The organism is Streptomyces sp. NPDC001914 (assembly GCF_042891215.1).
Taxonomy (GTDB): Bacteria; Actinomycetota; Actinomycetes; order Streptomycetales; family Streptomycetaceae; genus Streptomyces.
In genome coordinates this window covers 57,051-104,066 of the sequence record NZ_JBIASW010000022.1, presented here as the reverse complement: position 1 = coordinate 104,066, position 47,016 = coordinate 57,051, and the positions used below count along the sequence as shown (strand labels likewise).

Genomic DNA, 47,016 nt, shown 5'->3' with positions numbered 1-47,016 from the left:
CTTTGTACTCACCCTCTCGGGCTTTCCTCCGGGCGCTTCCCTTCGGTCTTGCGTTTCCGACTCTATCAGACCGTTTCCGTATCCGATTTCCTCGGCGCTTTCCAGGTTTCCGCTTTCGCGTTTCCCTTTCCGGCGAGTCCGACTCTATCAGATCCTTTCGGGCCCGATTTCCTCGGTGCTTTCAAGGTAATCCGCTCTCGCGTTTTCCTTTTCAGCGGCTCCGACTTTATCAGAATCTGCGGGCCGGATTGACCGGCAGCCATTTCTGAATCATCAGGAGGGGCTTCTTCTGAATCGACGTGTCGATTGCTTTGAGAAGCGAGCAGACTGTAACCGCTGCCACCGGATGCGTCCAGTTCTAGGCAACTGTTCGAATCTACCTCCCCGTACGGCCCGTGTCAACGGGTTTTCTGGGGTATCGAGAAGGCTAGCAGGTCACCCGGGGCCCACGCACATCAGGCGGCCGTCGGCAGAGTGGCGCTGCGTTCGGACGCGGTGACGTCTCCGGTCTCCCCGGAGCGTGCCGCTCGTCCCCCGAGGACATAGACGTAGGTGAGGAAGGCCAGTTCAGCGGCGATTCCGATGGCGATGCGGGCCCAGGTCGGCAGGCCCGACGGCGTGACGAAGCCTTCGATGGCACCCGAGACGAAGAGGACCAGCGCCAGTCCTATCGCCATGCCGAGCGCGGCGCGCCCCTCCTCCGCGAGAGCCGTTCGACGGGATCGCGGGCCCGGGTCGATCACGGTCCAGCCCAGCTTCAGCCCCGTCCCCGCGGCGACGAAGACGGCGGTCAGTTCCAGCAGACCGTGCGGGAGGACGAGTCCGAGGAAGGTGTCGAGGCGGCCGGCCGAGGACATCAAGCCGATGCCGACGCCCAGGTTGAGCATGTTCTGGAAGAGGATCCAGAGAACCGGCAGGCCCAGGAAGACGCCCAGCACCAGACACAGGGCGGCGGCCTCGGCGTTGTTCGTCCACACCTGGGCGGCGAAGGCGGCGGCGGGATGACTGGAGTAATAGGTCTCGTACTCGCCGCCGGGGCGGGTCAGGGAGCGCAGCTCGTCGGGCGCGGCGATGGCGGCCTGGACCTCGGGGTGCGTGCCGATCCACCACCCGAGGAGGGCGGCTATGACCGTGGACAGGAGCGCCGTGGGTACCCACCAGTGGCGGGAGCGGTAGACGGCGGCGGGAAATCCCTGGGTGAGGAAGCGGGTGACGTCGCGCCACGAGGCCCGGCGGGTGCCTGTCACGGCACCGCGCGCGCGGGCGACGAGTTGGCTGAGACGTCCGGTGAGCTGGGGGTCGGGGGCACTGGACTGGATCAGCGAGAGATGGGTGGCCGTCCGCTGGTACAGGGTGACCAGTTCGTCGGCCTCGGCCCCGGTCAGGCGGCGTTGGCGGCGCAGCAGGGCGTCGAGTCTGTCCCACTCGGCTCGGTGGGCGGAGACGAAGACGTCGAGGTCCATCGGTTTGCCTGCTCCTCGCTGCGCATCTGGGGCTCGTCGTGGATGTCAGCTTGTCCTACTGGGGCGCGATGCGCCCTCAGCTTGGCAGACTGGCGGTTGTCGGGGCAGGTCAGGGGAAGGACGGCGCGCGTGAGTGAGTTGGTGACGGGCGAGGCGGTGGCACTGGAGCTGCGGCCCGCGAAACTGCCGAGCCGGGCGCTGGCCGTGGTGCTCGACCTGGTCGTGGTGGTGGCGGTCTACATCGTCGTAACCATCGGTCTGGTCGCCGCGACCGCCACGCTGGACGACGCGGCGCAGATCGCGGTCTCGATCGCGAGTTTCCTGCTGGTGCTGGTCGGTGGTCCGATCGCCGTGGAGACGCTCAGTCACGGGCGTTCGCTGGGGAAGCTGGCGTGCGGACTGCGGGTGGTGCGGGACGACGGCGGGCCGATCCGGTTCCGGCACGCGCTGGTGCGCGGTGCCGTCGGGGTGGTCGAGATTCTGATGACGTTTGGGATCGTCGCCTGCATCGCTTCGCTGGTGTCGGAGCGCGGGCGGCGGCTCGGTGACGTGTTCGCGGGGACTCTCGTGGTGCGGGAGCGGATTCCGGTGGGACGTATGCCGTACGTTCCCGCGCCGCCGCCCTGGCTGGCGGGGCGGTTCGCGGAGCTCGACCTGTCCGCCGTGCCGGACGAGCTGTGGCTGGCGATCCGCCAGTACCTGACGCGGATGCGGCAACTGGATCCGGCGGTCGGCGGGGCGATGGCGGAACGGCTCGCGATGGACCTCGCCACCCGTACGGGGGCTCCGGCGCCGCAGGGTGTGCCGGCGGGCGCGTATCTGGCGGCCGTCGTGCACGAGCGGCAGACCCGCGAGGTCCGGCGGACGTTCGGTGCCGCGCCGAACGGCTTCCCGTCCCCCGTACCCGGTGGCTACTTCTACCCGCAGCCCGGCGGCCCTGCCGGTCAGCCGTTCCAGCCCGCCGCACCCGCGGGTCGTCCCCTTCACTCCGGTGCGTACCCGGGCTACTCCGTCCAGCCGGGCGCGCCTGCGGGTCATCCCCACTCCCCCGGTGCCTCTGCCGGTCAGCCGTTCTATCCGGGGCCGGGGGCCCGGTCCACTCCGCCGGCCTCCGCCGGGTACGCGGTCACGCCCCCGCAGCCGTCCCCGGCTCCGGTCCCTCCCGCCGCTCCGGCAGCCCCGGTCGAGCAGGCCGACCGCGACGAGCGTCCGTCGACGGGCTTCGCTCCGCCCGCGTAGTCGCCCCTACCTCCGGTCGCCCTCGCCGCGGGATCGGCACCGCCGTCAGGTGAACACCGACGGCGGTGATTCGAGGTGCTCCAGTTCGATGCCGGGGGCGGCGAGCACCACGTCGCCGGCGATGTGCACGGCGTGCTGTTCCCCCGTGTCCATGGCTGTGACCTGGTATTCGTCCACGGTCAGCGGTCCGTTGTCAGTGGCGTGTGTTTCGCTTGCGATCAAGGCCCAGGACTGGTCGAGGGTGCGCGGGGCGAGGACCGGGTCGGTGAAGGCGACGAGCCGGACGCGGGTCGCCGAGGGGGTGGTGGAAGGGGTGAGGCGAAGGAGACGGGCGGTGGCGACGAGGAAGGCGGGAGAGGTGCCGGTGAAGGCGTGGGCGGGCACGTTGCCTTCGGTGGCCTCGGTCCCGGTGGGGTCGGTGCGGACCCAGGTCACGCCGTCGAGGGCGGCGCCCCGCACCTGCCAGCCGGCCGCCTGCAGTTCGAGGCGGATGGGGCGGCCGAGATCGTCGAGGGCGAGGTCGACGGAGCCGGTGACCGTGGTCGTCGCGGGCTCGGGCAGGCCGTCGGGCGTCGTGCCGGAGGGAGCCGTGAGCCGGGAGACGTAGCGCCAGCCGGAGGGGCCGGGCGCGCAGTTGAAGTGTTCGTCTGCGAGAGGGGTGTGATCGTGGGGATCGTGGAGCGAATAGCGGCCGCGGGGCATGGGCGTTCAGGTCCTCATCGGGGACAGGCCCCCGCCGGGACGGCGAGGGCCTGCTGACATCCGGACGCCGAGCGGTGGTACCGCTGCTCGGCGGGCGTGCTCAGTAGCGGTAGTGGTCCGACTTGTACGGGCCCTCGACCTCGACACCGATGTATGAGGCCTGCTCGGGGCGGAGCGTCGTCAGCTTCACGCCGAGCGCGTCGAGGTGGAGACGGGCGACCTTCTCGTCGAGGTGCTTGGGCAGCACGTAGACGTCGGTCGGGTACTCCTCGGGCTTGGTGAACAGCTCGATCTGGGCCAGGGTCTGGTCCGCGAACGAGTTGGACATCACGAACGACGGGTGGCCGGTGGCGTTGCCCAGGTTCAGCAGGCGGCCCTCCGACAGCACGATGATGACCTTGCCGTCGGGGAACTTCCAGGTGTGGACCTGGGGCTTGACCTCGTCCTTGACGATGCCGGGGATCTTCGCGAGGCCGGCCATGTCGATCTCGTTGTCGAAGTGACCGATGTTGCCGACGATCGCCTGGTGCTTCATCTTGGCCATGTCCGAGGCCATGATGATGTCCTTGTTGCCCGTCGTGGTGACGAAGATGTCGGCCTTGTCGATGACCTCGTCGAGGGTCGTGACCTGGTAGCCGTCCATCGCCGCCTGCAGGGCGCAGATCGGGTCGATCTCGGTGATGATCACGCGGGCGCCCTGGCCGCGCAGGGACTCCGCGCAGCCCTTGCCCACGTCGCCGTAGCCGCAGACGACGGCGGTCTTGCCGCCGATCAGGGTGTCGGTGGCGCGGTTGATGCCGTCGATCAGGGAGTGGCGGCAGCCGTACTTGTTGTCGAACTTCGACTTGGTGACGGCGTCGTTCACGTTGATCGCCGGGAACAGCAGGGTGCCGTCGCGGTACATCTCGTACAGGCGGTGGACGCCGGTCGTGGTCTCCTCGGTCACGCCGCGGATCTCCGAGGCGAGCTGGGTCCACTTCTGCGAACCGTTGGAGATCGTGCGGTTGAGGAGTTCGAGGATGACGCGGTGCTCGTCGTTCTCGGCCGTGTCGACCGAGGGGACCTTGCCGTCCTTCTCGTACTGGACACCGTTGTGGACGAGGAGGGTGGCGTCACCACCGTCGTCCAGGATCATGTTCGGGCCGCCGGTGGGGGTGTTCGGCCAGGTCAGCGCCTGCTCCGTGCACCACCAGTACTCCTCCAGGGTCTCGCCCTTCCAGGCGAAGACCGGGACGCCCTGCGGGTTGTCGGGCGTGCCGTTCGGGCCGACCGCGATGGCGGCGGCTGCGTGGTCCTGGGTGGAGAAGATGTTGCAGGAGGCCCAGCGGACCTCGGCGCCGAGGGCGACCAGGGTCTCGATGAGGACGGCGGTCTGCACCGTCATGTGCAGGGAGCCGGTGACGCGGGCGCCCGCGAGGGGCTGCGCCTCGGCGTACTCCTTGCGGATCGACATCAGGCCAGGCATCTCGTGCTCGGCGAGGGTGATCTCCTTGCGGCCGAAGTCGGCCAGGGAGAGGTCGGCGACCTTGAAGTCCTGTCGGCTGTCGACAGTCGTCATGACGAGCTGCTCCTCGGAATCGGGGCGAGGTGGGTAGGGCTGTTCTGCGCGGCGGCGGCACGAACGCGTGCCCGACCAGGGCACGGACGTGTACCGGCAGGGCACAGGTGTGCCCGGTGCGCGCAGCGCAGTCCGTCGGAGGCCCTCTCTCCCTCGGCCGGTCCGCGGTGGGACCGCCCGACCGCCATCAGCAGCGACGTCTGGCTCAGTCACCAAGCTACACCGGTGGAGCTCCTGCTCCCCAGTCCACCTCCGGACAAACGGGCCCCCACCGGCCGGATTCGAGGGCCGGGAGCAGGTGGGGGACGGAGCGGACGGACACCGGACGCGGGAACGCCGCCGGGGCCCGTCCGAGTTGTCGGGCGGGCCCCGGCGGCGGGACGAGCGGTGGGGTCAGTGGCCGGCCGGCGTCGGTCCGCCGGGGGTCGCGGTGGGGTCCGGGCCCTTGGCGGCCTCGGCGTCGCTGTAGATGTCCGGCTCCAGGTAGATCACCCGGGCGATCGGAACGGCGGCGCGGATGCGGGCCTCGGCGGCGTCGATCGCCCTGGCCACCTCGGTGGCGGTGTCGTCGTGCTGGACTGCGATCTTGGCGGCGACGAGCAGTTCCTCCGGGCCGAGGTGGAGCGTGCGCATGTGGATGATGCCGGTGACGGTGTCGCCGTCGACCATCGCCGCCTCGATCTTCGCGGTCTCCTCCGGGCCCGCCGACTCGCCCAGCAGGAGCGACTTGGTCTCGGCGGCGAGCACGAGGGCGATCAGGATGAGCAGGACACCGATGCAGACCGTGCCGATGCCGTCCCAGACGCCGTCGCCGGTGAGCAGGGCGAGGCCGACGCCGCCGAGCGCGAGGACCAGGCCGATGAGCGCGCCGAAGTCCTCCAGGAGGACCACCGGCAGTTCGGGGGCCTTGGCGCGGCGGATGAACTGGGACCAGGAGTGCGAGCCGCGCAGCTCGTTGGACTCCTTGATGGCCGTACGGAAGGAGAAGCCCTCGGCGATGATCGCGAACACCAGGACGCCGACCGGCCAGTACCAGTGCTCGATCTCGTGCGGGTGCTTGATCTTCTCGTAGCCCTCGTAGACGGCGAACATGCCGCCGACGGAGAACAGGACGATCGAGACGAGGAAGGCGTAGATGTAGCGCTCGCGACCGTAGCCGAAGGGGTGCTGCGGGGTCGCCTCGCGCTGGGCCTTCTTGCCGCCGATCAGCAGCAGTGCCTGGTTGCCGGAGTCGGCGAGCGAGTGGACGCCCTCGGCGAGCATCGAGGAGGAGCCGCTGAACGCGAACGCCACGAACTTCGATGCCGCGATCGCGAGGTTGGCGCCGAGTGCCGCCACGATCGCTTTGGTGCCGCCTGAAGCGCTCATCTGCTCCTGCTGTCCCTTCGTACGCGTCCGGACCCGTTCGTACCTCGTACCCCGCCCGGTCCCGGCTTTGCCCACCCTTTGCGGTGGGCCATTCTTGCAGCCCGGTCCGCCGGTGACGCGCCTCAGGTCCCGGCCGTCGTCCCGTCAGGCGACAACTGTCGCACGGAAGATCGTGCCGGACCCGGACACTTCGGCCTTTTCGCCGGCCGGTACGAAGACCGAGGTGCCGGGGGTCAGGTCGATGCCGTCGGCGCGCACGGAACCCGAGGTGCAGAGCAGGATCTGCGGGGTCTCGCGGGTGAGGTCCCGCGGATCGGCGCCCTCGGCGACGACGTACCGGGAGAGGCGGAACTCGTCGATGGGGGTCGCGTAGACCTCCTCGCCGTCGGGGGACGCCTCCGGTCGCAGGACACCCGCGTCGGCCGCCTCGAAGCGGACCACGCGCAGGAGTTCGGGGACGTCGACGTGCTTGGGGGTCAGCCCGCAGCGCAGGACGTTGTCGCTGTTGGCCATGATCTCGACGCCGAGGCCGTTCAGGTAGGCGTGCGGGATGCCGGCGCCGAGGTAGAGGGCTTCGCCGGGCTGGAGCCGCACGTGGTTGAGGAGCATCGCGGCGATGACGCCGGGGTCGCCCGGGTAGTGGTGCGCGAGGCCGGCGTACGGGGCGTAGTCGCCGCCGAGGCGGGCGCAGGCGGCCGTGGTCTCGGCGACCGTACGGGCCATGTCGTCCGGGTCGGCGCTCAGCACCGCCGTGAGGACCTCGCGCAGCGCCGCCTCCTCCGGGTGGGCGCGCAGCAGGTCGACGTACGGCTTGAGGGAGTCGACGTCGAGGGCGGCGAGGAGGTCGGCGGCCTCCTCGGGGGCGCGGAAGCCGCACAGGCCGTCGAACTCGGTGAGGGCGCAGATGAGTTCGGGCTTGTGGTTGGCGTCCTTGTAGTTGCGGTGCGGGGCGTCGATCGGCACGCCGCGGCGCTCCTCGTCCTCGTAGCCCTCCCGCGCCTGTTCGAGGTCGGGGTGCACCTGGAGGGAGAGGGGGGCGCCCGCGGCGAGGAGCTTCAGCAGGAACGGGAGCCGGGGGCCGAACCTGGCGACGGCGGCGCGGCCGAGTTCCCGCTCCGGATCCTCGGCGACGACCTCGTTCAGCGGACCGCGCCCGGTGCGCGAGGGTGCGCCCGGGTGGGCGCCCATCCACATCTCCGCCTGCGGTTCGCCGGTCGGCTCCACGCCGAGCAGCTCGGGGATGGCGGTGGTCGAACCCCAGGCGTAGGGGCGGACGGTGTTGTCGAGGCGGTCCATCGGTGTCTTCTTCTCCATACGTGCGCTGCGCGGCCCGCCGGGGGCGGGCGCCGATCGGGAGCGTGGTGTCAGGGGAGCCTGGCGCGGGGTCCGCCGGTGCGGCGCGCCGGGCGCGGGGTCCCGCCCAAGATCAGGCCCCCGAGGCGAGCGCCAGGTAAACGGCGGCGAAATCCGTGATGGCGATCAGCTCGGCGAGGGTTTCCAGTTCGCCGCCCTCCTCGGGTTCGAGCTCGCTGATCGCGGTGTCGTGGCTGAGGGCGAGTTCGCGGGCGGCGGGGGCGGCGCTGATCCCGCCGATGGGACGGTCGCGGAGCAGCACCACGCGCGCGTGCAGGGCCTGCGCCTCCTCGACGCGGTCCCGGAAGAAGTCGTCGGGGTCCGCGCCGGCGGCGAGCGCGCCCGCGAGCAGCACGCTGTGCGAGGCGAGGGCCTCGGGCAGTTCGGCGGTGAGCGCGGGGCGGCCGGCGAGTTCGGCGAGCGCGGCGGTGAAGCGGCGGCCGGCCGGGCCCGCGGAGGTGCCCTCCGTCCAGATCACCGGGAGCGCCTCGGCCAGTTCGACGGCGAGCGTCTTGGCGGGGTTGTGGTAGGCCGCGATGGCGGGGCCGCAGCGCTCGGCGACGCGGTCGAGGCGGTCGGCGACCTTCTGCAGCGCCTGGGGCGGGGCGGAGACCAGGCCGGTGCGGTCCAGGAGGGCGAGCAGCGGGGTGAGCAGCGCCCAGAGCACGCCGGGCGCGGAGGCGCCCAGGGGCTCCTCCTGCTCGTACGGGGCGGTCGCCATCGGGACGAAGAGACCGTGGCTGCCTTCCACCCACTCGGCCATCGGGGAGCCGGCGGGGGCGACGGCGGCGACGGTGCTGCCGCGCCGGTAGGCCTGCTCGATGAGCAGTTCCAGGCCGGGTTCGCTGCCGTCGGGGGTGGCGATCAGCAGGAGGTCGACCGGGCCGGCCCAGCCGGGCAGGTCCCAGCGCAGGGCGCCTCCGGCGGGGGCGACGCCCGTGGGGGTCAGCCGGGTGAGGGGGCAGCTCGCTCCGGCGAGGGTGCCGAGCAGTTCGGCGACGCCGGTGGCGGCCATGCCGGGGCCCGCGATGAGGACGGCGCGTGGGCGGCCGTCGGGCTTCAGTTCGGAGATGCCGGCCTCGGTGGCGTGCCGGACCGCGGTGCGGACCCGGGCACCGGCCTCGGCGGCGCCGCGGAGCAGGGCCCGCCGGTCGGCCCGGGTGAGCGCGTCGGGATCGTCGAGGAGCGATTCGTCGAGCATGGGGTCGGTAGCCTCCGATCGCCGGGGCGCTTGCGCGTGAGCCGCCGGGGTCGCTTGCACGGGGTCGCTCGCGGGAGGTGCCGAGCGGCGCTGGGTCGGACCGGGTGCCGGCCGGGCGTGCGCCGGTCGCCGGTCGGGACAGCCGCGTCGCCGTCGTCCGTGCGGGCGGCGGTGCCGTCGCTCGTCGTCGGGTGTCGTGGCTCGTCGTCGTGCCGGGCACGCCGTCGACCCGCCGGGGGCGGGGACGGCGCCGCTGTCACCTCGTGCGCGGCGGTCGCGGCGCCGCCGGGCGCGAGGCGGATGCGTCGGTTACGCGGGGCGCCGGGCCTCGTCGACCAGGAGTACGGGGATGCCGTCGCGGACCGGGTAGGCGAGCCCGCAGTCCGCTCCCGTGCAGATCAGCTCGGTCTCCTGCTCCTTGATCGGGGCATGGCAGGCCGGGCAGGCGAGGATCTCCAGGAGGCCGGCTTCGAGCGGCATGGGGTGTCCTTCCGAAACGGTGGATGCGGCCTGGTCAGGGTACCGCTGCGGGAAGCCCGGTGCCGGGGCGCGCCCACGGTTCGTGAGGCGCGCGGAGCGGGGGTACGGGCCTCGGCGACCGGCGTCCCCGCAGGTACCGGGCCCGTCCGGGCGCACCGCCGCCCACCGCCGGGACCGGCACGCGAACACGACGCCGGCCCGCTGCGCGGTGCTTCCCCGGTGCGGTGCTCGCCCCCGGCGTCGACGCTCGCCCCGGTTTCGATGCCGGGCCCGGTGTCCGTACCCGGAGTCGGTGCTCGCACCCGGAGTCGGTGCCCGGCCCCGGAGTCGGTGCCCGGCGCTCGCCCCAGGGGTCGGTGCCCTGGGCTCGGTGTCGTCGCCGCAGGCCCGGGACGACACCCCGCTCGCGGCGCGGGCCGGCTGCCGCGCCTCGCCGTGCGTCCACTTCGGCCGGGCACGACCGGTAGGTGCGCGACCGGGCTGCGGCCGGCGGTCCGGTTCGTCCGGGGGGGGCGGGGGGTTCAGGATCTGATGAGTTTCAGGACCTCGTCGCGGAGCTTGGCCATCGTCGCCTCGTCGGGGGCCTCCGCGTTGAGGCGCAGCAGGGGCTCGGTGTTCGAGGGGCGGACGTTGAACCAGGTGTCCCCGAGGGTGACCGTCAGGCCGTCGAGCTCGTCGATGACGACACCCTCGCGGCCCTCGTAGGCGGCCCGGACGGCGGCGAGGCGGGCCGCCTGGTCGTCCACCGTGGAGTTGATCTCGCCGGAGCCCACGTACCGGTCGTACTCCGCGACGAGCCCGGAGAGCGGGCCGTCCTGGCCGCCGAGGGCGGCGAGGACGTGCAGGGCGGCCAGCATGCCGGTGTCGGCGTTCCAGAAGTCGCGGAAGTAGTAGTGCGCGGAGTGCTCGCCGCCGAAGATCGCGCCGGAGGAGGCCATCTCGGCCTTGATGAAGGAGTGGCCGACGCGCGTGCGGACCGGGGTGCCGCCGTGCTCCAGGACGACCTCCGGGACCGACAGGGAGGTGATGAGGTTGTGGATGACCACGCCGCCGCCCTGCTTGTCCAGTTCGCGGGCGGCGACCAGCGCGGTGATCGCGGACGGGGAGACCGGCTCGCCCCGCTCGTCGACGACGAAGCAGCGGTCGGCGTCGCCGTCGAAGGCGAGGCCCAGGTCGGCGCCCTCCTCGCGGACACGCTTCTGGAGGTCGACGATGTTCGCCGGGTCGAGCGGGTTGGCCTCGTGGTTCGGGAAGGTGCCGTCCAGTTCGAAGTACATCGGGACGAGCTCCAGCGGCAGGCCGGAGAACACCGTCGGCACGGTGTGCCCGCCCATGCCGTTGCCCGCGTCGACGACGACCTTCAGGGGGCGGATCGAGGTCAGGTCGACGAGCGAGCGGAGGTAGGCCGCGTAATCCTCCAACGTGTCCCGGCGGGTGATCGTTCCGGGCGTGGCGTCCGAGGCCGGGGCACCGGAGTCGAGCCAGGTCTCGGCGAGCCGGCGGATCTCGGAGAGGCCGGTGTCCTGGCCGACGGGGGCCGCGCCCGCCCGGCACATCTTGATGCCGTTGTACTGGGCCGGATTGTGCGAGGCGGTGAACATGGCGCCCGGCAGGCCGAGCGCGCCCGAGGCGTAGTAGAGCTGGTCGGTGGAGCACAGGCCGATCTCGGTCACGTCGACCCCGCGCGCCGCGGCACCGCGCGCGAAGGCGCGGGAGAGGCCGGGCGACGACGGCCGCATGTCGTGCCCGATCACGATGGCGTCCGCTCCGGTCACCTGGACGAAGGCGGCGCCGAACAGTTCGGCGAGCGGCTCGTCCCACTGGTCCGGGACCACTCCGCGTACGTCGTACGCCTTAACGAGCTGCGACAGATCAGCAGTCACGGCCAACCCTCCAGAAGTCCACGTCGGTCGCCCCAAACTACCCGTCCGCGCCGAAGGCGGACGGCTCCCGGCCCGAGCGGGGCGCCTGCCCGCTCCGGGCGGCGTCCCGGAGCGGCCAAGGGGGCTCCGATGGCGGCGAGTTGCGGGGAGAGGTGGTCCGAGGCGGTGAACTGGACCGCGGCGAGGGCCATTTCGCGGGCGGGTCTTCGAGGAGAGCGCTCGAACCGGAGGCGACGACGAGGGCCTGGACGCGCGGATCGTCGGACGGGCACGCTCGAACGACCGGGCCAGGACGTCGAAGTGCCGGCGCGGCACTGGCAAGCGTCCGGCCCGCCGGTACGCCGTAGGGCGAGGCAGGCGACCGGCGAGGCCGCCAGAAGGCCCGTCAGGCCCGCCGGATGGACCTTGGGCGTCGGCGGCCCGGCGGCCTCACTCGTCCGGGATGGGCGCCCGACGAGGGCACGGCAGGCGGGACGGTGGAACGGCGGGCCGGGGAGTGACCGGAAGTGCGGCGGGACCGCGTGGCCTGATGAGCGGCGCTCAGTTCTCCGGCGAGCGCAGGATCCGCAGGTGGCCGCGGCGTGCGACCTCCATCGGGTCGGCCGAGCGGGCGCTGCCACCGGCCTCCGCCGCGCGCTTCTGGGGACGGGCCGCCTCGCGCACCGCGTTCGCCAGGGCCTCCAGGTCGTCGCCGCTGGGCCGCGCGGGACCGGAGGAGTCGGCGAGGCGGACGACCTCCCAGCCGCGCGGCGCGGTGAGGCGCTCGGAGTGCTCGGCGCACAGGTCGTAGCAGTGGGGTTCGGCGTAGGTGGCGAGCGGGCCGAGAACCGCGGTCGAGTCGGCGTAGACGTACGTCAGCGTCGCGACGGCGGGACGGCCGCAAGCGGTGCGCGAACAGCGACGTACAAGGCTCACGAGGTTGGACGGTACCGCACTCTTGAGCGGGCCGCGACGACTCTCCCCCAGGTCACCCCACCGTGTCGTGCTGTGAGACGCCCCACACCGCTTTCGGGGCATCGGAGCCTGACCTGGGGGGACATCGGGTGTCGAGATACCGAACAGACCTGAATCCGGTCACCACTTGGTGCGAATCATGCCAATTGCCATGTCAGAGACGGTCTTGGAGGGATAAGAAATCGATCCGAATCTTGACTGGAGTGGGCATCGGACGTGATCGGGAGTGGTCGTCGGACGTCGTCCGGAACACGGGCCGGGCCGGGGACGTCCGTACGCCAGCCCGTCGGCGACCGGCGCGTGGGGCCGGGCGGCCGGGCCGGGCGGGGACTACTCTTCGTCAGTGATGGACAACCCCGTACCGCCCCGTGCCGCAGCAGCCGGTCCCCGTCGTCGTGATCGCCACGGCAGGGGCATGCGCGGCCCCGTGGCGCCGCCCCAGGTGCCGCTCGCCGCGAGCCGTTCCGAGGTCTTCGCGGACCTCGTGCAGGACTCCGTGGAGCGGCTGGAGCGACGCTGGCCGCAGCTCGCGGACATCGACTTCATGGTGCTCGAAGTCCCGCGCCTGGAGCGCTCGGGCGAGGGCTGGAGCGACGAGGCGGTGCCGCTGGGCGGCACGATCGCGGCCCGCGACGGGCATCCCGCGCGCGTGGTCGTCTACCGCCGCCCCATCGAGATCCGCACCAAGGGGCGCGACGAACGCGCCGCCCTGGTGCACGAGGTCGTCGTGGAACAGGTCGCGGAACTGCTGGGCCTGACACCGGAGACGGTCGACCCGCGCTACGGCGAGGACTGAGACCCGCCCGGGAACACGCGTCGCCTCCCGGACGGATCACCGGCCCCCGTCACTGCTCCAGCAGCACCGAGAGGTCCTGTTCGGCGTCCGGCACCGAGACGGTCCCGCGGTCGTCCGGGAGGTTCTGGATGGTGAAGGCCGGAACGCCGTCCTGGGTGGCGGAGAGCATCCGGGAGGCGTAGACCGGGCCCCCGGAGACCGTTTCGACGGTCAGGGCGTACGTGCCCTTGAGGCCGCTCGGGACGGGTGCCTCGACGTTCTGGGTGGTCCCGCCCTTGATGGTGAACGTCTTCGACACGGCCTTGCCGCCCTCGCTGCCCGCGGAGGCGGTGACCTTGACCGTGGCTCCCTCGCCGGGGGCGGTCACGGCCAGCGTGGAGCCCTTGGCGGTGTTGTCGACGACCGTCGCGCGCGCGCCGACCGGAGCGGTGGCCGGAATGAACGCGCTCTCCTGAGCGGCGCCCTTGCCCCGGACCACCCGCAGGGCGGCGACGACCGGCGCGGACGAACCGGTCGGGGTGAGGACCAGGGAGCCCGCCTCGCCGCGGGTGACGTCCCCGAGGTCGACGGCGGCGGTCATGCCGGCCTTCACGTGCAGCGTCTCGTTGCCCGCCGGGGTGATCGTCCCCGAGGGAGAGGCGAGGCGGACCTTCAGGTCGGCGTCCGTGTCACCGGGCGCGAAGGCGACCAGGCGCACGGAGGTGGCGTCCTTGGGGATGCCCGGCATGACGAGACTGCCCGAGGGGTCGGCGGAGGCGGCCAGCCAGTCGCCGCCGGTCTTCGCGTCGAGTGCCTGCACGGCCGCCCCGACCCGCCCGCTGCGGACCTTCACGTGCACGGTGAGGTCGGCCTGCGGGTCGCCGGTCAGCGTGTTCAGCAGGATCGGCTCGCTGGCGTGGGCCTGGACCGTGATCCCGTCCGCCACCGTGGACTTGAGCGTGCCGTCCTTGCCGTACAGATCGATGTCGACGACCGCCGCGGCGTCGTCCGGGTTCGTCAGATGCACGTAATCGGTGCGCTGCGCGGCGGTGCTGACGCCCGGGAACCAGAACTCGGTGTCGGGCGCGGTGCAGTTGGTGCCGAGCAGACCGCGCCCGGCGCCCGCGGCGACCTCGGTGGTCTCCTGGACCGTCCAGCCGGGCGCGAACTTGCCCGACGCGAGGCCCACGAGGGCGGGCGCGTCGGCGCCCGAGGCGTCACCGGACGCCGGCTTGCCGGGCTCCTTGGGCTGGACGACGGGCTTGGCGGACTTGGCACCGCTCTTCTTGCCGTCGGCCGCTCCGGAGCCCTCGGCCGACTCCTCGGCGGCGGCCTGGAGTTGGGCCTTTCCGCTGCCGCTCACGCCCTCCACCACAGGCGTGTAGGACGTGTACGCGGTGTCCGCGATGTCGGAGGTGCTCGGCTGCGGGCAGAGCAGGCTGGTGCGCTCCACGGGCAGCCGCGCGGCCGTGGCGGACACGCTGCCGCCGCTGGATCCGGGCGACTTGAGGCTCGCGAACCCGGTGACGGCGGCGAGCGCGGTCGCCGCCGCGATCAGGGACAGGGTGGTGCGGTTCACTGATGGCTCCCGTCGGGGCGCTCACTGTCGGTGCCGTGCGGGGGCCGGGTGGGGTCGTAGGCCGGGTCGTACCCCTGCTCGCCCGTCTCGTAGCCCTGGCCCCGGGAATCGAAGGGCCCGCCGTTCGCGTCGTAGCCCTGGCCGTAGTTCTGGTCGTACGCCGCCGTGCCGCCGTAGGCGTACGGGTCGTACTGGCCGCCCTGATACGGATCCGCCTGGTACGACTGCTGGTCGTAGGTGCCCGCCGGGTACCCCTGCTGCCCCTCGTACCCCTCGCCGCCGTAGCTGTCGTACTCGGCGTTCGCGTAGCTCGGGGTGTCCCATTCGCCGTACGCCTGCTGGTGCGGGACCGCGGCGGCCGGGGCCTCCTGGTCCTCGCCCTCGTCCGGGCCGGCGTCCGCGGGGAAGCCGTCGTCGAACTCCGCTTCCTCCTCACGCTGCCCGGACTCGGCCTCGGCCTCCGCCTGGGCGCGCAGCCGGCGGGCGCGGCGGCCGTCGCCCGTCATGTCCTCGGCGGACACCGGCTGCTGCTCCTCGGGGAGGTCGTCGTCGATGTCCCGGCGTCGCCCGGGCAGGGCGAGCACCACGAGGACCAGGGCGAGGCCGCCCTGCGCCCACAGCCAGGCCGTGTGGCTCAGCGGCGCCTCGAACGTGACGTCCAGCCTGCCGCCGGCGGACGGGAGCTGGAAGCCCTGGGCCCAGCCGTCGACCGTGGTGCGGGTGAGCGGCCTGCCGTCCAGGGTCGCCGTCCAGCCGGCGTCGACGCTGTCGGCCAGGCGCAGGACGCGGTCGGCGTCCCCCGCGGGGATCGTGGTGTGCACCTCGACGGGACCGGCGGCGAGGGACTCCGGCTCGCCGGAGGGGGAGACGATCGCGGCGCGTGAGACCTGCTGGTCGACGCGCCACAGGGCGCTGCCGTCCTGCTGGCTCAGCCGGGACAGGCCCGTGGTGGCGTCCAGGACGCGGCTCACCTCGCGCGGCGCGCCCTTGCGGACCAGGACGTAGCGCACGGCGAAGCCGCCGAGCTGGTCGGCCTGGTCGGCGCCGGAGCCCGCCACGAGGTTGGCGACGACCTTGTCGAGCTTCTTGTTCTCGCCGCCGGCCGCGGCGAGTTCGGCGTCACCGAGACGGGCACCGGAGCCGCGGACGAGGACGTAGCCGACGTCGGCGGCCGACCGGCTGTCGAGGACGAGCGTGCGGGCCTGGTCGCGGGTGTTGCTCTCCTCCGCGACGAACGCGGGCACCTGCACCGGGTCGCGGCGCTCGACGGGTCCGTCGGCACCGCGGATGATCCATCCGGCGGCCACGAGCAGCGGGCCCGCGGCGCAGGAGAAGGCGATGAGCGCGGCCACCGGCTGGCGCCAGCCGAAGCTCTGCTCGGCGACCCGCGCGCGTGCCCCGTCGGAGCCGACGGCGGCGGCGGCCAGCAGGGCGAGGCCGTACACGAGGGTCGCGGGGCCGGCCCAGGTGGAGCGGTTGGACAGGGCCGCGAAGACGAGTGCGGCGACGGCGACGACCCAGGCCGTCCGGATCGCCGCCTGGCGCTCGGAGCGCAGCAGCGCGGCCAGGGCGGCGAGCACGATGCCGAAGAGCATCAGTCCGCTGACGGTGCCCGGCCCGCCGGGACTGGCGCTGAGCAGGTCGAGCGCGGAGGCCGCGCCGGTGCCGTAGTCCAGGCCGGCCTGCTGGAAGAAACCGAACGGCAGCAGGGTCAGCGACCAGGGGGCGAGGACCAGCAGCGGGGTGCCGAGCTGGGCAAGGAAACGCGGTCCGTAGGCGGGGATCTCCCGGCGGCGCACCGCGAGGAGGGCGAGGCCGAGGACCAGCGCGATGGGCCACACGATGGGGGTGAACGCCGTGGTGAACGTCAGCAGCAGCGCGTACGCCCAGGTCGCGCGCCAGCTGCCGCGGGCCCGGGAGCCGTGCGCGAGGCCGCTCGCCGCGATGCCCGCGCGCGCGATGAGCGGCAGCAGGATCGCGAGGACGGCGGTGCCGATGCGGCCGCCGGCGAGCGCGCCGGTGGCCGCGGGCAGGAAGGCGTAGACGACGGACGCCCAGGCACGCAGGAGCCGGGACTCCACGAGGGGGCGCGAGGCGAAGTAGGCGGCGAAGCCGGCCAGTGGCACCGATCCCACGAGCAGGACGGTGACCGCGAGCCCGGTGGAGCCGAGGAGCGCGGAGGACAGCAGCGCGAGGATCGCGAGGTAGGGCGGGGCGGACTCGGTGGAGCCCGCGCCGACCGGATGCCAGCCGTCGAGATAACGCGCCCACAGGTCGGAGGCGTCGGAGGGGGCGGGCAGCAGCGCACCGCCCGAGAGGGCTCCGCCGCCGAGCAGTTCGCGGCAGGCGAGGAGCGAGACGAACAGGAGCACCAGGAACAGCATCGGGCCGGGGTTGCGCGCGATGCGCTTGATCCGGGCGAACTGCTCGATCTCCAGGAAGTCGCCGTCGTCGCCGCCCGGTCCGGACTCGACCGCGCCGCCGTGCCGGCCGGCGCCGGTGACGGCGTCGGGGTCGGAGTCGCTCATCAGGTTGCCGGCGACCTGCTCGATGGTGGCCCGCACGGTGGCGCCCGCGGGCGGGAACAGGGGCCGCAGTTCACCCTTGTCGACCTGCGGGCGGCCCCGCCTTCGCCGGCCGGCGATGATCCGCTCGGGGCGCAGCAGGGTGCCGAGGAGACCCCGGATCTCGTCGACGGCCTGTCCGGGGACCTTGCCCACGAGGTAGGCGAGGGTGCGCAGCACCGTGCCGAGGACCAGGCGGATCAGGATCCAGGGGAGCTGTGCCGTGCGGGCGTTGACGAGGAGGGTGTAGACGGCGCCCGCTTTGTCGACCTTGTGCGGGGACGCGGCGGTGCGGCCGACGCAGTCGACGGCCCGGCGCTCGCGGGAGGCCGCCTCGGCGTGCCGGACGACGGCCTCCGGGGCGACGAGCACCCGGTGGCCGGCGGCCTGGGCGCGCCAGCACAGGTCGACGTCGTCGCGCATGAGGGGCAGTCGGCGGTCGAAGCCGCCGAGCTCGTCGAAGACGTCGCGGCGGATCAGCATGCCCGCGGTGGACACGGACAGCACCGGGTGGACGTGGTCGTGCTGGCCCTGGTCCTGCTCGCGCCGGTCCAGACCGGTCCAGCGGCGGCCCGAGTTGGCGATGGTGACGCCGACTTCGAGGAGCTGCCGGCGGTCGTACCAGCCGCGGAGCTTGGGGCCGACGACGGCCACGTCCTGGCCGAGCTCCCGCTCGTTCTCCACGACGCGCAGGAGCTGGGCCAGGGCGTCGGGTTCCGGGGCGCTGTCGTCGTGCAGCAGCCAGAGCCACTGCTCGGGCTCGCCGTGCGGGAGCTCCGGCAGGTCGTAGGTGTCGTCGCGCCAGCTGCGGGTGACGGGGTCCCAGCCGCTCGGACGCTTGAGGTAGGGCAGGTCGTCCGGGGTCAGTTCGGGGGCGGTGCGGGCCACCTCCTCGACGGCCTGGCCGAAGCCGGTGCGCCGCGCCAGGTGCAGCACGCGGTCGTCGCCGAGCGCCTCGGTGAGCAGCTGGGCGGATGCGTCCGCGCTGCCGGTGTCGGCCGCCATCGCGTTCTGCACGGGGCGGTCCTGGCCGAGCAGCCCGGCGAGCGCCTGTGGCAGCCAGCGGGCGCCGTCGTGGGAGACGAGCACCGCGGTCACCACGTGGCGCGGGAACTCTGGGGCGGCAGCGGCGTCGTTACTGGCTGCCGAAAGGCTGTGCACGGACATCGAGGTACGGGCCCCGGTTCGATGGACTGCGGTGGACGTCTGTGTCCGGCGGGGACAGCGGGACGTCTCGGACGAGGGCCCACACTAACGGCTGGGAAAGACGGCGGCCCGCCGCCTGTGGATAACCCACGTGCGACGGGCCGTTCCTTACGTAAGCGTGTGTGCCGTTTGGTCGGTGGCTCCCGCGGGTGGGGACGGGTGTTCCGCGTCCGCTCGTCCGTGCGGCCTTTTTCAGACGGCGGCCTTCTTCAGGCGACGCCGTTCCCGCTCGGACAGACCGCCCCAGATGCCGAACCGTTCGTCGTTGGCGAGCGCGTATTCGAGGCACTCGGAGCGGACTTCACAGGCGAGGCAGACCTTCTTGGCCTCGCGGGTGGAGCCGCCCTTCTCCGGGAAGAAGGACTCGGGGTCGGTCTGGGCGCACAGCGCGCGCTCCTGCCAGCCGAGTTCCTCGTCCGCGTCGTCGACCAGCAGTTGCTGCACCAGCTCGGTCATGTGCGCCCCTCGTCTGTCTTTCGCGTCCCCGTGATGCTGCCGTTACCGATGTCGGCTGAACGACACGAGTGAAATTACAAGTGTGCCGATCCGGGCCAGTCAAGCCGAGATCTGCTATTGGGCCCCTTATTCACTCTGCGGAACCAAGGCTATGCGGAAAGTGTTCAAATCGGCATAAACCCTGACAGCCCAAGAGGTCCAGGTCAGACGCCCACCCCCTCGCGAAGGAGGACGTCCAGGCGTTCGATCTCGTTCCGACGCAGACCTCGAAGCGAAACTGATCACATTTAGATCACGGGTCCGCGGCGAGGTTTGTTCACCCGGTTGTGCGCCATGTGTCCGGGGAGCCGCCTGAACAAACCTTTCGCCTGTCAGATGAACCGGATGAGGTGAAACATCTTCCACATACCGGACATGCAGTTGACAGTCGAGGTGTGAACCGGTGTCCTTGTGGGCATGCTCGCGCACTTCGCATCCACCTCGACCCGCACCGCCGGGTCCCTCGGTGCTGCCCACGCGCGCTGTAGCTGTTGTTGCTGTCCCAGCTGTTGAGCCCTACCGCGCTCCGGCTGCCTCGCCGCCACTGAGGCGAATCCCGCCCCCCACCGGGGCCACTGCCCGCACCAGGGCTCCTCCCGCTCCCGACCAGGGCGGACACCCCGCCCGCGACCCGGGCGGAAACGGCAAGCGACACCCCAGCACTCTCCCGCCGAGGAACCACCGCACCCATGAACAGCGACAGCGACCTCCAGATCGCCGGCGACATCCTCGAAGTCCCGCACCTGCTTCAGCCGCCGCGCGAACACCCCTCCACCGTGGCCGAGTTCGCGGGCCTTGCGCGCTCCATCGCCGCCGACCGCTCCCAGTGGGAGCACCTCGTCCGCTACGACGCCGCCTCGCGCTGGTACCACCGGCTGCGCACGGGACCCGGCTACGAGGTGTGGCTCCTGTCCTGGGTGCCCGGACAGGGCAGCGGGCTGCACGACCACGGGAGCTCCTCCGGCGTGCTGACCGTCCTGGACGGCGCGCTGACCGAGCGCACCGAGCGGGGCACGCGCGCCCTGGGCTCCGGCGCGCAGCGCGTGTTCGCGCCCGGCTACATCCACGAGGTCGTCAACGACTCGCTCGAACCCGCCGTCAGTCTGCACGTCTACTACCCGGGCCTCACCGAGATGCCGATGCACGCGGCGCGTTGCGCGGTCGCCGAAACGGTGTGACGCCCTCGCGCCCGGGCGGCGCCCGACGTCGCCGCGGTCCCTCGACCGGCTGACGCGGTGTCGTACCCGCCTGCGAGACTGAACCCCATGCGCATTGTGGTTCTGGCAGGCGGCATCGGTGGTGCACGGTTCCTGCGCGGTCTCCAGCGGGCCGTGCCGGACGCGGACATCACGGTCATCGGCAACACCGGCGACGACATCCACCTCTTCGGGCTGAAGGTCTGCCCGGACCTCGACACGGTGATGTACACGCTCGGCGGCGGCATCAACGAGGAGCAGGGCTGGGGGCGGGCCGACGAGACCTTCCATCTGAAGGAGGAGCTCGCGGCGTACGGGGTCGGACCCGAGTGGTTCGGGCTCGGCGACCGGGACTTCGCGACGCACATCGTGCGGACGCAGATGCTGGGCGCCGGTTATCCGCTCAGCGCCGTCACGGAAGCCCTGTGCGACCGGTGGAAGCCGGGCGTGCGCCTCCTCCCCATGTCCGACGACCGGGTCGAGACCCATGTCGCCGTCACGCTGCCCGAGGGCGACCCGTCCGGGGCCGCGGGCGAGCGCAAGGTGATCCACTTCCAGGAGTACTGGGTCCGGCTGCGGGCCTCCGTGCCCGCCGAGGCGATCGTGCCGGTCGGCGCCGAGCAGGCGAAGCCCGCTCCCGGGGTGCTGGAGGCCATCGCCGAGGCGGACGTCATCCTCTTCCCTCCGTCCAACCCCGTGGTCTCCGTCGGCACGATCCTCGCCGTGCCCGGCATCCGCGAGGCCGTCGCCGAGGCGGGCGTGCCGGTCGTCGGCCTCTCCCCCATCGTCGGTGACGCGCCCGTGCGGGGCATGGCCGACAAGGTGCTGGCCGCGGTGGGCGTCGAGTCCACCGCCGCCGCGGTCGCCGAGCACTACGGCTCGGGCCTCCTGGACGGCTGGCTCGTCGACACGGTCGACGCCCCGGCCGTGGAGCGCGTCGAGGCGGCCGGCATCCGCTGCCGTGCCGTACCGCTGATGATGTCCGACCTGGACGCGACCGCGCGGATGGCGCGGGAAGCGCTGGCGCTGGCGGAGGAGGTACGGACGCCGTGAGCAGCATGGACGCGGCGGTGCCCGGCGGGCCCGGCGCCGCCGGGGCGCCCGGCGGCGGGGAACACCGCGAGCCGCCCGCCCGCGCGGGACGCCCGGAGCGGTCCGCCGCCGCGGGATACCGGGTCTGGGCCCTGGACGGACTTCCCGAGGTGCGCCCGGGCGACGACCTGGCGAAACTCGTCGCGGCGGCCGGGCCCGGACTCGCCGACGGGGACGTGCTGCTCGTCACCTCCAAGATCGTCTCGAAGGCCGAGGGCCGGTCGGTCCGGGCCGCCGACCGGGAGGACGCGATCGACGCCGAGACCGTCCGGGTCGTGGCACGGCGCGGCACCCTGCGGATCGTCGAGAACCGGCAGGGTCTGGTGATGGCCGCCGCCGGGGTCGACGCCTCCAACACCCCCGCCGGGACGGTGCTGTTGCTGCCCGAGGACCCCGACGCCTCCGCGCGGGCGATCCGCGAGGGTCTGCGGGACGCCCTCGGCGTCGACGTCGGTGTCGTGATCACGGACACCTTCGGGCGGCCCTGGCGCACCGGGCTCACCGACGTCGCGATCGGCGCCGCGGGGGTCCGGGTGCTGGACGACCTGCGCGGTCGCACCGACGCCCACGGCAACCCCCTGAACGCGACCGTCGTGGCACTGGCCGACGAGCTCGCCGCCGCAGGTGACCTGGTCAAGGGCAAGACGTCCGGGCTGCCCGTCGCCGTCGTGCGCGGGCTGGCACACCTGGTGACCGAGGGGGACGGCACGGGGGCACGGGCGACGGTGCGCGACGCGCGGGACGACATGTTCCGGCTGGGCACCTCGGAGGCCGTACGGGAGGCCGTGACCCAGCGGCGTACGGTACGGGCCTTCACCGACGAGCCCGTCGACCCCGGTGCCGTGCGCCGTGCGGTCGCCGCGGCGGTGACCGCGCCCGCGCCGCACCACACGACGCCCTGGCGGTTCGTGCTCCTGGAGTCCGCCCGGTCCCGGACGCGGCTGCTCGACGCCATGCGGGACGCGTGGATCGCGGATCTGCGGGGCGACGGGAAGAGCGAGGAGTCCATCGCCAAGCGGGTCCGGCGCGGCGACGTGCTGCGCAGGGCGCCGTACCTGGTGGTGCCGTGCCTGGTCATGGACGGGTCGCACACGTACGGCGACGTACGGCGTGACGGCGCCGAGCGCGAGATGTTCGTGGTCGCCACCGGGGCGGGTGTGCAGAACTTCCTGGTCGCGCTGGCCGGGGAGCGGCTGGGCTCCGCGTGGGTGTCCTCGACGATGTTCTGCCGTGACGTCGTCCGTGAGGTGCTGGAACTGCCGGAGAACTGGGACCCGATGGGTGCCGTGGCCGTCGGCCACGCGGCGGAGGACCCGAGAGCCCGCCCGGACCGGGACGCCGCCGCGTTCATCGAGGTGCGCTGACTGGCGGGGGCCTTCATCGGGCGGGGGCGCCTTCATCGGGGCGAGGTTGCCCTTCCGGGTCGGCTGGGTCGCCCTCCGGTCTGGCTGGCTTGCCGGTCCGGAGGTCGGCGGGTCTGGCGCAGGCGGCCCGTCCCGGTCCGGCTGGGTTGCCCTTCGGGCTGGTGGGCTTGCTGGGTCGGGGCTCGTGCAGGTGGCCGGATCGGGGGGCTTCGGGGCGTCCGGGCACGGTGGTGGGGGGCAGCGCCTACTCTCGTAGGACAGCCCGAGTACCTCTAGGACCTCATCCGTGTCTGGACGTTTCGCTCCCCGGCCGACGCGTACGACCGTGCGCGGCGGTCATGTCGTGGTGCCCGGCGGCGCCGCCGGCGGCGTACCTCACCAGGCGGCCGACCCCGGACGCGTCCGTACGTGGACACCCGACGGGCCGCTGGACCTCGGGCTCGTCCTCGGGCCGCTGCGGCGTGGCCCGGGCGATCCGACCTTCCGTACGACGCCCGACGGCTCCGTGTGGCGGACCAGTCGTACGCCCGCCGGGCCGGGAACGCTGCGGGTCGCCCTGCGCGGCGGGGTGGTCCGGGGCACGGCCTGGGGGCCGGGGGCCGAATGGCTCCTCGACCGGCTCCCCGACCTGCTCGGCGCCGCCGACGATCCCGGAGCCTTCGAGCCGCGGCACCGGCTGGTCGCGCTCGCCCGGCATCGGCGGCCCGGCCTCAGGCTGGTGCGGACCGGGCTCGTGATGGAGTCGCTGATCCCGTCCGTCCTGGAGCAGAAGGTCACCACCGACGAGGCGTACCGGGCGTGGCGGCTGCTCGTCCGGAAGTTCGGGGAGCCGGCGCCGGGGCCCGCTCCCGAGCGGATGTCCGTCCTGCCCGCCCCGCGGACGTGGGCGCTGATCCCGTCCTGGGAGTGGCACCGTGCCGGGGTCGACGACAAGCGGGCCGCCACGATCCTGCGGGCCGTGCGGGTCGCCGCGCGGCTGGAGGAGGCCGTCGGGTTCGATCCCGTCGCGGCGCGGCGGCGGCTGGAGCTGGTGCCCGGTGTCGGGCCGTGGACGTCCGCGGAGGTCGTGCAGCGGAGTCATGGTTCGGCGGATTCCGTGACCGTCGGCGATCTGCATCTGCCGGGGATCGTGGGGTGGGCGCTGGCCGGGGACCGGGACGCGGACGACTCCGTCATGTTGGAGTTGCTGGAGCCGTATGCCGGGCAGCGGCATCGGGCCGCTCGGTTGATTCTGCTCTCCGGGCGTACGCCGCCGCGGCGTACGCCGAAGATGCCGCGTACGGACATCGGGCTGCTGTAGGCCCGCCTCGGCGGACCCGGCGGACCCGGCGATCGCCGCCTTCCGCCCGTCGGCCGGTCCTCCGCACGGACGGTTTTCGCCCCCTCCGCCCCTGCCCGTCCCGTACCTGGGGCTCCGCCCCAGACCCCGCTCCTCAAACGCCGGAGGGGCTGAAATGTGCCCCTCACCCGGGAGACGGGGCGGAGGGAATGGATCTGCCCGGCACCGCGAAGCGGACGGAGGGGCTGAAATGTGACCCTCACCCGGAAGGCGGGGCGGAGTGACCCTCACCCGGAAGGCGGGGCGGAGGGGCTGAGCCCCCCGCCGGAGGGTCTGGGAGGGCTCTCCGGTGGGGGGTTGTGGGGTTACTGGTCGGAGGAGAAGCGCAGTGTTGCCGCCGGGAGTTGGGCGTCGCACCAGACGCGGACTCCCTCGCGGAGTTCGTTGTCGGGGCCGACCACCGCGCCGTCGCCGATGACCGCGCCGGTCAGGACGGTGCGTTCGCCGATGCGGGCGCCGGCTCCGACGAAGGAGTCGGTGACGACGGCTCCGGGCTCGACGACCGCGCCGGCCAGCACGGTGCTGCCGGTGATCCGGGCGCCCTCGCCGATGCGGGCGCCCTCGCCGACCACCGTGCCGCCGGTGAGCTTGGCGTCGGGGGCCACCGTGGCCGTGGGCAGGACCAGACGGTCGCCGCAGCGGCCCGGGACGGCCGGCGACGGGGCCCGTCCGAGCACCAGGTCGGCGGAGCCGCGCACGAAGGCCTGCGGCGTGCCGAGGTCCAGCCAGTAGGTGGAGTCCACCATGCCCTGGAGGTGGGCGCCGGTGGCCAGCAGCTCGGGGAAGGTCTCGCGCTCGACCGAGACGGGGCGGCCCTCGGGGATCGTGTCGATGACCGAGCGGCGGAAGACGTAGGCCCCCGCGTTGATCTGGTCGGTGACGATCTCCTCGGGGCTCTGCGGCTTCTCCAGGAAGGCCGTGACCCTGCCGGTGGCGTCGGTGGGGACCAGGCCGAACGCGCGCGGGTCCTCCACGCGGGTGAGGTGCAGGGAGACGTCCGCGCCCGTCGACTCGTGGACGGAGACCAGGGCCGGGATGTCCAGGCCGGTGAGGATGTCGCCGTTGAAGATCAGGACCGGCTCGTCGGGGCCCGAGCGGAGCCGGGAGGCGACGTTGCGGATGGCGCCGCCGGTACCCAGCGGCTCCTCCTCGGTGACGTACTCGATGTGGAGGCCGAGCGAGGACCCGTCGCCGAAGTACGGCTCGAAGACCTCGGCGAGGTAGGAGGTCGCCAGCACGATGTGCTCGACGCCCGCCGCGCGCGCCCGCGCGAGCTGGTGCGTGAGGAAGGGGACACCGGCCGCCGGAACCATCGGCTTGGGGGTGCGCACGGTGAGCGGGCGCAGCCGGGTGCCTCTGCCGCCGACCAGGAGGATCGCTTCTGTCACCTGTCGTCTCTGCTTCCTGCCGGGACCGGCCGAACTGTCTTTCGGCCGGCCAGTGTATGCAGACCGTTCGATGGCGCCCTCGATGGCCGTGCGGTGTCCTTCGACGGGCTGTGGCCGTGACGTCAGGTGATCTCCGCCGGTGCGGCCCGGCCGGTCCGTCGCCGGCCGGGCCCTTCTCCGTGCGGCCGTGCGGCGGTCTAGCGGCCCTGGTAGCGGGCCGCGGTCGTCCGGGCGGAGCCGAGCTTGCCGTAGAGAAGCCGTCCGGGGCACTCCGTGGCGAACCCGTCCCGATGGCCGGAGATCACATTCAGTCGTACGTTCTTTCCTTTTCGGTAGAGATTGCCACCGGCCGACTTCAGGTATGTCTTGCCACGCGGATTGGCCCCGTACAGACCGAGTTTCCACGCCGTGAGCCGGGAGATGGCCTTGACCGCGGCGTCGGTGGGCTTCGTGGCGCCGAACGTGCCGATCACGGCGATCCCCATGCTGTTCGTGTTGAACCCGCGGGTGTGGGCGCCCTGGACCGCCTTCGCGACGCCGCCCGCCCGGCCCTCGTAGATGTTGCCGCACTTGTCGACGAGGAAGTTGTAGCCGATGTCGCGCCAGCCGCTGCTCACCACGTGATAGCGGTAGATACTGCGGATGACCGAAGGCACCTGCGAACAGGTGTACTTGTTGCCCGACGCGGTGTGGTGCACGAAGGCCGCCTTGACCGTCTTCGTGTAGAGGAAGCCGCGCTCGCGCAGGTTCTCGTTCGCGCCCCAGCCGCGCCGCGTGACGATCCGGGGGCGCGGGCCGATGTACGGGGTCACGCGCCGCTGGCCCGTCCCGCCGGGGAAGTACGTGCGCTGCGTCTGCGCCCGGGAGAGCGCGGGGATCTCGGTGGCTCCCGCGCCACCGGCGTTCGGTACGCCCGCGTTCACGCTCCCGTAGGCGCTCCTGGCGCGCAGGCCCGCGGGCGCGCCCCCGGTCCGTCCGGCCGTCCTGGTGTCCGGTGCGGGCGGGTCCCCGCCGGGATCGACCAGTTCGAGGCGCAGGCCGCCGGGCAGCGACGCCGTGGCGGGAGTGGCCGCGCGTCTGACCGTGGGGCCGTCCTCACCGCCCTCGTCCGCCGCGTAGCCGTCCGCGGCCTCCCGGGCCTCCCGCTCGGCTTCGACGCGGACTTCGACTCCGTCCGAGTTCCCCACCCACAGGGGCGCGGTGGAGCCGTGCACCCGGCTCGACGCGCTCTCGGCGGTGTCCGGGTCGGCGGCGTGCTCGTCGTTGTGGGCCTCGACGTCCTGCCACTCCGACCAGTCGCCGGTGCCGGCCGCCCGGGTGCGGACCTGGACACGGCCGTTCAGCTCGGCGTCCGGGTCGTCCCAGACCACGCCGACCAGCGAGAAGGGCCGTACGTTCCGGCGGGTCAGGCCCTGGGTCGACGCGGTCGGTCCGAGGGAGCGCTTGCGGGTGAGGGGGACGAGGGGCAGGGACTGGGTGCTGCCTGGGGCGGCGGCCTCCGATGTCTGCTTCGCCGGCCCGGCCTGTGCCGGGGTGGCGGGCAAGGTGAGGGGAAGGGCGAGAGCGGCCGCGCAGGTGACGCCGACCGAGGAAGCAAGGAATCCACGCATGCTCCTGATCCTGGACATAGTCATACATATCTGTCCATCGCGGAATTGACGGACCGTCGGACCCGCTCCGCCGAACCGGTGGCGCGCTCGGCCCGTGCCGCGCGCCGCCCCCGCGTACGCTTGCGCCCGTGAAAGCCACCGACCGCACCCCTGCCGACCTGCTGCGATCCGCGCTCTCCGAGGACCCCGCGCGTCCTTTGGTGACCTTCTACGACGACGCGACGGGCGAACGGGTCGAATTGTCCGTGGCCACCTTCGCCAATTGGGTGGCCAAGACCGCCAACCTGCTCCAGGGCGAGATGTCCGCCGAGCCCGGCGAGCGGGTCGCGCTGCTGCTGCCCGCGCACTGGCAGACGGCGGTGTGGCTGCTCGCCTGCTCCTCGGTGGGCGTCGTCGCGGATCTCGGCGGCGACCCGGCGGCCGCCGACCACGTGGTCGCGGGCCCCGGTCACTTCGACGCCGGGCTCGCCTGTTCCGGCGAGCGCGTCGCCCTCTCGCTCGCGCCGCTCGGTCGCCGTTTTCCGACGCCGCCGACGGGTTACGCCGACTACGCCGTCGAGGTGCCGAGCCAGGGCGACCGTTTCGCGCCGTACGCGCCGGTCGACCCGGAGGGGCGGGCCCTGATCGTCGCGGGGGCCGCGTACACGGGCGCGGAGGTCGTGGAGCAGGCCCGCGGCGACGCCCCCGGGCTGGATCTGACGGGCCCCGGTTCCCGCATCCTGTCGGCACTCCCGTACGACACCTGGGAGGGCGTGGCCGCGGGGCTGTACGCGCCGCTCGCGACCGGCGGATCCGTGGTGCTGTGCCGCAACCTCGGCAGTCTCGACGACGACGCGCTCGCCCGGCGGATCGAGAGCGAACGGGTGACCGCGACGGCCCGCTAGGGCGTACCGCCCGGAGAGCCGTCCGGGGCTGGTCCGGGGGCGGTCCGGGGGTGCCGTCGGCGCCGGGGCGTCCCCCGTTCGGCCCATCAGCGGCCCCCCTCGCCCGCCGCGCCGGGACATGGTCGTAGGAGCAGTGAGAAGCGCTCGTACGCCATGAGGGGTGGTGGTCCCGACGTGAGCGGCACCGCGGGCGGTCCCTCCGGAGGCCCGGAGGAGCGGAAGGCGGGAGCGCGGCCCACCGGGGCCGGGCGCCGGCGGCGGCGCTGGCTGCGCTGGACGGCGACCGGGGCGGCCGTGGTGGTCCTGGGCGCCGTGGCGGTCGGCTGGGCCGCCTACGAGAAGCTGAGCGGGAACATCACGGCCGACAACGACACGGCGGCCGAGCTCGCCCGGTACGAGAAGGAACGGCCCACCGCGCTGGTGCGCGACGCGCAGAACATCCTGCTGATCGGGTCCGACTCGCGCTCGGGGGCCGCGAACAAGAAGTACGGCCGCGACTCGGGGACGGAACGGTCCGACACCACGATCCTGCTGCACCTCTCGGCGAACCGGCACAGCGCGACCGCGGTGTCGCTGCCCCGCGACCTGATGGTGGACGTGCCGAGCTGCCGGCGCCCCGACGGCACCCGCACCGACCCCATGTTCGCGATGTTCAACTACGCCTTCGAGGTGGGCGGCTCGGCCTGCACGATCCGGACGGTCGAGAAACTCACGAACATCCGCGTCGACCATCACATGGTGGTGGACTTCCACGGCTTCAAGGACATGGTCGACGCGGTGGACGGCGTCGAGGTGTGCCTGTCCGCGCCGATCGACGACAAGGCGGCCAAGCTGCGGCTGCCCGCGGGCAAGGTCGTGCTCGACGGCGAGCAGGCCCTCGGCTACGTACGGGCCCGCAAGAGCATCGGCAACGGCAGCGACACCGACCGCATGGACCGCCAGCAGAAGTTCCTCGGCGCGCTGATCAGCAAGGTGCGCAGCGACGACGTCCTGCTCAACCCGACGAAGCTGTATCCGGTGCTGGACGCGGCCACCTCGTCGCTGACCACCGACCCCGGTCTCGCGAGCCTGCGCGGCCTGTATCAGCTGGCCCGGGGCCTCCGTGACATCCCGACCGAGGACATCCGGTTCCTGACCGTGCCCCGGACGTCCTACGTGCTCAACGCCAACCGTGATCAGCTCGTGAAGCCGGCGGCCGCCCGGCTCTTCGCGCGGCTGCGCGCGGACGAGCCCGTCGTGGTCGTGAAGGAACCGCCCGCGAGGCCGGCCCAGGGGCAGTCGCCGCATTCCGTGAGTCTGTACGGAAACTCCTTCCGCGACTACGAAGGGGAGTCGGCCGGCGACGGAATGTCGACGTCAATAGGAGTTGCCCGCTTCTCCGGCACCCCCGATCCGGCTCCGACTTTCCGCGGCAACACGGCCGCGCAGGACGCCTGCGGGTAAAGCGAGCCCCAAGGAGGGGAACAGCCGAGCTAAGAAGTCTCTGAAAATGGGGCGGATTGCCCGGTTGTAGGAAAGTTGAATTTGTCACGGCCGTCGCTGGACGCTGAACTGGGCGGATAGTGTGAGCGATCCGGTGCACCCGGCCACGAGGTCCGTCCTGGGGGTCGCGCACTGCTTGACCGAGACCCGAGCGCCTTTTGAGGGGGAAAGGGCGCCGCGTGGCCCCGACGGAGGATTCAGACAACCGTGGACGCGCAAGGCCGTGGGCGGGCGGACAACATCGACCCCGCAGACCAGTGGGTGCTCAACCCGAACACCGGTGAATACGAACTGCGACTGTCTCCTTCCGGAGCGCAATCGGGCGTGCCGCGGCCGCGGAGGGGCAACCCCTCGGCGGCGACGCGCACCCGCGGCGCGCCGGGCCGGGACCGCGCGGCGGCACCGGGACGGGAACGAGAAGCACCAGGACGGGACCGTGAGGCGCCCGGCCCCGACGTACCCGGGCCGCGCCGGCGGCGCGCCGAACCGCCGGAGCCCCTTCCCGGGCGGCGGCGCGGGCGCAACAAGCCGCCCAAGAAGTCGAAGGCGAAGAAGGTGCTGCTCTGGACGGGCGGCACCATGGCGCTGGTCCTGGTGGCCGTCACGGGCGCCGCGTACGCCTACCTCAAGCACCTCGAGGGCAACGTCAACACGACGGACGTCGGCAGCTCGGCCAAGAGCGGCTTCAGCAAGGACGAGGCCTTCAACATCCTCATCATCGGCACCGACAAGCGCACCGGTGCGGGCAACGAGGGGTACGGCGACAAGAACAGCGTCGGCCACGCCGACACGAACATCCTGCTGCACGTGTCGAAGGACCGGACGAACGCGACCGCGATGAGCATTCCGCGCGACCTCATCGTCGACATCCCGGAGTGCAAGTCGAAGCAGGAGGACGGCACCGAGGAGTCCATCGACCCCTCGACCGCCGCCCGCTTCAACACCAGCCTCGGGCAGGAGGGCCGCAACCCCGGCTGCACGATGGACACCGTCAAGGCGGTCACCGGGATCACGGTGGACCACTTCATGATGGCCGACTTCAACGCCGTCAAGACGCTGACCACCGCGGTCGGCGGTGTCGAGGTCTGTCTCGCCAAGGACGTCGACGACGACGACTCGCACCTCAAGCTCTCCGCCGGAAAGCACACCATCGAGGGCGAGCAGGCCCTGGCGTTCGTACGCACCCGGCACAGCTTCGGCAACGCGGGCGACCTCGACCGCATCAAGGTGCAGCAGCAGTTCCTGGGCTCCCTGATGCGCAAGATGAGCTCCAGCGACACCCTCACCAGCCCCACCAAGCTGTACAAGCTGGCCGAGGCCGCCACCAAGGCGCTCACCGTGGACACCGGCATCGGCAAGGTCAGCACGCTCAAGGACATGGCCCTGGAGCTGAAGAAGGTGCCGACGAAGAACATCACCTTCACCACGGTTCCGGTGAAGGACAACCCGGCCGAGAAGGGCTACCACGCGACGGTCGTGGTCGACGAGCCGCGGGCCGAGCCGGTCTTCGAGGCGATCAAGAACGACGTGTCCTTCACCGCGGTCAAGCAGAAGGCGAAGAAGGAGAAGGCCGCGGAGGCCGCGCGCCTCAAGGGCTCCCGCTCCGCCGCCTCCGACATCCGCGTCGACATCTACAACGGCGGGGCCGAGGCCGGCTCCGCACAGGAAACTCTTAACTGGCTGCAGAATGATGAGGGCGTGCTCAAGTCCAGCCAGCTGGGCAACGCCGACGAAACACTGAGCAAGACGACCCTGGAGTACTCTCCCGACCAGGCCGACCAGGCACGCAAACTGGCGGATCTCATGGGGCTGTCCGGCTCGGCGATGAAGCCCGGCAAGAGCGAGAAGAACTCACAGGGGCTGCCCGCGATCGTGCTGACCCTGGGCAAGGACTTCAAGGGCGCCGGTGTGCCTTTGACCGCTGCGACGAAGGCGCCGGACGTGGAGAAGTCCACGGCGGACAAAACAGTGTGCGCGAAGTGACCTAGCGGGTCCGTCAGGCGTCCTACAGGGCGCGAGCGGCCTGCGGCCGGGCGTGGGAACGCCCGGCCGCAGGCCCGACGGACCCGTTTGTCAGGCGCAGGGTGGGGAGAGGCTGGGAGATGGCGCAAAGCAGTGTGCGCGGGGAGGGAGCACGACCACGTGTCCCGCAGGCCGGCGAACTGGGCTGGGACGACAGTATGTACGGCGAGGACGGCGAGTCCGTTCACACCGCGGGCGATGTCCGTACCCTGCCCGACGCCGACGGCACGGGTCCGGCCGACGGTGCCGTGCCCGGCCCCAAGGGGCGGGGTCCGCACGACGGGGACGACGGCGGACGGCGCGGGAGAGCGGGCCGCCCCCGGCGCAGACGCCGAATACTGCGCTGGTCGGCGATGGTGCTGTCGGTCCTGATACTCGGCACCGCCGGTGCCGGATATCTCTACTACCGGCACCTGAACAACAACCTCAAGCACGACGACCTGAACATCGGCGACGCGAAGGACCGCGCCGCGAAGACGAAACCGAACGCGGCGGGCCAGACCCCGCTGAACATCCTGCTCATCGGTTCGGACGCCCGGAACTCCACCGAGAACCAGAAGCTCGGCGGCGCCAGGGACACCTTCGACACCCCGGCCCGCGCGGACGTCCAGATGCTGCTGCACCTGTCGGCGGACCGCACCAACATGTCGGTCGTGAGCATGCCTCGCGACACCCTGCTGCAGATACCCAAGTGCACGGACCCGAAAACCGGTAAGTCCTACGCGGCGAGCACGTCGCTGACGATGACGAACGACTCACTGGGCCGCGGCGGCCCCGGCTGCACGGTCGCGACCTGGGAGAAGCTGACCGACATCCACATCGACCACTTCATCATGGTCGACTTCGCGGGTGTGGTGTCGATGGCCGACGCGATCGGCGGCGTCCCCGTCTGTGTGGACGCCAACATCTACTCGCACACCTCCACCGGTCACGGCTCGGGGCTCAAGCTCGAGAAGGGCACGACGTCCGTCAAGGGCAAGCAGGCCCTGCAGTGGCTGCGCACGCGGTACGGCTTCGAGGACGGCAGCGACATCGGCCGGACCAAGGCCCAGCACCAGTACATGAACTCGATGGTGCGTCAGCTCCGTGAGAACGCCACGCTGAGCAACCCGGGCAAGCTGCGCAGCCTCGCCGAGACGGCCACCAGCGCGCTGACCGTCGACCAGGACCTGGGCTCGGTCACCAAGCTCTACGACCTCAGCAAGGAACTGAAGAAGGTCCCCACCAAGCGCATCACCATGACCACCATGCCGTGGGTGTACTCCAGCGACGGCAACCGGGTGCTGCCCAAGCCGACGGACGCGGACAAGGTCTGGCGGCTGCTGCGCGAGGACATCGCGCTGGACGGCAAGGACAAGAAGAAGGCCAAGGAGAGGACCTCCTCGGATCCGGCCGCCGCGGACGACAAGATCGCGGTGCAGGTGCAGAACGGCACCCGCACCAGCACGCTCGCCCCGGTCCCCGGCCGCGCGAGCGCGGTGAGCGAACTGCTCGTCGGCGCGGGGTTCACGCAGGCGAAGGCCGACCCGACGACGTCGACGTCGGAGGACGCCACGGTGATCCGCTACCCGAGCGCCGATCTGGAGGGCGACGCCCTGCGGCTCGCCAAGGCCCTCGGGATCTCGTCGCACGCGGTGGAGAAGTCCGCGGACGTCTCCGGGGTCACACTCGTCGTCGGCGCCGACTGGCGGGACGGCACGACGTACAAGGCGCCCGAGGACGACGACACGGCACCCGAGTCGGCGAAGCTCGACAAGGGCGCGGACACCAAGGCGTGCATGCACGTCGACCCGTCCTACACCTGGTCGTAGAACCGGCGGACGGCAAAGCACGCGCGGGCCCCTCTCGAAGCCGGGAGGGGCCCGCGCATGTGTGAGGGGCGATGCGCGAAGGGCCCCTCCGCCGCGGCGCGTTCGCGGTGACGCAGCTCACGCCGGCCCGAGTTGTCCGCCGGGCACCCCTTCATTCATGATCATCTTTCGTTCGAAGGTGACCTGATGGAGGATCAATCATGAGCATGGGCAAGCGACTTGGCTCCGCGACGGCCGTCCTCGGCCTCACCGCCGCGGGAATGATCGCCGCCACCGGCAGCGCCGAGGCCGCGGCCGCCTACAACGGCGCCTGCGGGTCCGGATACAGCGTGGTCGGCTCCAAGGACGTCGGCGACGGCAAGGCCTTCATCACGTACAGCAGCGCCACCGGCTACAACTGCGTCGTCACCGTCAACGACAACCCGGGAACGTCGACGTATCTGGACGCCCGGCTGCGGATCCACCGGACCGACACCGTGTGGAAGGCGAGCGAGAAGGACGCCGGCACCTACAGCTCGTACGCGGGCCCCGTGTACGTGTACGCCGCCCACTCCTGCATCGACTACGGCGGCTCCGCCGGCAACGCGAGCTACATCCAGATCGACTACGGCGTCCACTGCGGCTGACGGACGCGTCCACGGCCGCCGGGCGGCCCGTGAACGGATCAGGGCCTCCTCACCGGCTCAGGCACACGCGATCGCCCGAGCCGGTGAGGAGGCCCTTTTCGATGCTTCCTAGTTCGTCGCGCCGACGACCGCCGGGCGCCGGGACGCGATCACCTTCCTGGCCAGGGACCTGGGGCTCGTCAGGAAGCCCCAGCCCCACGACATGTGCATCGTCGCGAGCGCCACGGGGATCTGCAGCCGGGCCTTCGCCGGCAGGCCCTTGCCCGCGGGCAGCGAGCCGAGCGTGATGGCCGCCAGGTAGCCGGCCGGGACGACGAAGCCCCAGGGGGTCAGCGCCGCGCCGACGACCACGCCCGCCGCGATCGCGCAGACGGCGGCCGGGGGCGCCAGGTAGCGCAGGTTGATGGAGCCCTCGTGGTAGCGGGCGACGACGTGCCGCCAGCGGCCGTAGTCCTTGTACTGCTTGGCGAGCGCCCTGACGGACGGCCTCGGACGGTACGACACCTTCAGCTCGGGCGAGAACCAGATCAGCCCGCCGGCCTCACGGATGCGGAAGTTCAGCTCCCAGTCCTGGGCGCGGATGAACTCCTCGTTGTAACCGCCCTGCTGCTCCAGCGCCTCGCGCCGGAACACCCCGAGGTACACGGTCTCGGCCGGGGCCGCCGCGCCGCCCGTGTGGAAGGCGGCGTTGCCCACGCCGATCTTCGACGTCATGGCGGCCGCGACGGCGTGCTCCCAGTCGTTCTCGCCCTCGGCGTGCATGATGCCGCCGACGTTCTGCGCGCCGGTCTCCTCCAGGAGCCGCACCGCGGTGGCGATGTAGTTCGGGGAGAGCATGCCGTGCCCGTCGACCCGCACGACGACGGGGTGCCGGGACGCCTTGATCGCGGCGTTCAGCGCCGCGGGCGTCCGGCCGGTCGGGTTCGGCACCGTGTGGACCCTCGGGTCCTCGCGGACGAGTTCGGCCGCGATCTCGTCCGTCCGGTCCGTGGAGGGACCGATGGCGATCACGACCTCCATCTCGCCGTCGTACTCCTGCGCCAGGATCGCTTGGACGGCGCCGCGCAGATGCCGCTCCTCGTTGAGGACGGGCATGATCACAGATACGGCGGGGGACCGCACGTCAGACTTCTCGCTCATCGGCGCTCACGTTACCGCGAACGGGGGACACGGTCGCGCGCCGCCCGGCGTAAGGACCGGGCCGCAGATCGTATCGGCCTACCGTGCTCACGGATCCCCACGCCAGCGGAACGCGGCTCCGTCCGGCCCGCGGAACGCTTCCCTCCCCTGTCCCGCCTCGCGGAGGTGTTCCCCTTGCCCACGCCGCCCCGCTCCCCCGTCCGCCCCCAGCGCCCCCCGCGGCCGTCCCCCGCACGGCGCCCGGTCCGGCGCAACGACGGACGCCCCGTGCGCCCAGTACGGCGCAGGCGGCCACGCTGGGCCATGCGGGCGCTGACCACCGTCTCCGTGGTGGTCCTCGCCTCGGCGGGCATCGGGCACGCGGTGCTGAGCAGCCTGGACGCGGACATCGCCCGGGTCGACCCGTTCAAGGACATGAAGAACCGCCCCGAGGGCGGGAACGGCATGAACCTGCTGATGGTCGGCACCGACGGCCGGGACAAGGTCACCGAGGCGGAGCGGCGGAAGTACCGGCTCGGCGGCGCGCCCTGCCACTGCACCGACACGGTCATGATCGTGCACATCTCGGAGGACCGGGAGCGCGCCAGCATCGTCAGCCTGCCGCGCGACTCCTACGCCGAGGCGCCCGCGCACACCGACGCGGTCACCGGCAAGCGGCACGGTGCCCACGCCCTCAAGCTGAACGCGGCGTACGCGGAGGGCGGCCCGACCCTGACCGTGCGGACCGTCGAGAACATGACGCACGTGAAGATCGACCACTATCTGGAGGTCGACTTCACCAGCTTCATGAAGACGGTCGACGTTCTCGGGGGCGTCCACATCTGCACCGCACAGCCGCTGAAGGACCGCTACACCGGCCTCGACCTGGCGGCGGGACCGCATCTGCTGGGCGGCGGTCAGGCCCTCCAGTACGTACGGTCCCGGCACACCGACGGCTCCTCCGACCTCGGCCGGATGAAGCGCCAGCAGCGCTTCCTGGCCTCTCTCGTCTCCCAGGCCACGTCGTCCGGGGTGCTGCTGAACCCGATGAAGTTCCGGGACGTGACGCGGGCGGTGCTGGGATCGGTGCGGGCCGACAAGGGGTTCGGCACGGACGAGCTGCTGGACCTGGGCCGTGCGATGCGGAACTTCTCCCCCTCGTCGTCCGAGTTCACGACCGTGCCGATCGGACAGGTCGCCTATCCCGTCAAGGGCATCGGCTCGACCGTGAAGTGGGACGAGACGAAGGCGCGGAGGCTGTTCCAGGAGCTGCGCGAGGACAAACCGCTCGCGGCTCCCCGGGCGCCGCGGCCGAAGGCGGTCCGGGTCGCGGTGGCCCCGCAGCAGATCCGGGTCCAGATCGAGAACGGGACCTCCACGACGGGGCTCGGCAAGCGGGTCGACGGCGCCCTCGCCGCCACCGGGTTCCGCACGACGGGCCGGCCCACGACGGGCCACGGCGCGGCGGTCCGGCGCACCGTCGTCGCGTACGACCCCCGCTGGGACCGCTCGGCGAAGTCCCTCTCGGCCGCGCTGCCCGGCTCCGAACTGCGCGCCGTCCCCGGGCAGGGCCCCCTGCTGAAGGTGATCGCCGGCGCCGACTTCAGACGGGTGACCCGGGTCCAGGCCGAGGACGCCACCCAGGGCGAGTCCGGGGTGGTCACGGGAGACCAGGTGGTCTGCCCCTGACCCCACCCGGCCCCGGATGCCCGCCGACGGTTGCGTGCCTAGTCGTCCAGGCCTTCCGCCGCGCGCTTCTCGCGGAGTTCCATGATCGCGCGGCGGCGGGCCAGCCGGTGGGTGCGGCGGATCTGCGCCTCCTGGAAGCGGCGCTCGTCACGCTCGGTCTCGGTGATGACCGGCGGAACCCGGCGCGGCTTGCCGTCGGCGTCGACGGCGGCGAAGACGAGGTAGGCCGAACCGACCTGCTGCGGCGGGGTGGACTCGTTCCAGCGCTCGGCCAGGACCCGCACACCGACCTCCATCGAGGTCCGGCCGGTCCAGTTGACCTGGGCCTTCACATGGACCAGGTCGCCGACGCGGACGGGTTCGAGGAAGGCCATCTCGTCCATCGACGCGGTGACGGCGGGCCCGCCCGAATGCCGCCCCGCCACAGCGCCCGCCGCGTCGTCGACGAGCTTCATGATCACTCCACCGTGCACCGACCCCAGAAGGTTCGTGTCGTTGTGGGTCATGATGTGGCTGAGGGTGGTCCTGGACGCGGAGGTCGGCTTGCCCGGGATGTCGTTTTCCGGGTTGGGGGCCTGGTCTGTCATGTCCTCCACCTTATGCCGGGCGCGCGGCGGTCGATTTGCATCAGCTCTGCAACAGGCGTGACCCAGATCTCCCTGCTCTCTTGTAAGAGCCCTGGTGGAGAGCTGCACACTGGTCCGCATGAATGATTGGCCCGACGGGTGGTCCGACGACAACCGCAGCAACCGCTACGGACGCGGCAGCGCAGGCGCACAGCCTGAGAGCGCCCGCGTCATGCGCCAGGTCCGCCGTGGACCCGCCGCACCCGCCCCGGGCCAGGGCGCGCCGCCGTACGGCGGCGGGGTACCCCGGCAGCCCTCCTACGTCGACGGCCAGGGCTACGACGAAGGCCAGGGCTACGACGACGGGTACGACTCCGGCTACAACACCGGCCACGTGTACGGGAACGGCCCCGGCGGTCCGCAGGGCCCCGGCGGGGACGGCACCTACCCGCGGCGCCCCGCGCCGAACTGGCGGCGCCGGATCAAGTGGACCGCGATCACGCTGGTCACCGCACTGGTCGTGGTCTCCGTCGGAACGTACTTCTGGGCCGACTCCAAGCTCCACCGTGACGTGGATCTCTCCAAGGTCATCGACCGGCCGGAGACCGGCGAGGGCACGAACTACCTGATCGTCGGTTCCGACAGCCGCGCCGGCATGTCCGACGAGGAGAAGAAGAAGCTCCACACCGGCTCCGCCGAGGGCAAGCGCACGGACTCGATGATGATCCTGCACACCGGCAGCAACGGCTCCACGCTGCTCTCGCTGCCGCGTGACTCGAACGTCACGATCCCGAAGTTCCAGGGCTCCGAGTCCGGCAAGATCAAGGGCCCGCTGGGCGCGAACAAGCTGAACGCGGCCTACGCCTTCGACGGTCCCACGCTCCTGGTCAGGACCATCGAGTACAACACCGGCCTGCACATCGACCACTACGTGGAGATCGGCTTCGCCGGGTTCGCGGGCATAGTCGACGCGGTCGGCGGTGTGGAGATGACCCTCGACCAGGGCTTCAAGGACAAGTACTCCGGTGCCGACTTCAAGGCGGGCAAGCAGACGCTGAACGGCGAGCAGGCCCTCGCCTTCGTCCGCACCCGGCACGCCTTCGCCGCCTCGGACCTGCAGCGCACCAAGAACCAGCAGAAGTTCCTGGCCGCCCTCGCCCACCAGGTCGCGACCCCCTCGACGGTCCTGAACCCGTTCAAGCTCTACCCGACGATGGGCGCGGGCCTGGACTCGCTGGTCGTCGACAAGGACATGAGCCTGCTCGACCTGGCCGACATGTTCTGGGCCATGAAGGGCGTCACCAGCGGTGACGGCACGTCCATGAACATGCCGATCTCCGGTTCCGTCGGCGGCAACCTCGTCTGGGACAAGGCGAAGGTCAAGACCCTGGTGGACGAGCTCAAGAACGACGAGAAGGTCACGGTGACGGGCAACTGACCCGCCACCGGCCGCCGGCGACGGCGGCCTGACCCTCCGCCCCGCCTTCACCGGCGCGCCCGGCCCGGCATCGCACGGGCCACCGACCCACCGGCACCGCCTCCTCGCGGTGACGGTGGGTCATGTGCGTGACGGGCGCAGGGTGATGCGGCCCCGGGTGCGCGGGCCGTCGAACTTCGAGCGGTCGACGGCCGGCCGCGGGGCCGGTTCAGCGGCCAGGAGACGGATCGTGTCGCGGCCCGCCAGCGCCGCGTACCACTGGGCCAGGTGGGGACGGGTGCCCCGGGGACCCGACGCCTGCGCCCAGAGGTCCCGGACCGCGTCGGCCCGCCGGTCGTCGAGGACGCCGGACAGCGGCCTCAGCGGCTCGCCCGGCGTCACGTAGGCGTCCTGGCTCACGACACGGCCCACCACCAGAGCCGCCTTGTAGCGGTCGCTGTCAACCGTGGCGGTGCCGGCGGCGGCCAGCGGGTCGTGCCAGTCGGGGGTGTCCGCCTGTTCCAGGACCGGGGGCCGCCCGGTCATGCGGACGCCGTCGCAGTCCAGGAGATACGGGGCCGGTGCGGGCCGGACGGTCCACAGCACGTTCGCGTGGGACACGTCACCAACGACGAGACCCAGGGAGTGCAGCCACCGGAACAGTCCGAGGACGGCCACGAGCAGCGCGAAACGCTCGGCCGGCGAGGGCTGCGCGACGGTCTGCCAGGCCGGTCTCGGCGGCCGGAGCAGATAGGACAGGTCGGTCAGCCGGGTCTCGCCGCGCGAGGTCCGCCAGGTCATGGAGTCCGGCGCGCGCCGCATCAGGAAGCCGGTCGCCCTGCCGCCGTCCACGACCCGGCACAGCGGCCAGGCCGTCTCCCGGTCCAGGCGCTCGCGTTCGGCCGGGGCGAGCCCCTGGCGCAGCGCGACGAGCGCCGCGAGTTCCCCGCCGTCGGCCTTCCCCGGCTCGCGATAGCTCTTGTACAGCAGCCGGCCGGGACCGGCGACGTCGTACACCTCGCCCTGGCCCCCGTCGCCGACGCGGGCGCCGAGGGCGAGCGAGCCGAGCGTCACGTCGGCGCCGTCGTCGGCGCTCACGGCACGGCCTCCCACAGGACGACGGCGGTGCGGTCGTCGTCGTACGACTTCACCCGGTACTGGAGCTGCCACAGGAAGTCGGCCGGTGCCGGCGCCGCTCCCCGTCCCCATCCCGAGGCCAGGAACTCCCGCATCTCCGCGTCCCCCGCGAGCGGCGTGGACAGGCCGTCCGTGCACAGCACGAGGACGTCGCCGGGCAGGGCCGGGGCGAGGAGCAGGGCGCGGGCGCGGTGGACGTGCGGCAGGGCGGCGGTACGGGTGTCGATCATTCCGTCGCCTTCGTGCTCGGGATCGGTCAGGGACAGGTTCCACTCCCCGGCGCGCAGCAGCGCCGTGCCGCCGTCGCCGACGGCCAGGAAGCCCCGGGTGCGCACCCGGGGATCGAGCGGCACGAGCAGGGCACGCAGCGTGGTGGCGTACGCGGCGGGGTCGTCGCCGTGTTCGCGGGCGCGGTGCGCGAGCAGCGTGGCGATCCGGCCGACGGCGGTGTCCACCAGGGCGGCGAACCCCGGCCGGTCGCCCGCGCGCACGGCCTCCGCGAGGTCGGCGGACACGGCGTCCAGTTCCATCGCGGCGAGCCGGCAGGCCTCCTGGGAGCCGACGTGCGAGCGGGGCGCCGATCCCACGCCGTCCGCGACCGCGAGCAGCAGCAGCCCGTCCGGGCCGGGCGCGCCGAGGCGCACCACGGCCAGCGAGTCCTGGCGCGGCTCGCCCTGATAGCGGTGCGAGTCGCCGCGCACCGAAGCCGCCCGCACCGTCAGGGTGTCGTACCCGGCGCCGTCCACGACCATGTCGGGCGTCAGCGCCGCGGTCGGGTCCTCCCGGACCGAGGGAAGCTCCCGGGGCTCGGGGGCGTACAGCGGGGGCTTGGGACCGGAGTGGTGCGGCGCGCCGAGCACGGGGACGGCTCCGGTGCGCGCGGCGGGCTCCTCGTACGGCGAAAGCTGCGCAGGGGCGTGCGGTGACGGCGGTACGGGGGCGGGTGAGGGCTGCCGCACCGGCAGCGGCTGCTGTACGAGGCCGGGCATGGGGAACGGCGGTGTGGGCGCCGGCTCGTACGGCGAGGGCGACGAGGGTGAGGGCTGCCGGTCGGGACCGTACGACACGGGGGTCGGTCCGGCGGCGTGCGCGGCGGACGCCGTCCCGGGCACGGCGGCGGGCGCCCCGGACTCCGGCTGGTCGGTGAAGAACAGGTCGACGCTCTGCTGCCAGGTCTCGTCCAGCGGGTCGGGCTCCCGCGCGTCCGGCCAGCTGAAGTCCGCTCGTGGCATGCCGTGTTGACACCCGTCGAGCTGCCCCACGCCGGGCTGCCCCGCGTCCGGCCTCCCCGCGTTCAGTCGTCCCGCGTCCGGTCGTCCGGGGTCCAGCTGTCCGGCGTCCGGTCGTCCCGCGTCCGGTCGTCCGGGGTCCGGTCGTCGCTGCTCCGCCCGGGGCGTTTCCTCCCGCCCCGTCTCCGCCCGGCGCGGCTCCGGCTCACGCATCCGTCCCGCGCGGTTCATGTCGTTCTCCATCGGGGCGACCTCACAGCTTGTCGAGCGAGACGAGGGAGAAGCCGGGCACGGTGTCGTCGACGGCCAGCGTGAACCCGTTGCCGCCGTTCGCGCCGATGCTCCCGGCGGACCGGACGATCGACCGGGTGAGACTGGAGGCGAACTCGCGCAGCGCCTGCGCCGGTGACACCGAGGAGTCCTTCTGCATGAACGCCCGGAAGTTCGCGACGCGGGCGATCGTCGACTCCTGCGCCTCGCCGATGCCGAAGGCGATGATCTTCGGGCAGAACCGTGACTGGGTGACCTCCTTGTACGCCTGGTCCCAGTCCGGGTCGGTGGGAATGCCGTCCGAGAGGAAGAAGACCACGGGGCGGTACACCTCGTGGCCCTCCGCCTTCAGACCCGCCACATCCGCCTCGACGCAGCGCAGCAGGGTGCGGAACGCGTCGCCGTACGAGGTGAGGCCGCCCGCGGCGAGCGCGGGGACCGAGTCGATGTCGCCGAGGTCGACGAGCGGCTGGAGCACGGTGGCGGTGTCGGAGAAGCCGATCAGGCAGAAGCGCGTCTTGTCGGCGACGGTCGGGTTGGTGCTGATCTCGTGGTGCAGGTCCGGGAGCGCGCCGTTGATGGCGTCGATCGGCTCGCCGATCATCGACCCGGACTCGTCGCAGAGCAGGTAGAAGGGCAGGATCTGCAAGGTCTCGTACCTCCGGGTCAGTACGTGTAGAAGTAGATCTCGATGTCGGCGTGCCCCGGGGAGGCTCCGCCTTTCCAGAAGTCGCGGGTGGTGGCGGCGCGGAACATGTCCGGACGGGCCTTCTCCAGCAGGGCGTTGACCTCGTGGGCGTAGCGGCCTCCGGCACCCGGGTCGGTGTGCCGTCCGAAGGTCAGCACGAAGGCGGCCTGCCGGCCGCGATAGCGCGCGGTCGCGGCGCGCAGCCCGCGCACGATGCCCTCGTCGTCGCCGGCCGCGGCGTCGACGGCCACCCGGACCGGGGTGCGGACCACCGCCCGGGGGCCGGTGTGCCGCGGCTTCTTCGCGGTCGCCGAGGCCGAGGACGAGGAGCCGGGGCGCTTCTCGGCGGCCTGCGGGTCTCCCTGGTCGCCCATGGCCACCAGGGCGAGGACGAGCAGCATGTCCGCGAACAGCCAGCCCGCCATGTGCAGGGGCTGGAACCTTCCGCCGCGTTTCATCGGGCCTCGGTCAGGGGCGGCACGGGAGGCAGCGGCGGGGGCCGGCGACGGGGGTCGGGCCGTGCGGACCCGGGGTGGCCCGGGTCATCGGAGGGCGGCCCGAACCGGCCTGCGGGAGGGTCGGCCTGCTCCACGGGCGCCCCGAACCGGTCCGAGGGAGCGTGGCCCCCGTCGTCGGAGGGAGCGTGACCGGCGTCGGCGGCGGAGGCACGACCCACGTCGGGGGATCGGCCATGCCCGTGGGCCTGCCCACCCCCCGACCAGCCCCCCGCCTGCCCTGTCCGGGTCGCCCGGCTCGCCGGGCCGCCCGCCTGGCCTGCCTGATTCGCCAGGCTTGCCCGGCCGCCCGCCTGACTTGCCTGGCCTCCCGCCTGGTCCACGTGACCGACCGCCTGGCCCGCCTGCCCTGCCCGGGCCGTCCGGCCCGTCCCGCTCGTCCGGTCTGTGCGGTCCGCCCGGTCCGTCGGGTCCGCCTGGGCCGGAGGGCCGAAGTGCGTGGGGCCGCCCGTCCTCAACTCGGCCACGAGTCGGGCGAACTCGTCGGCGACCGCTCGCAACGCACCGCTCTGGGCGCCCAGTTCACGCACCGCGTGCTGGGACTCCGCGACCGCGCGGGCCGTGTCCTCGGCCACCTCGCCGAACCGGCCCAGGAGTTGGGCCGAGACGTCCGACGTCACCTCGATACCGGTGGCGTAGGCCCGCTGGGACGCGGCCAGCACGGTGACCGACTCCTCGACACGGTCACCGGCGCCGTGGACGGCGAGCCGCACCTCACCGCTCGCCTCGCGCACGTCGTCGAGCGCCTGACGGACCCGCGCCCCGCCGTCGCTGACGGCGGCCTCGACACGGCCCACCGCGATCTCCAGGGGCTTGACGGACGTGTCGACCCCGGACAACGCGCGCTCCGCGCCGTGGACCGCCTCCCCGACGGCCGAGGCCGCCGCCGTCAGCTCCTTGTGGACCCGGACCGCCTTGTCACCCAGCCGCCTGAGCGTCGCGGCGGACTCGGTGAGCTCGGCGGCGAAGCGCTGCGGGGAACTCGACCGCTGCCCGTTCAGCACGAGCTGGGCGCGGGTCAGCACCGGGACGAGCGCCGCCATCAGCTCCTCGCGGCCGCGGCCGTCGCCCTCCTCGCGGCGGGTGACGGCGGACCGCCGCAGACCGTGCACGAGCACCAGCGAGAAGAGCAGCGCGATGGCGACGGTGGCGCTCATCGCCACATGGCCGAAGGTGAAGGCGCCGGTGAGGTGTCCCTCGAAACCGGACTGCCAGAGCTGGAGGAACGGCCGGGAGGCGGCCCTCGGTTCCGCGCCCGTCAGCGCCCCGTACGCGCTCGACGCCCGCGTCAGGCCGTACCAGGTGAGCATCAGCGGCACGAAGACCAGCGCGCCCAGCGCCCCTTCGGCGTAGGACCAGACCGGGTGCTCCCCGCCGCCGGGCGTCCGCAGGCTCTCGGGGCGGGCGTAGGTGGCGAGGAGGTCGAGTTCGGACCACGGGTCCAGCTCGGCGGCGTCCTGGTTCCGCAGGGCCGCCGCGAGCGCGGTCAGTTCTTCCTTCCGGGTCCCGAGCGCCGGCCGCTGCGCGAGCTCCTCGATGCTCTGCGCGATCACATGACGGTCCATCAGGGCGCCTGACGGCATGCCCACCCCCACAACACGACGGACGCGGGGGCGCCTCGACGGCGACCCTGGATCCCCACCCGTGTCACGTGCCGCCGCGTCCCCCGCCGGTTCACACGCACCGGACGTGCGACCGAGGGCACAGAGAGTACTCCAGCGGACACGCTCCGCGCATAAACTCGCGACACCCGCCACTCTCCCGGACGGCGGTGCGAGGGGGACGAGTTGAGCAACGACGAACGCCGACGAGCGACCATCCGCCTGAGGCCCGCGCCCGGTGCCCGGTCCGGGGAGGGCGCGTGGCGCGCGACGCCCGAGGCCCGTGAGGTGCCGCGGCTTCCCGCCGCGCGGGCCGAGACGAGGCTGACCAGGTCGGCGCCGCGGGCCCGCATCACGGGGCGCGGCGTCCTTCAGGTGAACCTCAACCGGCCGCCGGGCACCGGGGCGGACCTGGACCTCGGCTGCATGGCCGCGTACACGGACGGCACCTGCGCGGCCGTACAGCCGCTGGGGAACACCTTCGGCTCCCTGTCGCGATGGCCGTACATGGCACTCGACCAGGACGACCGTACGGGCGCGTCCGCGGACGGCGAGACGGTCCGGGTCGACCTGGAACGGCGCGAGCTCTTCCGGCGGCTGCTCTTCCACGTCTACGTGTACAGCGGCGCCGTCGATTTCCGGAGCCTGGGCGCCACGGCCACGGTGACCGCCCCGTCAGGGGGTTTCAGCATCGCCCTCGACGACTCTCCCGAGGGCGCGACGGGCTGCGCCATCGCCCTGGCCACCCCCGCGGAGGGCGGCCTCACCGTCAGCCGCGAGGTCCGCTGGTTCACCGGCACCCCGCGGCACTCGGTGCAGGAGCAGATGGACAGCGCCTACGGGTTCGGTCTCACGTGGGTCCGGATGCGAAAGGACTGATCATGAACGAAAGCGGCAAGCGGCGCACTGATCACAAACGAAAGGTGAGAGGCGCGCCGCGCGCCTCTCACCTTCACCGCCGTCGGACGGCGTACTACGGCAGGTTCCTCGCCATGACGATGCGCTGGACCTGGTTCGTGCCCTCATAAATCTGCGTGATCTTCGCGTCGCGCATCATGCGCTCGACCGGGTAGTCGCGGGTGTAGCCGTAGCCGCCGAGGAGCTGGACGGCGTCCGTGGTGACCTCCATGGCGACGTCCGAGGCGAAGCACTTGGCGGCGGCGCCCTGGAAGGTGAGGTCCTTGTCGCCGCGCTCCGACTTGGCGGCGGCCGCGTACGTGAGCTGGCGGGCGGCCTCGATCTTCATCGCCATGTCGGCGAGCATGAACTGGATGCCCTGGAAGTCGGCGATCGCCTTGCCGAACTGCTTGCGCTCCTGGACGTAGCCCTTGGCGTAGTCGAGGGCGCCCTGGGCGACACCGAGGGCCTGGGCCGCGATGGTGATGCGGGTGTGGTCCAGGGTCTTCATGGCGGTCGCGAAGCCGGTGCCCTCCTCGCCGATCATGCGGTCGGCGGGGATGCGGACGTTGTCGAGGTAGACCTCGCGGGTCGGGCTGCCCTTGATGCCGAGCTTCTTCTCGGGGGCACCGAAGGACACGCCCTCGTCGGACTTCTCGACGACGAACGCGCTGATGCCCTTGGAGCGCTTCGTCGGGTCGGTCACCGCCATGACCGTGTAGTACTCGGAGACGCCCGCGTTCGTGATCCAGCGCTTCACGCCGTTCAGGACCCAGTAGTCGCCGTCGCGGACGGCGCGCGTCTTCATGCCGGCCGCGTCCGAACCGGCGTCCGGCTCGGAGAGGCAGTACGAGAACATGCCGTCGCCCTTGGCGAGGGGGCTCAGGTACTTCTTCTTCAGGTCCTCGGAGCCGGAGAGGATCACCGGCAGCGAGCCCAGCTTGTTCACCGCGGGGATCAGGGAGGAGGACACGCAGACGCGGGCCACCTCCTCGATCACGATGACCGTCGCGAGGGCGTCGGCACCGGCGCCGCCGTACTCCTCGGGGACGTGCACGGCGTGCAGGTCGTTCGCGACCAGGGCGTCCAGCGCCTCCTGCGGGAAGCGGGCTTCCTCGTCCACCGCGGCGGCGTACGGCGCGATTTTCGCCTCGGCCAGCGAGCGGATCGCGTCCCGGAGCATGTCGTGCTCCTCGGACGGGCGGTACAGGTCGAAATCAGCCGATCCGGCCAAGGTCTCTCACGCTCCAAAAGGTGCTGTGCTGGCGGCGCTAACTACCGTTAAGTAACACAAATTTTAGGCCCCCGCCCGCGGGACGGATACGTGAGGTTGGCGACAGGGGGAAAACTGCCCGTGAAAGCGCTCCCCGAAGCCCCGACTATGCTCAGGCGCGCACCTACGCGCCGCACACCTCAGGAGCACCCATGGCCCTCAAGATCACCGTGATCGGCACCGGCTACCTCGGCGCCACCCACGCCGCGGCCATGGCCGAGCTCGGCTTCGAGGTCCTCGGGCTCGATGTGGTCCCGGAGAAGATCGAGATGCTCCAGCGGGGCGAGGTCCCGATGTTCGAGCCCGGTCTGGAGGAGCTGCTGCGCAAGCACGTGGCCGGGATCGAGGGCTCCACGGGCCGGCTCCGCTTCACCATGGACTGGGCCGAGGTCGGCGCCTTCGGAGACGTCCACTTCGTGTGCGTGAACACTCCGCAGAAGCACGGCGAGTACGCCTGCGACATGAGTTACGTCGACGCGGCCTTCGAGGCGCTGGCGCCGCATCTGCACGGTCCCGCCCTCGTCGTCGGCAAGTCCACCGTGCCGGTCGGCTCGGCGGAGCGGCTGGCCGCCCGGCTCGCCGAGCTGTCGCCCGCGGGCGAGGACGCCGAGCTGGCCTGGAACCCGGAGTTCCTGCGCGAGGGCTTCGCGGTGAACGACACCCTGCACCCCGACCGGATCGTGGTGGGCGTGCGCAGTGAGCGCTCCGAGAAGCTGCTGCGCGAGGTCTACCTCACGCCGGTCGCCGAGGGCACGCCGTTCGTCGTCACCGACTTCCCGACCGCCGAGCTGGTGAAGACGTCCGCGAACTCCTTCCTGGCCACCAAGATCTCCTTCATCAACGCGATGGCCGAGGTCTGCGAGGCCGCCGGGGGCGATGTCGCCAAGCTGGCCGAGGCCATAGGACACGACGAGCGGATCGGCAAGAAGTTCCTGCGGGCCGGGATCGGCTTCGGCGGTGGCTGTCTGCCCAAGGACATCC

The 47,016-nt window shown here is 72.2% G+C and carries 37 protein-coding genes (1 of these 37 cut by a window edge); 15 read left to right on the top strand and 22 right to left on the bottom strand.

The window, feature by feature from the left end; genetic code table 11:
* Nucleotides 1-455: 455 nt before the first annotated feature.
* Entirely contained in the window at nucleotides 456-1,463 is a 1,008-nt protein-coding gene (locus tag ACFYYF_RS37770) for a stage II sporulation protein M (RefSeq protein ID WP_365495267.1), read from the bottom strand.
* 129 nt (nucleotides 1,464-1,592) lie between these two features.
* Here ACFYYF_RS37770 and ACFYYF_RS37765 point away from each other — a divergent pair, with 129 nt between their 5' ends.
* On the top strand, nucleotides 1,593-2,702 hold the full coding sequence (locus ACFYYF_RS37765) for an RDD family protein (protein ID WP_388783092.1): 1,110 nt from the start codon (nucleotides 1,593-1,595) through the stop codon (nucleotides 2,700-2,702).
* Nucleotides 2,703-2,747: 45 nt separating this feature from the next.
* On the opposite strand, the gene ACFYYF_RS37760 is transcribed toward ACFYYF_RS37765, so the two are convergent.
* The 8 genes from ACFYYF_RS37760 to ACFYYF_RS37725 all read right to left on the bottom strand — a co-directional run bounded on the left by ACFYYF_RS37760 (nucleotide 2,748) and on the right by ACFYYF_RS37725 (nucleotide 12,264).
* Nucleotides 2,748-3,404, bottom strand: a complete 657-nt coding sequence (locus ACFYYF_RS37760; RefSeq protein WP_388783089.1) for a hypothetical protein — start codon at nucleotides 3,402-3,404, stop codon at nucleotides 2,748-2,750.
* Between the two features lie 100 nt (nucleotides 3,405-3,504).
* Complete coding sequence (gene ahcY, locus ACFYYF_RS37755) at nucleotides 3,505-4,962, bottom strand: adenosylhomocysteinase (protein ID WP_361692817.1); 1,458 nt, start codon at nucleotides 4,960-4,962, stop codon at nucleotides 3,505-3,507.
* A gap of 393 nt (nucleotides 4,963-5,355) precedes the next feature.
* Nucleotides 5,356-6,330, bottom strand: coding sequence for a cation diffusion facilitator family transporter (locus ACFYYF_RS37750; RefSeq protein WP_388783085.1), 975 nt, complete (start codon nucleotides 6,328-6,330; stop codon nucleotides 5,356-5,358).
* Nucleotides 6,331-6,474: 144 nt separating this feature from the next.
* On the bottom strand, nucleotides 6,475-7,626 hold the full coding sequence (gene manA / locus ACFYYF_RS37745) for a mannose-6-phosphate isomerase, class I (protein ID WP_361692811.1): 1,152 nt from the start codon (nucleotides 7,624-7,626) through the stop codon (nucleotides 6,475-6,477).
* 130 nt (nucleotides 7,627-7,756) lie between these two features.
* Entirely contained in the window at nucleotides 7,757-8,884 is a 1,128-nt protein-coding gene (locus ACFYYF_RS37740) for an SIS domain-containing protein (protein WP_388783081.1), read from the bottom strand.
* A gap of 309 nt (nucleotides 8,885-9,193) precedes the next feature.
* Nucleotides 9,194-9,364 carry a Trm112 family protein gene (locus tag ACFYYF_RS37735; RefSeq protein WP_355767387.1) on the bottom strand — a complete coding sequence of 57 codons (171 nt, stop codon included), beginning with the start codon at nucleotides 9,362-9,364 and terminating at the stop codon, nucleotides 9,194-9,196.
* A 521-nt stretch (nucleotides 9,365-9,885) separates the two neighbouring features.
* Nucleotides 9,886-11,247 carry a phosphomannomutase/phosphoglucomutase gene (locus ACFYYF_RS37730; protein WP_388783078.1) on the bottom strand — a complete coding sequence of 454 codons (1,362 nt, stop codon included), beginning with the start codon at nucleotides 11,245-11,247 and terminating at the stop codon, nucleotides 9,886-9,888.
* 540 nt (nucleotides 11,248-11,787) lie between these two features.
* Nucleotides 11,788-12,264, bottom strand: coding sequence for a DUF3499 domain-containing protein (locus ACFYYF_RS37725; RefSeq protein WP_361692802.1), 477 nt, complete (start codon nucleotides 12,262-12,264; stop codon nucleotides 11,788-11,790).
* Nucleotides 12,265-12,547: 283 nt separating this feature from the next.
* On the opposite strand from ACFYYF_RS37725, the gene ACFYYF_RS37720 reads away from it, so the two are divergent.
* A complete protein-coding gene (locus ACFYYF_RS37720) occupies nucleotides 12,548-12,997 on the top strand; it encodes a metallopeptidase family protein (protein ID WP_361692831.1) in 450 nt (149 codons plus the stop codon).
* A gap of 49 nt (nucleotides 12,998-13,046) precedes the next feature.
* Here ACFYYF_RS37720 and ACFYYF_RS37715 read toward each other — a convergent pair whose 3' ends face one another.
* From ACFYYF_RS37715 to ACFYYF_RS37705, 3 genes are all read right to left on the bottom strand, one after another.
* The gene (locus tag ACFYYF_RS37715; protein ID WP_388783075.1) at nucleotides 13,047-14,555 is read right to left on the bottom strand and encodes a DUF5719 family protein; all 1,509 of its coding nucleotides are present in this window, start codon (nucleotides 14,553-14,555) and stop codon (nucleotides 13,047-13,049) included.
* The gene (locus ACFYYF_RS37710; RefSeq protein WP_388783073.1) at nucleotides 14,552-18,286 is read right to left on the bottom strand and encodes a glycosyltransferase; all 3,735 of its coding nucleotides are present in this window, start codon (nucleotides 18,284-18,286) and stop codon (nucleotides 14,552-14,554) included. The genes ACFYYF_RS37715 and ACFYYF_RS37710 overlap by 4 nt, the downstream gene beginning before the upstream one ends.
* A gap of 231 nt (nucleotides 18,287-18,517) precedes the next feature.
* Nucleotides 18,518-18,781 carry a WhiB family transcriptional regulator gene (locus ACFYYF_RS37705; protein WP_003975777.1) on the bottom strand — a complete coding sequence of 88 codons (264 nt, stop codon included), beginning with the start codon at nucleotides 18,779-18,781 and terminating at the stop codon, nucleotides 18,518-18,520.
* Nucleotides 18,782-19,509: 728 nt separating this feature from the next.
* Between ACFYYF_RS37705 and ACFYYF_RS37700 the strand changes: the two genes are divergently transcribed.
* The 4 genes from ACFYYF_RS37700 (at nucleotide 19,510) to ACFYYF_RS37685 (ending at nucleotide 23,772) form a co-directional block, all read left to right on the top strand.
* Complete coding sequence (locus ACFYYF_RS37700; RefSeq protein WP_361692793.1) at nucleotides 19,510-19,998, top strand: cysteine dioxygenase family protein; 489 nt, start codon at nucleotides 19,510-19,512, stop codon at nucleotides 19,996-19,998.
* Between the two features lie 87 nt (nucleotides 19,999-20,085).
* Nucleotides 20,086-21,069 carry a 2-phospho-L-lactate transferase gene (gene cofD, locus ACFYYF_RS37695; RefSeq protein WP_388783069.1) on the top strand — a complete coding sequence of 328 codons (984 nt, stop codon included), beginning with the start codon at nucleotides 20,086-20,088 and terminating at the stop codon, nucleotides 21,067-21,069.
* Nucleotides 21,070-21,074: 5 nt separating this feature from the next.
* Nucleotides 21,075-22,472 carry a coenzyme F420-0:L-glutamate ligase gene (locus ACFYYF_RS37690; RefSeq protein ID WP_388783104.1) on the top strand — a complete coding sequence of 466 codons (1,398 nt, stop codon included), beginning with the start codon at nucleotides 21,075-21,077 and terminating at the stop codon, nucleotides 22,470-22,472.
* A 286-nt stretch (nucleotides 22,473-22,758) separates the two neighbouring features.
* The gene (locus ACFYYF_RS37685; protein ID WP_388783066.1) at nucleotides 22,759-23,772 is read left to right on the top strand and encodes a DNA-3-methyladenine glycosylase family protein; all 1,014 of its coding nucleotides are present in this window, start codon (nucleotides 22,759-22,761) and stop codon (nucleotides 23,770-23,772) included.
* A gap of 344 nt (nucleotides 23,773-24,116) precedes the next feature.
* Here ACFYYF_RS37685 and ACFYYF_RS37680 read toward each other — a convergent pair whose 3' ends face one another.
* Together ACFYYF_RS37680 and ACFYYF_RS37675 are read right to left on the bottom strand one after the other, a co-directional pair.
* Nucleotides 24,117-25,199 carry a sugar phosphate nucleotidyltransferase gene (locus ACFYYF_RS37680; RefSeq protein WP_388783063.1) on the bottom strand — a complete coding sequence of 361 codons (1,083 nt, stop codon included), beginning with the start codon at nucleotides 25,197-25,199 and terminating at the stop codon, nucleotides 24,117-24,119.
* A gap of 197 nt (nucleotides 25,200-25,396) precedes the next feature.
* Nucleotides 25,397-26,809 carry a peptidoglycan recognition protein gene (locus tag ACFYYF_RS37675; protein WP_388783060.1) on the bottom strand — a complete coding sequence of 471 codons (1,413 nt, stop codon included), beginning with the start codon at nucleotides 26,807-26,809 and terminating at the stop codon, nucleotides 25,397-25,399.
* A 128-nt stretch (nucleotides 26,810-26,937) separates the two neighbouring features.
* On the opposite strand from ACFYYF_RS37675, the gene ACFYYF_RS37670 reads away from it, so the two are divergent.
* From ACFYYF_RS37670 to ACFYYF_RS37650, 5 genes are all read left to right on the top strand, one after another.
* A complete protein-coding gene (locus ACFYYF_RS37670) occupies nucleotides 26,938-27,693 on the top strand; it encodes a TIGR03089 family protein (RefSeq protein ID WP_361692778.1) in 756 nt (251 codons plus the stop codon).
* Between the two features lie 174 nt (nucleotides 27,694-27,867).
* The gene (locus ACFYYF_RS37665) at nucleotides 27,868-29,136 is read left to right on the top strand and encodes an LCP family protein (protein ID WP_361692775.1); all 1,269 of its coding nucleotides are present in this window, start codon (nucleotides 27,868-27,870) and stop codon (nucleotides 29,134-29,136) included.
* A gap of 246 nt (nucleotides 29,137-29,382) precedes the next feature.
* The gene (locus tag ACFYYF_RS37660) at nucleotides 29,383-31,158 is read left to right on the top strand and encodes an LCP family protein (protein WP_361692772.1); all 1,776 of its coding nucleotides are present in this window, start codon (nucleotides 29,383-29,385) and stop codon (nucleotides 31,156-31,158) included.
* 119 nt (nucleotides 31,159-31,277) lie between these two features.
* Entirely contained in the window at nucleotides 31,278-33,008 is a 1,731-nt protein-coding gene (locus ACFYYF_RS37655) for an LCP family protein (protein ID WP_388783055.1), read from the top strand.
* Between the two features lie 206 nt (nucleotides 33,009-33,214).
* Nucleotides 33,215-33,634: a spore-associated protein A gene (locus tag ACFYYF_RS37650; protein ID WP_361692766.1), complete on the top strand. Its 420-nt coding sequence runs from the start codon at nucleotides 33,215-33,217 to the stop codon at nucleotides 33,632-33,634.
* A gap of 108 nt (nucleotides 33,635-33,742) precedes the next feature.
* Here the strand turns inward: ACFYYF_RS37650 and ACFYYF_RS37645 are convergent, their stop codons facing one another.
* Nucleotides 33,743-34,774, bottom strand: coding sequence for a glycosyltransferase family 2 protein (locus tag ACFYYF_RS37645; RefSeq protein ID WP_365495204.1), 1,032 nt, complete (start codon nucleotides 34,772-34,774; stop codon nucleotides 33,743-33,745).
* 303 nt (nucleotides 34,775-35,077) lie between these two features.
* On the opposite strand from ACFYYF_RS37645, the gene ACFYYF_RS37640 reads away from it, so the two are divergent.
* The gene (locus tag ACFYYF_RS37640) at nucleotides 35,078-36,442 is read left to right on the top strand and encodes an LCP family protein (RefSeq protein ID WP_388783102.1); all 1,365 of its coding nucleotides are present in this window, start codon (nucleotides 35,078-35,080) and stop codon (nucleotides 36,440-36,442) included.
* A 38-nt stretch (nucleotides 36,443-36,480) separates the two neighbouring features.
* On the opposite strand, the gene ACFYYF_RS37635 is transcribed toward ACFYYF_RS37640, so the two are convergent.
* Entirely contained in the window at nucleotides 36,481-37,029 is a 549-nt protein-coding gene (locus ACFYYF_RS37635; RefSeq protein ID WP_361692759.1) for an acyl-CoA thioesterase, read from the bottom strand.
* Nucleotides 37,030-37,147: 118 nt separating this feature from the next.
* Here ACFYYF_RS37635 and ACFYYF_RS37630 point away from each other — a divergent pair, with 118 nt between their 5' ends.
* A complete protein-coding gene (locus tag ACFYYF_RS37630) occupies nucleotides 37,148-38,446 on the top strand; it encodes an LCP family protein (protein ID WP_361692756.1) in 1,299 nt (432 codons plus the stop codon).
* A 120-nt stretch (nucleotides 38,447-38,566) separates the two neighbouring features.
* Here the strand turns inward: ACFYYF_RS37630 and ACFYYF_RS37625 are convergent, their stop codons facing one another.
* The 5 genes from ACFYYF_RS37625 to ACFYYF_RS37605 all read right to left on the bottom strand — a co-directional run bounded on the left by ACFYYF_RS37625 (nucleotide 38,567) and on the right by ACFYYF_RS37605 (nucleotide 43,847).
* Complete coding sequence (locus tag ACFYYF_RS37625) at nucleotides 38,567-39,523, bottom strand: hypothetical protein (protein ID WP_388783051.1); 957 nt, start codon at nucleotides 39,521-39,523, stop codon at nucleotides 38,567-38,569.
* Nucleotides 39,520-40,794: a PP2C family serine/threonine-protein phosphatase gene (locus ACFYYF_RS37620; RefSeq protein WP_388783048.1), complete on the bottom strand. Its 1,275-nt coding sequence runs from the start codon at nucleotides 40,792-40,794 to the stop codon at nucleotides 39,520-39,522. The genes ACFYYF_RS37625 and ACFYYF_RS37620 overlap by 4 nt, the downstream gene beginning before the upstream one ends.
* A 250-nt stretch (nucleotides 40,795-41,044) precedes the next feature.
* Nucleotides 41,045-41,710 carry a VWA domain-containing protein gene (locus ACFYYF_RS37615; protein ID WP_361692747.1) on the bottom strand — a complete coding sequence of 222 codons (666 nt, stop codon included), beginning with the start codon at nucleotides 41,708-41,710 and terminating at the stop codon, nucleotides 41,045-41,047.
* Between the two features lie 17 nt (nucleotides 41,711-41,727).
* The gene (locus ACFYYF_RS37610; RefSeq protein ID WP_361692744.1) at nucleotides 41,728-42,207 is read right to left on the bottom strand and encodes a hypothetical protein; all 480 of its coding nucleotides are present in this window, start codon (nucleotides 42,205-42,207) and stop codon (nucleotides 41,728-41,730) included.
* The gene (locus tag ACFYYF_RS37605; protein WP_388783043.1) at nucleotides 42,204-43,847 is read right to left on the bottom strand and encodes a methyl-accepting chemotaxis protein; all 1,644 of its coding nucleotides are present in this window, start codon (nucleotides 43,845-43,847) and stop codon (nucleotides 42,204-42,206) included. Before ACFYYF_RS37605 ends, ACFYYF_RS37610 begins: the two co-directional genes overlap by 4 nt.
* A gap of 204 nt (nucleotides 43,848-44,051) precedes the next feature.
* Between ACFYYF_RS37605 and ACFYYF_RS37600 the strand changes: the two genes are divergently transcribed.
* Nucleotides 44,052-44,744, top strand: a complete 693-nt coding sequence (locus ACFYYF_RS37600; RefSeq protein ID WP_388783040.1) for a tellurium resistance protein — start codon at nucleotides 44,052-44,054, stop codon at nucleotides 44,742-44,744.
* Nucleotides 44,745-44,838: 94 nt separating this feature from the next.
* Here ACFYYF_RS37600 and ACFYYF_RS37595 read toward each other — a convergent pair whose 3' ends face one another.
* A complete protein-coding gene (locus ACFYYF_RS37595; RefSeq protein ID WP_365495182.1) occupies nucleotides 44,839-45,996 on the bottom strand; it encodes an acyl-CoA dehydrogenase in 1,158 nt (385 codons plus the stop codon).
* A 191-nt stretch (nucleotides 45,997-46,187) separates the two neighbouring features.
* Here ACFYYF_RS37595 and ACFYYF_RS37590 point away from each other — a divergent pair, with 191 nt between their 5' ends.
* Nucleotides 46,188-47,016, top strand: the 5' portion of a protein-coding gene (locus ACFYYF_RS37590; RefSeq protein ID WP_388783037.1) for a UDP-glucose dehydrogenase family protein. The gene runs 515 nt beyond the window's last position; the window shows 829 of its 1,344 coding nt (coding positions 1-829); its start codon is at nucleotides 46,188-46,190; the stop codon falls past the right edge of the window.

Excerpts from the sequence above, each read along its gene's own strand:
- ACFYYF_RS37770 (WP_365495267.1), bottom strand. The coding sequence starts at position 1,463 with ATGGACCTCGACGTCTTCGTCTCCGCCCACCGAGCCGAGTGGGACAGA.
- ACFYYF_RS37640 (WP_388783102.1), top strand. The coding sequence starts at position 35,078 with ATGCGGGCGCTGACCACCGTCTCCGTGGTGGTCCTCGCCTCGGCGGGC.
- ACFYYF_RS37690 (WP_388783104.1), top strand. The coding sequence starts at position 21,075 with ATGGACGCGGCGGTGCCCGGCGGGCCCGGCGCCGCCGGGGCGCCCGGC.
- ahcY (WP_361692817.1), bottom strand. The coding sequence starts at position 4,962 with ATGACGACTGTCGACAGCCGACAGGACTTCAAGGTCGCCGACCTCTCC.
- ACFYYF_RS37630 (WP_361692756.1), top strand. The coding sequence starts at position 37,148 with ATGAATGATTGGCCCGACGGGTGGTCCGACGACAACCGCAGCAACCGC.
- ACFYYF_RS37650 (WP_361692766.1), top strand. The coding sequence starts at position 33,215 with ATGGGCAAGCGACTTGGCTCCGCGACGGCCGTCCTCGGCCTCACCGCC.
- ACFYYF_RS37725 (WP_361692802.1), bottom strand. The coding sequence starts at position 12,264 with ATGCCCCGAAAGCGGTGTGGGGCGTCTCACAGCACGACACGGTGGGGT.
- ACFYYF_RS37760 (WP_388783089.1), bottom strand. The coding sequence starts at position 3,404 with ATGCCCCGCGGCCGCTATTCGCTCCACGATCCCCACGATCACACCCCT.
- ACFYYF_RS37710 (WP_388783073.1), bottom strand. The coding sequence starts at position 18,286 with ATGTCCGTGCACAGCCTTTCGGCAGCCAGTAACGACGCCGCTGCCGCC.
- ACFYYF_RS37605 (WP_388783043.1), bottom strand. The coding sequence starts at position 43,847 with ATGCCGTCAGGCGCCCTGATGGACCGTCATGTGATCGCGCAGAGCATC.
- ACFYYF_RS37620 (WP_388783048.1), bottom strand. The coding sequence starts at position 40,794 with ATGCCACGAGCGGACTTCAGCTGGCCGGACGCGCGGGAGCCCGACCCG.
- ACFYYF_RS37720 (WP_361692831.1), top strand. The coding sequence starts at position 12,548 with ATGGACAACCCCGTACCGCCCCGTGCCGCAGCAGCCGGTCCCCGTCGT.
- ACFYYF_RS37750 (WP_388783085.1), bottom strand. The coding sequence starts at position 6,330 with ATGAGCGCTTCAGGCGGCACCAAAGCGATCGTGGCGGCACTCGGCGCC.
- ACFYYF_RS37735 (WP_355767387.1), bottom strand. The coding sequence starts at position 9,364 with ATGCCGCTCGAAGCCGGCCTCCTGGAGATCCTCGCCTGCCCGGCCTGC.
- ACFYYF_RS37705 (WP_003975777.1), bottom strand. The coding sequence starts at position 18,781 with ATGACCGAGCTGGTGCAGCAACTGCTGGTCGACGACGCGGACGAGGAA.
- ACFYYF_RS37645 (WP_365495204.1), bottom strand. The coding sequence starts at position 34,774 with ATGAGCGAGAAGTCTGACGTGCGGTCCCCCGCCGTATCTGTGATCATG.
- ACFYYF_RS37700 (WP_361692793.1), top strand. The coding sequence starts at position 19,510 with ATGAACAGCGACAGCGACCTCCAGATCGCCGGCGACATCCTCGAAGTC.
- ACFYYF_RS37635 (WP_361692759.1), bottom strand. The coding sequence starts at position 37,029 with ATGACAGACCAGGCCCCCAACCCGGAAAACGACATCCCGGGCAAGCCG.
- ACFYYF_RS37740 (WP_388783081.1), bottom strand. The coding sequence starts at position 8,884 with ATGCTCGACGAATCGCTCCTCGACGATCCCGACGCGCTCACCCGGGCC.
- ACFYYF_RS37610 (WP_361692744.1), bottom strand. The coding sequence starts at position 42,207 with ATGAAACGCGGCGGAAGGTTCCAGCCCCTGCACATGGCGGGCTGGCTG.
- ACFYYF_RS37655 (WP_388783055.1), top strand. The coding sequence starts at position 31,278 with ATGGCGCAAAGCAGTGTGCGCGGGGAGGGAGCACGACCACGTGTCCCG.
- ACFYYF_RS37675 (WP_388783060.1), bottom strand. The coding sequence starts at position 26,809 with ATGCGTGGATTCCTTGCTTCCTCGGTCGGCGTCACCTGCGCGGCCGCT.
- manA (WP_361692811.1), bottom strand. The coding sequence starts at position 7,626 with ATGGACCGCCTCGACAACACCGTCCGCCCCTACGCCTGGGGTTCGACC.
- cofD (WP_388783069.1), top strand. The coding sequence starts at position 20,086 with ATGCGCATTGTGGTTCTGGCAGGCGGCATCGGTGGTGCACGGTTCCTG.